Annotated in this window: 49 protein-coding genes, 1 tRNA gene and 1 pseudogene (1 of these 51 running past the window's edge); 21 read left to right on the top strand and 30 right to left on the bottom strand. The window is 67.2% G+C overall.

Going from position 1 to position 57,671, the window contains the following annotated elements; translation table 11 throughout:
- The 3 genes from gndA to ACTICP_RS06650 form a co-directional block, all read left to right on the top strand.
- Window positions 1-786, top strand: the 3' portion of a protein-coding gene (gndA, locus tag ACTICP_RS06660) for an NADP-dependent phosphogluconate dehydrogenase (RefSeq protein ID WP_441890736.1). It extends 663 nt beyond the left edge of the window; 786 of the gene's 1,449 nt are visible here — the last part of the coding sequence; its start codon lies beyond the left edge, outside the window; it ends in the stop codon at window positions 784-786.
- Between the two features lie 89 nt (window positions 787-875).
- A complete protein-coding gene (locus ACTICP_RS06655) occupies window positions 876-1,604 on the top strand; it encodes a response regulator transcription factor (protein ID WP_441838849.1) in 729 nt (242 codons plus the stop codon).
- A 44-nt stretch (window positions 1,605-1,648) separates the two neighbouring features.
- On the top strand, window positions 1,649-3,109 hold the full coding sequence (locus tag ACTICP_RS06650) for a sensor histidine kinase (RefSeq protein ID WP_441890734.1): 1,461 nt from the start codon (window positions 1,649-1,651) through the stop codon (window positions 3,107-3,109).
- 22 nt (window positions 3,110-3,131) lie between these two features.
- Here ACTICP_RS06650 and ACTICP_RS06645 read toward each other — a convergent pair whose 3' ends face one another.
- The 6 genes from ACTICP_RS06645 to ACTICP_RS06620 all read right to left on the bottom strand — a co-directional run bounded on the left by ACTICP_RS06645 (window position 3,132) and on the right by ACTICP_RS06620 (window position 8,609).
- Window positions 3,132-4,658 carry an FAD-dependent oxidoreductase gene (locus ACTICP_RS06645; protein ID WP_441890757.1) on the bottom strand — a complete coding sequence of 509 codons (1,527 nt, stop codon included), beginning with the start codon at window positions 4,656-4,658 and terminating at the stop codon, window positions 3,132-3,134.
- 61 nt (window positions 4,659-4,719) lie between these two features.
- Window positions 4,720-5,577: an FAD:protein FMN transferase gene (locus tag ACTICP_RS06640; RefSeq protein ID WP_441890732.1), complete on the bottom strand. Its 858-nt coding sequence runs from the start codon at window positions 5,575-5,577 to the stop codon at window positions 4,720-4,722.
- A 1-nt stretch (window position 5,578) separates the two neighbouring features.
- The gene (locus ACTICP_RS06635; protein WP_441890730.1) at window positions 5,579-6,004 is read right to left on the bottom strand and encodes an FMN-binding protein; all 426 of its coding nucleotides are present in this window, start codon (window positions 6,002-6,004) and stop codon (window positions 5,579-5,581) included.
- A 42-nt stretch (window positions 6,005-6,046) separates the two neighbouring features.
- Window positions 6,047-7,081 (bottom strand): ribose-phosphate diphosphokinase, encoded by a 1,035-nt coding sequence (locus ACTICP_RS06630; protein ID WP_441890728.1) that lies wholly within the window; start codon window positions 7,079-7,081, stop codon window positions 6,047-6,049.
- Window positions 7,082-7,090: 9 nt separating this feature from the next.
- Entirely contained in the window at window positions 7,091-8,536 is a 1,446-nt protein-coding gene (glmU, locus tag ACTICP_RS06625) for a bifunctional UDP-N-acetylglucosamine diphosphorylase/glucosamine-1-phosphate N-acetyltransferase GlmU (protein WP_441890726.1), read from the bottom strand.
- A 1-nt stretch (window position 8,537) separates the two neighbouring features.
- Window positions 8,538-8,609: transfer RNA gene (locus tag ACTICP_RS06620), tRNA-Gln, on the bottom strand.
- Window positions 8,610-8,745: 136 nt separating this feature from the next.
- Between ACTICP_RS06620 and ACTICP_RS06615 the strand changes: the two genes are divergently transcribed.
- The 4 genes from ACTICP_RS06615 to ACTICP_RS06600 all read left to right on the top strand — a co-directional run bounded on the left by ACTICP_RS06615 (window position 8,746) and on the right by ACTICP_RS06600 (window position 12,471).
- A complete protein-coding gene (locus ACTICP_RS06615; RefSeq protein ID WP_441890724.1) occupies window positions 8,746-9,981 on the top strand; it encodes a DUF222 domain-containing protein in 1,236 nt (411 codons plus the stop codon).
- 103 nt (window positions 9,982-10,084) lie between these two features.
- Complete coding sequence (locus tag ACTICP_RS06610) at window positions 10,085-10,579, top strand: MarR family winged helix-turn-helix transcriptional regulator (RefSeq protein ID WP_441890722.1); 495 nt, start codon at window positions 10,085-10,087, stop codon at window positions 10,577-10,579.
- A gap of 19 nt (window positions 10,580-10,598) precedes the next feature.
- Window positions 10,599-11,510, top strand: coding sequence for a pseudouridine synthase (locus tag ACTICP_RS06605; protein ID WP_441890720.1), 912 nt, complete (start codon window positions 10,599-10,601; stop codon window positions 11,508-11,510).
- 40 nt (window positions 11,511-11,550) lie between these two features.
- Entirely contained in the window at window positions 11,551-12,471 is a 921-nt protein-coding gene (locus tag ACTICP_RS06600; protein WP_441890718.1) for a L,D-transpeptidase, read from the top strand.
- Between the two features lie 18 nt (window positions 12,472-12,489).
- Here ACTICP_RS06600 and ACTICP_RS06595 read toward each other — a convergent pair whose 3' ends face one another.
- The 5 genes from ACTICP_RS06595 to ACTICP_RS06575 all read right to left on the bottom strand — a co-directional run bounded on the left by ACTICP_RS06595 (window position 12,490) and on the right by ACTICP_RS06575 (window position 15,908).
- Window positions 12,490-13,149: a methionine ABC transporter permease gene (locus ACTICP_RS06595; protein WP_441890716.1), complete on the bottom strand. Its 660-nt coding sequence runs from the start codon at window positions 13,147-13,149 to the stop codon at window positions 12,490-12,492.
- Window positions 13,149-14,192, bottom strand: a complete 1,044-nt coding sequence (locus ACTICP_RS06590) for a methionine ABC transporter ATP-binding protein (RefSeq protein WP_441890714.1) — start codon at window positions 14,190-14,192, stop codon at window positions 13,149-13,151. The genes ACTICP_RS06595 and ACTICP_RS06590 overlap by 1 nt, the downstream gene beginning before the upstream one ends.
- A gap of 75 nt (window positions 14,193-14,267) precedes the next feature.
- Window positions 14,268-15,170: a MetQ/NlpA family ABC transporter substrate-binding protein gene (locus ACTICP_RS06585; protein WP_441890712.1), complete on the bottom strand. Its 903-nt coding sequence runs from the start codon at window positions 15,168-15,170 to the stop codon at window positions 14,268-14,270.
- Between the two features lie 67 nt (window positions 15,171-15,237).
- A complete protein-coding gene (locus ACTICP_RS06580; protein ID WP_441890711.1) occupies window positions 15,238-15,372 on the bottom strand; it encodes a hypothetical protein in 135 nt (44 codons plus the stop codon).
- The gene (locus ACTICP_RS06575; RefSeq protein ID WP_441890709.1) at window positions 15,369-15,908 is read right to left on the bottom strand and encodes an HXXEE domain-containing protein; all 540 of its coding nucleotides are present in this window, start codon (window positions 15,906-15,908) and stop codon (window positions 15,369-15,371) included. The genes ACTICP_RS06580 and ACTICP_RS06575 overlap by 4 nt, the downstream gene beginning before the upstream one ends.
- A gap of 54 nt (window positions 15,909-15,962) precedes the next feature.
- On the opposite strand from ACTICP_RS06575, the gene ACTICP_RS06570 reads away from it, so the two are divergent.
- Window positions 15,963-16,565, top strand: coding sequence for a TetR/AcrR family transcriptional regulator (locus tag ACTICP_RS06570; RefSeq protein WP_441890707.1), 603 nt, complete (start codon window positions 15,963-15,965; stop codon window positions 16,563-16,565).
- On the opposite strand, the gene ACTICP_RS06565 is transcribed toward ACTICP_RS06570, so the two are convergent.
- Window positions 16,546-18,348 carry an ABC-F family ATP-binding cassette domain-containing protein gene (locus tag ACTICP_RS06565; RefSeq protein WP_441890705.1) on the bottom strand — a complete coding sequence of 601 codons (1,803 nt, stop codon included), beginning with the start codon at window positions 18,346-18,348 and terminating at the stop codon, window positions 16,546-16,548. The two genes, ACTICP_RS06570 and ACTICP_RS06565, sit on opposite strands and share 20 nt — an antisense overlap.
- A 58-nt stretch (window positions 18,349-18,406) precedes the next feature.
- Here ACTICP_RS06565 and ACTICP_RS06560 point away from each other — a divergent pair.
- Window positions 18,407-18,884, top strand: a pseudogene (locus tag ACTICP_RS06560) (nucleoside deaminase).
- Window positions 18,885-18,954: 70 nt separating this feature from the next.
- On the opposite strand, the gene ACTICP_RS06555 reads toward ACTICP_RS06560, so the two are convergent.
- The 13 genes from ACTICP_RS06555 to ACTICP_RS06495 all read right to left on the bottom strand — a co-directional run bounded on the left by ACTICP_RS06555 (window position 18,955) and on the right by ACTICP_RS06495 (window position 32,425).
- The gene (locus ACTICP_RS06555; RefSeq protein WP_441890703.1) at window positions 18,955-20,076 is read right to left on the bottom strand and encodes a substrate-binding domain-containing protein; all 1,122 of its coding nucleotides are present in this window, start codon (window positions 20,074-20,076) and stop codon (window positions 18,955-18,957) included.
- A 37-nt stretch (window positions 20,077-20,113) separates the two neighbouring features.
- Window positions 20,114-21,469 (bottom strand): multiple monosaccharide ABC transporter permease, encoded by a 1,356-nt coding sequence (gene mmsB / locus ACTICP_RS06550; protein ID WP_441890701.1) that lies wholly within the window; start codon window positions 21,467-21,469, stop codon window positions 20,114-20,116.
- Window positions 21,466-23,016, bottom strand: coding sequence for a multiple monosaccharide ABC transporter ATP-binding protein (gene mmsA / locus ACTICP_RS06545; protein ID WP_441890755.1), 1,551 nt, complete (start codon window positions 23,014-23,016; stop codon window positions 21,466-21,468). The genes mmsB and mmsA overlap by 4 nt, the downstream gene beginning before the upstream one ends.
- A 126-nt stretch (window positions 23,017-23,142) precedes the next feature.
- Window positions 23,143-24,156 carry a LacI family DNA-binding transcriptional regulator gene (locus ACTICP_RS06540; RefSeq protein ID WP_441890699.1) on the bottom strand — a complete coding sequence of 338 codons (1,014 nt, stop codon included), beginning with the start codon at window positions 24,154-24,156 and terminating at the stop codon, window positions 23,143-23,145.
- A gap of 106 nt (window positions 24,157-24,262) precedes the next feature.
- Window positions 24,263-24,682 (bottom strand): hypothetical protein, encoded by a 420-nt coding sequence (locus ACTICP_RS06535; protein WP_441890697.1) that lies wholly within the window; start codon window positions 24,680-24,682, stop codon window positions 24,263-24,265.
- A 93-nt stretch (window positions 24,683-24,775) separates the two neighbouring features.
- Entirely contained in the window at window positions 24,776-25,708 is a 933-nt protein-coding gene (locus ACTICP_RS06530) for a 4-(cytidine 5'-diphospho)-2-C-methyl-D-erythritol kinase (protein ID WP_441890695.1), read from the bottom strand.
- Window positions 25,709-25,715: 7 nt separating this feature from the next.
- Complete coding sequence (mgrA, locus tag ACTICP_RS06525) at window positions 25,716-26,783, bottom strand: L-glyceraldehyde 3-phosphate reductase (protein WP_441890693.1); 1,068 nt, start codon at window positions 26,781-26,783, stop codon at window positions 25,716-25,718.
- A 9-nt stretch (window positions 26,784-26,792) separates the two neighbouring features.
- The gene (gene rsmA / locus ACTICP_RS06520) at window positions 26,793-27,641 is read right to left on the bottom strand and encodes a 16S rRNA (adenine(1518)-N(6)/adenine(1519)-N(6))-dimethyltransferase RsmA (protein ID WP_441890691.1); all 849 of its coding nucleotides are present in this window, start codon (window positions 27,639-27,641) and stop codon (window positions 26,793-26,795) included.
- Between the two features lie 56 nt (window positions 27,642-27,697).
- Complete coding sequence (locus tag ACTICP_RS06515) at window positions 27,698-28,576, bottom strand: TatD family hydrolase (protein ID WP_441890689.1); 879 nt, start codon at window positions 28,574-28,576, stop codon at window positions 27,698-27,700.
- A complete protein-coding gene (locus ACTICP_RS06510) occupies window positions 28,576-28,896 on the bottom strand; it encodes a hypothetical protein (RefSeq protein ID WP_441890687.1) in 321 nt (106 codons plus the stop codon). Before ACTICP_RS06510 ends, ACTICP_RS06515 begins: the two co-directional genes overlap by 1 nt.
- A gap of 62 nt (window positions 28,897-28,958) precedes the next feature.
- Entirely contained in the window at window positions 28,959-30,536 is a 1,578-nt protein-coding gene (gene metG, locus ACTICP_RS06505) for a methionine--tRNA ligase (RefSeq protein WP_441890685.1), read from the bottom strand.
- A gap of 43 nt (window positions 30,537-30,579) precedes the next feature.
- A complete protein-coding gene (locus ACTICP_RS06500; RefSeq protein WP_441890683.1) occupies window positions 30,580-31,227 on the bottom strand; it encodes a response regulator in 648 nt (215 codons plus the stop codon).
- The gene (locus ACTICP_RS06495) at window positions 31,220-32,425 is read right to left on the bottom strand and encodes a sensor histidine kinase (RefSeq protein WP_441890681.1); all 1,206 of its coding nucleotides are present in this window, start codon (window positions 32,423-32,425) and stop codon (window positions 31,220-31,222) included. Before ACTICP_RS06495 ends, ACTICP_RS06500 begins: the two co-directional genes overlap by 8 nt.
- Before the next feature lie 107 nt (window positions 32,426-32,532).
- Between ACTICP_RS06495 and ACTICP_RS06490 the strand changes: the two genes are divergently transcribed.
- On the top strand, window positions 32,533-33,087 hold the full coding sequence (locus tag ACTICP_RS06490) for a hypothetical protein (protein ID WP_441890679.1): 555 nt from the start codon (window positions 32,533-32,535) through the stop codon (window positions 33,085-33,087).
- On the opposite strand, the gene ACTICP_RS06485 is transcribed toward ACTICP_RS06490, so the two are convergent.
- On the bottom strand, window positions 33,084-33,695 hold the full coding sequence (locus ACTICP_RS06485) for a class I SAM-dependent methyltransferase (protein WP_441890677.1): 612 nt from the start codon (window positions 33,693-33,695) through the stop codon (window positions 33,084-33,086). The genes ACTICP_RS06490 and ACTICP_RS06485 overlap by 4 nt on opposite strands.
- A complete protein-coding gene (gene rsmI / locus ACTICP_RS06480; RefSeq protein ID WP_441890675.1) occupies window positions 33,692-34,513 on the bottom strand; it encodes a 16S rRNA (cytidine(1402)-2'-O)-methyltransferase in 822 nt (273 codons plus the stop codon). Before rsmI ends, ACTICP_RS06485 begins: the two co-directional genes overlap by 4 nt.
- Window positions 34,514-34,548: 35 nt before the next feature.
- Between rsmI and ACTICP_RS06475 the strand changes: the two genes are divergently transcribed.
- Complete coding sequence (locus ACTICP_RS06475; protein WP_441890673.1) at window positions 34,549-36,099, top strand: dolichyl-phosphate-mannose--protein mannosyltransferase; 1,551 nt, start codon at window positions 34,549-34,551, stop codon at window positions 36,097-36,099.
- 107 nt (window positions 36,100-36,206) lie between these two features.
- Here the strand turns inward: ACTICP_RS06475 and arr are convergent, their stop codons facing one another.
- The 3 genes from arr to msuE form a co-directional block, all read right to left on the bottom strand.
- On the bottom strand, window positions 36,207-36,608 hold the full coding sequence (arr, locus tag ACTICP_RS06470; protein WP_441890671.1) for an NAD(+)--rifampin ADP-ribosyltransferase: 402 nt from the start codon (window positions 36,606-36,608) through the stop codon (window positions 36,207-36,209).
- 12 nt (window positions 36,609-36,620) lie between these two features.
- Window positions 36,621-38,420: a thioredoxin domain-containing protein gene (locus tag ACTICP_RS06465; protein ID WP_441890669.1), complete on the bottom strand. Its 1,800-nt coding sequence runs from the start codon at window positions 38,418-38,420 to the stop codon at window positions 36,621-36,623.
- Between the two features lie 132 nt (window positions 38,421-38,552).
- Complete coding sequence (gene msuE / locus ACTICP_RS06460; protein WP_441890667.1) at window positions 38,553-39,119, bottom strand: FMN reductase; 567 nt, start codon at window positions 39,117-39,119, stop codon at window positions 38,553-38,555.
- A 300-nt stretch (window positions 39,120-39,419) separates the two neighbouring features.
- Between msuE and ACTICP_RS06455 the strand changes: the two genes are divergently transcribed.
- The 10 genes from ACTICP_RS06455 (at window position 39,420) to ACTICP_RS06410 (ending at window position 57,519) form a co-directional block, all read left to right on the top strand.
- A complete protein-coding gene (locus ACTICP_RS06455) occupies window positions 39,420-39,620 on the top strand; it encodes a helix-turn-helix domain-containing protein (RefSeq protein WP_228163336.1) in 201 nt (66 codons plus the stop codon).
- Window positions 39,613-40,818, top strand: a complete 1,206-nt coding sequence (locus ACTICP_RS06450) for a tyrosine-type recombinase/integrase (protein WP_441890665.1) — start codon at window positions 39,613-39,615, stop codon at window positions 40,816-40,818. The genes ACTICP_RS06455 and ACTICP_RS06450 overlap by 8 nt, the downstream gene beginning before the upstream one ends.
- A gap of 815 nt (window positions 40,819-41,633) precedes the next feature.
- The gene (gene mobF / locus ACTICP_RS06445; protein ID WP_441890663.1) at window positions 41,634-45,074 is read left to right on the top strand and encodes a MobF family relaxase; all 3,441 of its coding nucleotides are present in this window, start codon (window positions 41,634-41,636) and stop codon (window positions 45,072-45,074) included.
- Window positions 45,075-45,191: 117 nt separating this feature from the next.
- Window positions 45,192-45,377, top strand: a complete 186-nt coding sequence (locus tag ACTICP_RS06440; protein ID WP_441890661.1) for a helix-turn-helix domain-containing protein — start codon at window positions 45,192-45,194, stop codon at window positions 45,375-45,377.
- A gap of 83 nt (window positions 45,378-45,460) precedes the next feature.
- Window positions 45,461-46,054 carry a hypothetical protein gene (locus ACTICP_RS06435; protein ID WP_441890659.1) on the top strand — a complete coding sequence of 198 codons (594 nt, stop codon included), beginning with the start codon at window positions 45,461-45,463 and terminating at the stop codon, window positions 46,052-46,054.
- Window positions 46,051-47,121: a hypothetical protein gene (locus ACTICP_RS06430; RefSeq protein WP_441890657.1), complete on the top strand. Its 1,071-nt coding sequence runs from the start codon at window positions 46,051-46,053 to the stop codon at window positions 47,119-47,121. Before ACTICP_RS06435 ends, ACTICP_RS06430 begins: the two co-directional genes overlap by 4 nt.
- A 20-nt stretch (window positions 47,122-47,141) precedes the next feature.
- Window positions 47,142-51,137 (top strand): Eco57I restriction-modification methylase domain-containing protein, encoded by a 3,996-nt coding sequence (locus ACTICP_RS06425; protein ID WP_441890655.1) that lies wholly within the window; start codon window positions 47,142-47,144, stop codon window positions 51,135-51,137.
- The gene (locus ACTICP_RS06420) at window positions 51,134-54,592 is read left to right on the top strand and encodes an SNF2-related protein (protein ID WP_441890653.1); all 3,459 of its coding nucleotides are present in this window, start codon (window positions 51,134-51,136) and stop codon (window positions 54,590-54,592) included. Before ACTICP_RS06425 ends, ACTICP_RS06420 begins: the two co-directional genes overlap by 4 nt.
- Before the next feature lie 3 nt (window positions 54,593-54,595).
- A complete protein-coding gene (locus tag ACTICP_RS06415) occupies window positions 54,596-56,425 on the top strand; it encodes an ATP-dependent nuclease (RefSeq protein WP_441890651.1) in 1,830 nt (609 codons plus the stop codon).
- A complete protein-coding gene (locus ACTICP_RS06410; RefSeq protein WP_441890649.1) occupies window positions 56,422-57,519 on the top strand; it encodes a UvrD-helicase domain-containing protein in 1,098 nt (365 codons plus the stop codon). Before ACTICP_RS06415 ends, ACTICP_RS06410 begins: the two co-directional genes overlap by 4 nt.
- Window positions 57,520-57,671 lie beyond the last annotated feature (152 nt).

Here is a 57,671-nt window from a genome sequence, read left to right as displayed (position 1 = left end):
GCCGAATGGAACAGGGGCGAGCTCGAGTCGTACCTGATCGAGATCACCGCCGAGGTGCTCCGCCAGGTGGATGCCGAAACAGGTAAGCCCCTGGTCGACGTGATCCTCGACCAGGCCGGCGCCAAGGGCACCGGAGCCTGGACCGTGCAGACCGCGCTATCGCTCGGCGTGCCCGTCTCCGGCATCGCCGAGGCCACCTTCGCCCGCTCGCTGTCCTCGCACCCCGAGCAGCGCGCGGTCGCCGTGAACCTTCCCGGTCCGGACGAGGCGTTCACCGTCGAGGACCCTGCAGCGTTCATCGAGGACGTGCGCCTGGCCCTCTATGCCTCGAAGATCGTCGCCTACTCGCAGGGCTTCGACGAGATCCGCGCCGGCGCCGCCGAGTACGGCTGGAACATCGACCTCGGCGCGATCTCGAAGATCTGGCGCGGCGGATGCATCATCCGCGCCCAATTCCTCAACCGCATCGCCGACGCGTACGCCGAGAACGCCGACCTGCCGGTACTGATGACCGCACCGTACTTCGCCGACGCCATCGCCGGCAGCCAGGCATCCTGGCGTCGCGTCGTCGTGGCCGCTGCGAACGCCGGTATCCCGGCTCCCGCGTTCTCGTCGTCACTGTCGTACTATGACGGCATCCGCGCAGATCGTCTGCCGGCGGCGCTCGTCCAGGGCCAGCGCGACTTTTTCGGTGCGCACACCTACAAGCGCGTCGACAAGGAAGGCACCTTCCACACGCTCTGGTCGGGCGACCGCACCGAGATCGAGGCGGTCGACACGCACTGAGCGCCGGACGCGGCATCCGGAGCGGAACTCACAGATCACGCATAGCGTTTTCCATAGAAATCACATAGGTGATTCCTCAGAATGGAGGCATGACTTCCGATCTGCCCGAACTGCACCGCCCCGATGGCTCCCCGCTTCGCATCCTCGCCGTAGACGATGAGCAGATGCTCACCGACCTGCTCGCGATGGCGCTGCGCATGGAGGGATGGGAGGTGCGAACGGCATCCTCCGGGCTCGAAGCCCTGCAGGTCGCGCGTGATTTCGAACCCGACGCCCTCGTGCTCGACATCATGATGCCCGACCTCGACGGCATGAGCGTGCTGCGGCGCCTGCGAGAGTCGGGCAACCTCGTGCCCGTGCTCTTCCTCACCGCGAAGGACGCCGTCGGCGACCGCATCGCCGGCCTCACGGCCGGCGGCGACGACTACGTCACCAAACCGTTCAGCCTGGAGGAGGTCATCGCCCGACTGCGGGCGATCATCCGCCGCACGGGGGCTGCGACGGCAGACGACGGCCAGTCGATCCTGCGCGTGGGTGATCTCACCCTCAACGAGGACAGCCACGAGGTCGAGCGCGACGGCACCGACATCGAGCTGACGGCGACCGAATTCGAGCTGCTGCGATACCTCATGCGCAACGAGCGCAGGGTGCTGTCGAAGGCGCAGATCCTCGACCGGGTGTGGAGCTATGACTTCGGCGGCAAGTCGTCGGTCGTCGAGCTGTACATCTCGTACCTGCGCAAGAAGATCGACGTGGGGCGCACGCCCCTGCTGCACACCGTCCGCGGCGTCGGATACATGATCAAGGCCCCGCAGTGATCCAAAAGGGGACGAAGCGGCCGCTGACCCTGCAGGCGCGGCTCATGACCGCCGTTATCGGGTTCGTGTCGCTCATCCTCATCATCGTCGCCGTGATCACCAGTGCGACGCTCGGAACGGCGCTCGAAGGTCAGCTCGCCGAGCAGGTGAGAACTCTCTCGATCCGCACGACGAATCTGGTCACGCAGGCCTCCATCCCCGCCGCGGTGCGGAACACCCCCCTGACCGCGCGCGACACGATGGAGAATGTCGCTCCGCCCGCCACCGGTATGATCTTGGCGATCGCCGCACCGGGCAGCGGCGCGAGCGGGGTCGTCGTGAACGGTTCCGGAGACCTGCGAGACCTGACCGATGAAGAGCTCGCCGAGATCGACGAGGCGCTGAGCGGTCGTCCGACCGGGACGATCACCCTCGATGGACGGGGCGGCACCTCGTATCAGCTCACCGTGAGCCAGACCTCGGTGACGGACTTCTCCGACAAGATCAACGTCGTCACGGGCCTTCCCCGCGACGCGATCCAGAGCACCCTGGCGCAGCTGCTCACCGTGATCACCCTCGCGACCCTCGGCGGACTGATCCTGCTCGCGCTGACGACGACGGTCATGATCCGCTACAGCCTGCGCCCGCTGCGGGCAGTAGCCGGCACGGCGACGCGCGTCGCGAACCAGCCGCTGGACCGCGGTGAGGTCGAGATCACCGAACGCGTACCGGCATCCGAAGCCGACCCTCGCACCGAGACCGGACTGGTGGGCGCATCGCTGAACACCCTGCTCGATCACGTCAACGACTCCCTCGCCGCGCGGCAGCGGAACGAGGAGCTCATGCGCAAGTTCGTGGCTGATGCCAGTCACGAACTGCGCACTCCCCTGGCCTCGATCCGGGGATACTCCGAGCTGTCGCTGCGTGCACTCAGCCAGGGGGCCGACGCGTCGGGCACGGAAACGGCGCTCGAGCGCATCCAGGCGCAATCGCTGCGGATGTCGCGGCTGGTCGAGGATCTGCTGCTGCTCGCCCGCCTGGACGAGGGCAGAGAACTGGTGCACGGCACCGTCGACCTCACCCAGCTCGCGCTGGAGGGTGTCTCGGATGCACGGCCCACCGCCCCGGATCACATCTGGCACATCGATGTTCCTGACGAGCCCGTCGCGATGCTCGGCGATGCCGGGCGACTGCACCAGGTCGTCGCGAATCTGCTCGCCAACGCCCGCACGCACACTCCCGCCGGTACCGAGATCACCCTCAGCGTGGCCCGCGAGGGCGACGAGGCCGTGATCCGCGTGCACGACGACGGGCCGGGCATCGACCCCGCCGTGCGCGAGGAGCTGTTCGCACGCTTCGCCCGCGGCGACACCTCCCGTGCCCGCCAGACCGGCGGGACGGGCCTGGGTCTCGCAATCGCCAAGGCCATCGTCGAGGGTCACCACGGCACGATCGCCGTGGAATCCGAGCCCGGCGACACGACGTTCACCGTGCGTTTTCCGGTGACCCCGGTGCCGACGGCGTAACCGCCCCGGCCAGCTGTGCCACTCAGTACCCGGCGAAGGCGTCGGTGGTGACCGAGCGGGCCTTCTGCAGCGCCGGGGCGAGGTCGGCGATCAGCCGCGGCGGCCCGGAGATGTACGTGTGCCGGGCGCCGATGTCGGGAACGACGTGCTCGAGGCCCGCGGCATCCAGCCTCACACCCTGCGCCCACGTCCAGTGCGCAGGCAGTCCGGCCGGAGCATCACGGCTGAACACGACCGTCGGCACTCCGGTGGCCTCGAGTTCATCGCGGAAGGCGAGCTCTGACGCCTCGGATGCCACGTACACGAGCACGACGTCACGCGGAACAGCACCGCGCTGCGCTCCAACGGCCTGCAGTTGGCGCAGCTGCGATACGAACGGCGTGACGCCGATACCCGCCGCGACCATGAGCACCGGCGCTTCGCCCTTCGGCAGCAGGAAATCGCCCCACGTCCCGGTGACGGCGAGCACCGCGCCCGGCTCCGCCGCCGCGAGCGCCCGCTTGTACGACGATGGATGCTTCTGATCACCGTTCTTGTACGCGATCCGCAGCGTCGGCAGATCAGCCGGCGCCGAGACGATGCTGAACTCGCGGCGCGTCCCCCGGGCGTCGGGGTGGTGATGGGGCACGTCCAGCTCGAGGTACTGGCCAGGACGGAACCGCAGCTTCCCGCGGGCTCTGAACGTCAGCTCCTGCGCGGTCGGGGTGATGAACTCGCGCTTCTCGAGTGTCAGCCGCACCGACCCCCGCAGTGCGAAGGTGAGGGCGAGCAGGTTTCCGATCAGCAGCGCCCGCTCCTGGCCGAGTGTGAACAGATCGCCGATGAAGATCGGCCAGCCCGCCAGCACACCGACGACTCCGGCGACCCAGAACTGCTGCCAGCGCCGCGGCGGGCTCGTCAGGGGCTCGGAGACCATGAAGACCCCGAGGAACAGGAACGGCGACTGCAGCACCGCGAATGACAACGCCGTGGGCAGGTCGAACTCGATGGCGAATTGCTGCGCCTGCACAGCCTGGCGCACCACGGCCGTCCCGACGGCAATGAGCAGGAACACGAGCACGACCCGCACCTTCTCGATGCGCCACAGCACGGCGAGCCCCAGGATCGCGACCGGAACCGCCATCGCCGGCGTTCCCACCCACCAGGATGCCGAGGTCCCCAGCCATTCGAATGCGCCGAACGACCCCGCGATCGACACAACGGCGGCACCGAAGGCGGCGGGGTTGAAGATATGCCGTCCGCGCCATGCGATGAGGTACTTCGAGAGGCTCGCGATGGCGCCGGTCGCTGCCAGGCCGATCAGCGCCGGGCCATCCGCGCCCGGATGCATGACGAACAGCAGGATCAGCGCGGTGACCAGCGACGATTCCATACGCCAGGGCAGGTGCAGCAGGCGCTGCGACGCGGCATCCACCGCCGAGATCACGACGGCGAGTACGACGAAAGACACGACGAGCTCGAGGGGCGAAGGACCGACCAGGCCGAACAGCGAGAGGATCAGGGCGATGCCGGCGAGGATCGCGAGCCCCGACAGCGCCAGGCGATACATCGACACGGCGCCGAGGACGGCGAGCACGCGCTGTCGCAGAGAGGTGAAAGAAGTCACGACATCAACTCTTCCTCATGAAAAGCTCCACGGGCGCGTTCGGCGACCGTTCCGCGACGCCCGCCGTACTCATCCGCACCCACTCCACGCCCCATTCCTCCGCCAGCGCCGGCCCACCGTCGAAGAACAGCGCAGTGGCGACGGCATCCGCCGGCATCGCATCGGAAGCGAACGCCCAGGTCGCAGCCCACGTCCGAACCGGCATCCCGGTGCGCGCATCGAGCACATGGTGGAGACCGTCACCCCACGCGCGCCGATTCGTCGCCGATGCGCACAGGGCCTGATCTCGCACGGTGGCGACGCCGATCGCCTTGGTCTGGTCGAACGGGTGCTCCAGGCCGATGCGCGCTTCTCCGCGCACGGTCATATCACCACCGGCATCCACGACGAGCGCGCCGGGCAGATCGGCGAGCGCCGCGCTGACGAGATCGACGAGCCGCCCCTTGCCGAGGGCGCCGACGTCGATCAGCGCGGGAGATGCCACTGCCAGCCGCTCCGCGTCCGCGGTGAGGATGCTCGTCCAGTCGGGCGGCGCGGGGGTGGCCTCACCGTCGGTGAGCGAATACGACGCGTCGTAGCCGAGGGCGACGAGGCTCTCCCCCACCAGCGGGTTCACGGCACCTCCGGTCGCGGCGAACAGCGCTCGATACGCGTCGAGCATGGCGACGGCATCCGCGGGGACCGGGACGGAGCCGCCCGATTGCGCGAGACGGGTCACCAGCGAATCGTGACCGAACCGCGACCAGGTGGCGTCAAAGTCCGCGATCACCGCATCGACTCGGGCGCGCCGATCAGGGTCGAGCGGTTCGTCGGTCTCGATCTCCCAGCGCGTGCCGATCGCGTCGAACCGCCAGGTCGGCATGTCAGCCCGCGGCCTGGGCCTTGATGTCCTCGACGGCGCCGTTGAAGCCGCCGCTGGTGAGGGACGAGCCGGCGACACGACTGACATTCAGCTCGTCGATCGAGACCCCCACGACCTCATCGGCGATGCCGTCGATGAACTGGCCCTGGAACTGCTCGGTCTCGCGCGCCTGCGGATCCCCGGTGACCTCGACGTCGCTGACGACGCCGCCTTCCAGCGTCAGGGTGACCGAGATCTGCTCGACGGTCTCTGGCGTCTGGTACGACCCTTCGGCCGTGTACGTGCCGTCGACGTAGTCGCCCGAACCAGCGGTGGATGGGTCTTCGGCATCGGCGGCTCCCGAGCAGCCGGCGAGCACGAGCGCCCCGGCGATACCAGCGACGGCGGCCCCCTGGCGGACGGATGGCGACACGGACCGACTCATCATGCGTTCGAGCCTAGGAGGCACCGCTATGTGCGGGCTGTGCCGTTACGCGTCGCCGCCGAACATGCTCGTGACGGAACCGTCTTCGAACACCTCGTGGATGGCGCGCGCCAGCAGCGGAGCAATCGGGAGGACGGTCAGGTTCTCCCACCGGCGCGACTCGGTGAGCGGGATAGTGTCGGTGACGACGACCTCGTCGATCGAGGCATCCTGCAGGCGCTCGCTGGCCGGGTCGCTGAAGATCGCGTGCGTGGCGGCGACGATCACGCGGCGCGCGCCGTTGGCCTTCAGCGCCTGCGCGGCCTTGACGATCGTCCCGCCGGTGTCGATCATGTCGTCCACGAGCAGGCACGTGCGCCCCTCGACCGCGCCGACGATCTCATGCACGGAGACCTGGTTGGCGACCTGGGGGTCGCGGCGCTTATGGATGATCGCGAGTGGGGCGCTCAGGCTGTCCGACCAGGTGTCGGCGACGCGCACGCGGCCCATGTCGGGCGAGACGATCGTGAGCGTCTCACGGTCTTCGTCCGTGAGATTCTCACGGAAGTGCTCGAGCAGTACGGGCTTGGCGAACAGGTGGTCGACGGGGCCATCGAAGAAGCCCTGGATCTGCGCGGCGTGCAGGTCGACGCTCATGACGCGGTCGGCGCCGGCGGTCTTCAGGAGGTCGGCGACCAGGCGGGCGCTGATCGGCTCGCGGCCGCGGCCCTTCTTGTCCTGACGCGAGTACGGGTAGTACGGGGCGACGACCGTGATGCGCTTGGCGGATGCACGCTTGGCCGCGTCGATCATGATGAGCGTCTCCATGAGCCACTCGTTGACCGGCTCGCCGAAAGTCTGGATCAGAAACAGATCGCAACCACGGATCGACACCTCGAAACGGGAGTAGATCTCACCGGAGGCGAAGGTGCGGTGCTCGACGGGAACGACCTGTGTGCCGAGGACCTCGCCGACCGCATCGACCAGCTCGGGGTGCGAGCGGCCGCCCGCGACGACGAGGCGCTTCTTCGTCTTGGCGATGAGGCCCGGGGCCACGCCGTTGTCCCGGTCGAGTGCAACGGTCTTCTTCTTCTGGCCCATAACCTGCCTTTACTCTGCAGTTTCGCGGTTCGCGGCTTCGCCGGCTCGAACCGCCGCCGCAGCGGCGCCCGTGCCGGCCCGATTCTTCTCGACCCACCCCTCGACATTGCGCTGAGGGGCGACACTCAGGGCCAGAGCACCCGGGGGCACGTCCTTGCGGACGACTGCTCCTGCTCCGGTCTTTGCACCGTCACCAATCCTAACCGGAGCGACGAAGACGTTGTGCGAGCCGGTGTGCACCTCGTCGCCGATCTCGGTGCGGTGCTTGGCGATGTCGTCATAGTTCGCGGTGATCGCTCCGGCGCCCAGGTTCACGCGGTCGCCGATCGTCGTATCGCCGATGTACGACAGGTGCGGCACCTTGCTGCCTGCGCCGATCTGCGAGTTCTTCGTCTCGACGAAGGTGCCGATCTTGCCCTTCGCTCCCAGCACGGTGCCCGGGCGCACGTAGGCGAACGGCCCGACGTTCGCGCCGGCGCCGATGACGGCCAGCGTGGCGTCGGAACGGCGGATGACGGCATCCTGCCCGACCTCGCAGTCGACCAGCGACGTGTCGGGGCCGATCATCGCACCCGATTCGACGACGGTCGCACCGGCGATGTACGTGTTCGGCATGAGCGTGACGTCGGGGGCGAGCTTCGCATCGTCGTCGATCCAGGTGGTCGCCGGATCGACGATCGTGACGCCCTCGAGCTGCCAGCGGCGCACGATCCGGGCGTTGAGCAGGCGGCCGACCTCGGCCAACTGCGCGCGGTCGTTGACGCCGAAGGTCACCGTCACGTCGGAGACGACGGATGCTGCGACCCGCTGCCCCGCACCCCGCAGCAGACCGGGGATGTCGGTGAGGTACTTCTCGCCCTGGGCGTTGTCGACGCCGACCGCGGGGAGGTGCTCGCGCAGCGCCGATGCGCGGAAGACGTACATCCCCGCGTTGATCTCGGCGATGGCTGCCTCTTCGGTCGTGGCATCCTTCTGCTCGACGATGCGATCGACGCCGCCGGCGCCGTCGCGGATGACGCGCCCGTAGCCGCTCGGATCATCCACCACCGCGGTCATCAGCGTCGCCGCGGCGCCGGCGGCACGGTGCTCGTCGACGAAGGCCGAGAGTGTCACAGCATCCGCCAGCGGGCAGTCGCCCGAGAGCACCAGCACGTCGCCGTCGAAATCCGGGATGGCGTCGAGGGCGACCTCCACGGCCCGCCCGGTGCCGGGAATCTCATCCTGATCCACGATCACAGCGTCGGGGAACTGCTCGACGATCGCACCGGCGACCTGGTCGCGTTCGTGGCGGACGACGACCTCGATGTGCTCGGCGCCGAGATGGGATGCCGTGGTCAGCACGTGACCGACGAGCGAACGCCCGGCGATCGGATGCAGCACCTTGGGCAGCTTGGACTTCATGCGGGTGCCCTGCCCTGCGGCCAGGACGATGATCGCGAGTCTGTTCTCCGTCATGCTCCGCCGCCAGGACTCGAACCTGGACCTAACAGCTCCAAAGGCTGTCGTGCTGCCATTACACTACGGCGGACCGCGGCCCTGACGCGGGCTGCCCGACAAGTCTGCCATGGCGGAGGCATCGCGTTTGCTGGGTGTCGGGACTTTCGAACAAATATCTCGTTTCCTATTGCGCGTGTCGTAGTTCTGTTCGATAATGAAGTATGCCGATGGTAGCGGAGTATCGAACGGAGCGAGAGCTCGAAGACGAGCGTCGCGCTGCTCTGCTTGACCAGTGGGCCGACCTCGGCGCGCAGATCGCAGCGCTGGAGGCTCGTCGTGTAGAAGTACTCGCTGAACGAGCGGCGCTTCTGGAGTACGAGACCGGGCCCCAGATCATCCACAGTTCGATGGCTGAGCGATCGATGGTCGCTGAGTTCGCGGCAGCCGGCCGCGTCTCCCCGGGGACGATGAGCATCCAATTCGCGAATGCCGCAGCACTCGTCAATGGATTTCCTGAAACGATGCGAGCCCTTCGAGCGGGGCGGATCAGCCGGCGTCACGCCGAGGTGATTCTTGAGGCCGCACCTCGCGACGGCGATGATGCTGATGACGGATCGACGTTGCGCGCCGCGTACGAGCACGACGTGCTGCCGTATGCGTGCCAGACGACCGCTCCTCGCACGCGGGCACACGCTCGAGCCGTGGCGGCGAAGCTGCAACCGGTCGCGCAGGAACAGGCACACCGCGATGCTCGAGAAGAACGCGAGGTGGGTGTTCGTCCGACCGCCGACGGCATGGCGCAGATCATCGGGGTCGTGCCCGAGATTCTCGCGCACGCCATTTGGGACCGCCTCACCGCGATGGCCGCGGCGATGGATGACGACCGCACGATGGACCAGCGCCGGGCCGATCTGTGCTGCGATCTGCTGCTGACAGCCAGTGCATCGACCGCCGTCGGCACCGACATGGATGCCTTCCGCCCCACGGTTCAGGTGACGATCGCCGCGAGCACTCTCGCGGGCCACGACGACATGATGGCCGAGCTCGACGGGATCGGCTCCGTCCACCCCGATTTCGCTCGCGACCTCGCCGGTCGGGCGCCGAGCTTCTCCCGGTTGTTCCTCGATCCGAGCGGGATGGTCACGAACGTCGACACCTATGTGCCGTCGAGCCGGATGAAACGATATCTCCGGGCCCGAGACCAGCATTGCCGCTTTCCCGGATGCCGCGCGAAGACGCAGCGGTGCGAGCTCGACCACAACCGTGACCGTGCATTCGGCGGAGTCACCTCGCTCTGCAACCTGGCGTGCTTCTGTACGAGTCATCATCCGCTGAAGCATCCCGATGTGGATGAACGGCATCGTTGGACGGTGCGGCAGTCCCCGGAGGGGACGCTTGTCTGGCGCAGTCCGCTCGGGCGCGAGTACATCGACAGCCCCGAGCCCCGGGTGATGTTCGTCTGACCTCGATCGATCCGTGAACCTGTCCGATCGATCCGTGAGCATGTCGGACGGTCGATCTGTGAGCATGTCGGACGGTCGACCGTGCACGCCGGATAATGGTGGGATGAGCGAGGCAGACGAAGTCGACCGGATCGTCGGCGCATGGAACACCCAGCGTCCCGACCTGGACTTCTCACCCCTTGAGGTGCTGTCGCGCATGGACCGGCTCTCCAAGCACCTCGATCGCGCACGGCGCGAGGTCTTCCGCCGCAGTGACATCGAGCCGTGGGAATGGGATGTACTCTCCGCGCTTCGCCGCGCAGGCGCTCCGTTCCAGCTCTCCCCCAAGAGCTTGCTCCAGCAGACTCTTGTGTCCAGCGGCACCATGACCAACCGCATCGACCGCCTCGTCGGGCGCCGGTTCGTGCGCCGTGTGGCCGATCCGGGCGACCGGCGCAGCGTGCTGGTCACGCTCACCGATGACGGCCGCATTCGCGTGGATGCTGCCATCACTCGCCTTGTCGACGTCGAGGCCGACCTGCTGAAGGCCCTCTCCCGCGCCGACCGCGACCGGATGGCAGCTCTGCTGCGCAAGCTCAGCCTGAGCTTCGATTCCTGATGGCGACGTCATGATGGCGATGCGCGCGCCCCTGCCCATGCGCGACGGCGTCGGGGCCACCCGTCTGCATGTGCCGCGCTCGGGGCCGTGGCCGACCGTGAGCGCATACATGGTCGAGCGGTTCTTCCACCTCGATCCCGAGCAGCTGCGTGAACGCTTCGACCGCGGCGAGATCGTCGCGTACGACGGCTCGGCACTGACCCGCGACACCCCGCTCGATGCGGAGGAGTTCGTCTGGTACTACCGTGAGCCGCCGGTCGAGCTGGAGATCCCGTTCGACGTCGAGATCCTGCACCAGGACGACGACCTCCTCGTCGTCGACAAACCGCACTTCCTGCCGACCACGCCCGCGGGCAAGTACGTGCAGAACTCGGCCCTCGTGCGGTTGCGCCGGGAGCTCGACAACCCCGACCTCGCCCCGGTGCATCGCCTGGATCGCGCAACGGCCGGACTGCTGATGTTCTCGACGCGTCCCGAGACTCGTGGTGCCTACCAGATGCTGTTCCAGGACCGCGCGATCGAGAAGGTGTACGAGGCGGTGTCGGCCCGGCCCGCCGACTGGGAGGACCCGTTCCCGGTCACGGTGCGCCTGCACATCGAGAAGCTCCGCAGCCAGGTGTGCGTCGAGGTCGACCCGGCGCGCGAGGCGAACTCGGAGACGCTCATCGAGCTGATCGATGCCGATGACGAAGTCATCCACACCCTGCTCCGCCCGCACACCGGCAAGATGCATCAGTTGCGCGTGCATCTCGCGTCGATCGGCGCTGGGATCCTGCATGACAACCTGTACCCGATCCTCACCGATGAGAAACCCGACGACCACGAGCGTCCGCTGCAGCTGCTCGCGCGCGAGCTGCGCTTCACCGACCCGCTGTCGGGCCGGGAGCGGGAGTTCCTCACCCACCGCACTCTGCAGTACGCTCCCCGGTGAGGCCAATACCCCCTCGGGAAGCGCGACGCAAGGGGACGACGTGACCATTCGAGAGCATTCCGCCGGCCGGCTCGGGAAGCGCGGCTGGCTACTCATCGCCCTCATCGTCGTGCTGATCGTGGCTCTTGTCGGCGTGGCCGTCGCCATGTGGCCGCGCCCGGATGACGCCGCGGCATCCACACGGTCCACCGCCCCCGCCCAGATCACGAAACCGACGCCCACTCCCTCGCCCACTCCGACCCCCACCGGTTTTCCGGCGAACGCCGGGGAGTACGACGCCTCGGCGCTCCCCCCGGCCGATGTGTTCGCCGTGCTGCCTGAACTGCCCGTCGACGACGACCTCGACGCTCCGTTCTCCGGCTACACCGCGCGTGCTGCCACCGACGTCATCCCGGTTTGGGCCGACCCGCTCGCCGAGCCGGTGGCCGCACTGCCGCGGGACTACCGCTACGGCGGCACGACCGTCGCGGTCGTCGAGAAGCAGGAGAACTGGGTGCGGGTGCTGCTCACGGGGCGCCAGAACCTCCCCTCGGCGGGAGATTCCGCACAGCTCACCGGGTGGCTGCGCGTGTCCGACATCGAGCTGGCGGCCACGGACACGACCGTCGAGGTGAGCCTCTCGGCCCACACCATCGACATCGTCCGCGACGGCGCCTCCGAACGGATCGCGACGGACTTCGGGTGGGGCACCGATCAGACGCCGACTCCGATCGGCCGGTCTTTCATCCACCTCTCCGAGGTCACCTCGTTCGACTACACCCGCGGCCTGCCCGTGGTCTATCTGTCGGTGCAGTCGCCGACGCTCGACGGCTTCGGCGGCCAGGGCGTCGCGATCACGGCATTCCACTACCACGACGAACGCAGCGGGAACATCTCGAACGGATGTCTGCGCCTCGACGAGTCCGCGATCACAAAGCTCGCCGAGCTGCCAGAAGGCACCGGGGTGATCATCCGGCCGTGATCAGACGAGTTCCGCCGGTCAGCGGCGCATGACCTTGCGCGCCAGCCACGTGCCCAGCACTTGCACGAGGTGCACGAACACCACGATCAAGACGATCGCCGCCCACATCACGACCGGTTCGAACTGACGGAAGCCGTAGATCTGCGCGAACGCGCCGAGGCCCCCGCCGCCGATGAGCCCCGCCATCGCGGTCATGTCGATGATGGCAACGACGATAAACGTGTAGCCGAGGATCAGCGGGCCCAGCGCTTCGGGAATGACGACGGTGAGGAGGATCCGCCAGGGCCCCGCGCCCATCGATCGTGCGGCCTCGATCACGCCAGGAGGGACCGAGACGAGATGCTGCTCGACGATGCGTCCGATCGCGAAAGATGCGGCGATGCCGATCGCGAAGGCGCCGGCGGTGATGCCGATGCCGGTGCCGATGACCAGACGAGTGAAAGGCTGCAGCACCGCCAGGAAGATGACGAATGGAATGGGGCGGAAGAAGTTGATGACGAGGTTGACGATCGCGTACACCGGACGGTTGGGAAGCACACCTCCACCGCGCGTGGCATAGCTGGCGACGCCGATCACGAGGCCGAGGACGCCGCCGAGCACCAGCGCGAACGACGTCATGTAGAGGGTCTCGACGGCGGCCGTCCAGAAGTCGCCTTGCAGTTCGAGGAGGCGATCCATCAGAGCACCCCGCCTTCGGCGATCTCGGTGACTGCGACGTGCGCGCGGATCCGTGTCAGCACGGTGTCGATCGCAGCATCCGTGCCACGGATGGCGAGAGTGAGATGACCGAATGCGCGGCCGCGGATGTCGTTGATGCCGCCGTAAATCAACTCGAAATCGAGCCCGGCCCCAGCAAGATCGACGAAGACCTGCGCCTGAGACGAATCCCCGTCTCGGAATGAGAAGGTGACGATACGGCCACGGTGCCGTTCCTGCAACAGGGCACGTTCAGACGGCGACGGGATGCCTTTGATCACGGTGCCGACGAAGCGCTGCGAGGCGGGATGCTGTGGGTTCGAGAACACCTCGAAGACGTCGCCCTGCTCGATGATCTTGCCGGAGTCCATCACGGCGACCTTCGTGGCGATCGTCTGGATGACGTCCATCTCATGCGTGATGATGACGATTGTGACGCCCTGCTCCTCGTTGACTCGTCTGAGAAGTGCGAGCACCTCGTGAGTCGTCTGCGGATCGAGCGCGCTGGTCGCCTCATCGGCGAGCAGGATCGCGGGACGGGTGGCCAGCGCCCGAGCGATGCCCACCCGTTGTTTCTGCCCGCCGGAGAGCTGCTCGGGGTACGAGCGTGCCTTGTCGCTCAGGCCGACGAAAGCCAGAAGTTCGGTCACGCGTGCGTCGATGTCGTGCTTCGCCCACCCCGCGAGTTTCAATGGATAGGCGATGTTCGCCCTGACGGACTTCGCTGCGAAAAGGTTGAACTGCTGGAAGATCATTCCGATGCCGCCGCGCACTCGGCGCAGGTTGCGCTCGGAGAGAGCTGTGATGTCGGTGCCGTTGACGGTGATCCTGCCACCGGTTGCCGGTTCGAGCGCGTTGATGAGACGCACGAGCGTGGACTTCCCAGCACCCGAGTAGCCGATAATCCCGAAGACATCACCCTTCTCGACATGCAGCGAGACATCGTCGACGGCGACGACGGGGGCATCGGCCGCCCGCGTGGGCGGATATGCCTTCGAGACATTCTCGAGGGTCACGATGGGCATGGGTCTCTCCAGTGCGGAAGGAACGGGACAATCGAGCGACGCAGAGCGCGCCGCCCGATTGTCACATGGGTAATCTCAGCCGTTGGCCGCAACGTCCTCCTGGACGGTCGAGAGCGACTCGACGAGGTCGGACACCGGCGTCTGCAGCGGCACCGCCGTGTCACCGGACGATGCGAGGAGCCCGGCCTGGACCTCCTCATTCGTCTGGAATATCTCCACGAGCTTGGCGTATGTCTCATTGTCAGCATCATCAGCCCGTGCCGCGAAGACGTTCACATACGGCAACGCGTTCGGATCACTCGGGTCATCCTGCGCGATCGCATCCTCGAAGGTGAGGCCCGCGGCCTCGACGAAGTCGTTGTTCAAGATAGATGCCGCGACGTCAGGGAGCGAGGTCGGCAGGATCGCCGCCTCGAGAGCGGTGACCTTGACCTTAGACGCCGACTCATCGACGTCTGCGACGTCAGAGAAGATGGTACCGCCGCTGGAGAGCTCGATGAGACCCGCCGACTGCAGCACGAGCAGCGCACGCGCCTGGTTGGACGCATCGTCTGGAACCGCGACGGTCTCCCCCTCGGGAATGTCGTCGACGTCGTCGTACTTGGTCGAGTACAGACCGAGCGGATAGATCGCTGTGGATCCGATCGGGGTGAGATTCTCGCCGGACGCCTCGTTGTACTGGGCGAGGTAGACGATGTGCTGGAACTGGTTCAGGTCGAGTTCACCCTCGGTCAGTGCGGGGTTCGGCTGCTCGTAGGACCCGAAGTCCACGAGCTCGACCGTGATGCCCTCTTCTGCCGCAGCATCGATGAAGGCGGGCCATTGCTCGTCGGACTCGCCGACAACCCCGATCCTGACCGTCTCGTTCGCTTCGCCCTCGCCTTCGTCGCCGCCTGACGCGGAGGCGCAGCCGGCCAGGCCGATGACGAGCGGAACGGCCGCGAACGCGGCCACGACAGAGTTGAGACGACGGGACATGGCAGAACCTTCCTGGTGGGATGATTCCACGCTATGCGCGCGCCAGAATCGACGCGTAATTGCTCCGTCACAGAGCGTCACGGTGGCGCGACGTCTTCATCTTCCCGGCCAGTCCCTCGTAGTCGGACTGGTCGTGCACCACGCCACCGGGCAGATGGCGCAGATGGCCGCCCATCACGGCGTACTGCTGATCTGCACTCACGAAATGGTCGAGATCATGGGCGCGAGGACGGCTGCGACGAGGAGCGAACCCGCCACGAGCACCACAGCCGAGAGCACTGTCGTCACCACCGTGGGCACCGTCCAACGGAGGGGTGGCATCGTTCGTACGATAACCAGACCGAGAGGAAGCAACAGGATACTGCCGCTGACTACTCCAGGCATCGGGCTCCAGGAGAGCACGCTGATGACGAGGTGACTGCCGGCGTTGATGATCAAGGCGTAGGCCACGCACACCAGCGCCTCCGCGCTCCACCGCGCCCGCGATGCCACGGCAATGACGGCGATCGTGAGCACCGCAGCGGTAACGATCACAAGGGCGAGACCGAACTGGGCATGGTCCCCGTGCAGTGCCCTGCCCGGCATCCATGGATGTTCGGCAATCCATCCCGTCAGGCCGGACATCCATTCTTCGCCATTGTGCACGGCCAAGGCGAGCACGGTCGCCACCCACGACGCGGCGATGCGCCCCGCGGTCGGCTCGGACTTCGTACGTGCAGACTCTGCGGTCGCTACCATCTCACACCACTCTCTTACATTCGTATGGGTCTCGTACGAGTGTAAGGTGAGTCCATGGAACCTGCAATAGGAGACGGCAAGAATCGGGTCGCTGAAGCGCTGTGGCGCGTCGTTGCGCGGGATGGCATGACGGGGGTCAGTGTCAGGACCGTGGCCGCTGAGGCTGGCGTTACCGGCGGAACTGTCCAACACCACTTCTCCACGCGTGCCCAGATGATTCACTACGCCATGGAGCTCCTCGCAGCGCAGTTCACGCAGCGCCTGTCTGCCAAGCCGCGAACCGGTCCGACGCAGGATTGGACGCGGGCGATCATGCTTGAACTTCTTCCGCTCACACACGAACGACAGCGCGAGTTCAAGGTGTGGCTTGCCTTCACAACACAAGCCGACACGAACTCGGCATTGGCAGGGCTGAAGAAGAACTTTGCGGACGAGCTCGCGGCGCTTTACCAGTGTCTACTGCGCGCGAGGGCGACGTCATCCGACAGCCCGAGCGTCCTCCCCCGCGAAATCGATCAGTCTGTCGAGTCTGATGCCGCGATCCTGCAAGCCGTCATCGACGGTCTGTCACTTCAGTTGGCGGACTTGAGCCCTGCTGAGGCAGCCCTGCGGGGCCCCCAGCTTCTCGACCACTACCTCAGTCGAGTTGCTCGCTGAGTTCGAGCCAGCGCGTCTCGTTCTCTTCGACCTCCGACTCGAGGGCGCTGATCTGCTTCATCTTCTCCGCCAGCCCCTCGTAGTCGGACTGGTCGTGCTCGACGAGGGCGTGCTTGGCCGTATCGATCTGCTGGGTGAGTTTCTGAATCTTGCGTTCGAGCGCCGAGACCTCTTTCTGAGCGGTCCGGAGCGCTGCGCCATCCAGCTTCGGAGCTGAGCCGGCGGGGCGAGTCGCGGCGGGGGCGTTCTGCTCGGCAGCCCGCAGACGCAGATACTCCTCCACGCCGCCAGGCAGATGGCGCAGATGGCCACCCATCACGGCGTACTGCTGGTCGGTGACCCGCTCGAGGAAGTAGCGGTCGTGCGAGACGACCAGAAGCGTCCCCGGCCACGAATCGAGGAGATCTTCGATCGCCGCGAGCATGTCGGTATCCATGTCGTTGGTCGGCTCGTCGAGGATCAGCACGTTCGGCTGATCGAGCAGCACGAGCAGCAGTTGCAGCCGGCGCTGCTGGCCACCGGAGAGATCCTTCACCGGCGTCGACAGCTGCGCCGATGAGAACCCGAGCCGCTCCAGCAGCTGACCAGGGGTCAGCGCCTGTGCTTTTGACCCGTTGCCGAAGGTGTACTCCGTGCGCAGTCCGTTGATCACCTTGCGCACCGGATCGTTCCAGTGCTCGGCGAGCTCGTCGATGCGTTGCGTGAGCGTGCGCACCTGCACCGTCGACCCGCGCTTGACGCGCCCGCTGGTCGGCTCGATGGTGCCGGCGACCAGACCGAGGAGGGTCGATTTTCCGGCACCGTTCACCCCGAGGATGCCGGTGCGCTCCCCCGGCGCAATGCGCCACTCCACGTCGCGGAGGACTTCACGCGCGGGGCCGATGTCGGTGGCGTCGTACGTGACCCCGGCATCCAGCAGATCGACGACGTCCTTGCCCAACCGCGACGTGGCGAGCGACTGCAGCGAGACCGTGTCGCGGATCTCGGGAACGTCCGCGATGAGCTCGTTCGCCGCATCGATGCGGAACTTCGGCTTGCTCGTGCGCGCCGGTGCTCCGCGGCGCAGCCAGGCCAGCTCCTTGCGGGCGAGGTTCTGCCGCTTCGCTTCGCTGGCCGCCGCCATCCGGTCGCGCTCCACACGCTGCAGGATGTATGCGGCGTATCCGCCGTCGAACGGCTCGACGATCCGGTCGTGCACCTCCCAGGTCTCAGTGCACACCTCATCGAGGAACCACCGGTCGTGCGTCACAACCAGGAAGGCTCCGGAGTTCACGGCCCAGCGCTTCTTGAGGTGCCCGGCGAGCCAGGTGATCGCCTCGACGTCGAGGTGGTTCGTCGGCTCGTCGAGCGCGATGATGTCCCAGTCCTGCACCAGCAGCGCGGCCAGCGCCACCCGGCGCCGCTGCCCGCCGCTGAGTCCCGCAACGGCGGCATCCCAGTCCAGATCACCGAGCAGGCCCTGGATGACGTCGCGGACACGCGCGTCGCCCGCCCACTCGTACTCGGGCATATCCCCCACGACCGACTGCGCGATCGTCAGAGTGTCATCGAGCGTGTCGGCCTGGTCGAGCACGCCGACGGTCGTCCCGGCGCGCATCGTCACGCGCCCGGCATCCGGCTCTTTCCGGCCGGCGAGCATCGCGAGGAGCGACGACTTGCCGTCGCCGTTGCGGCCGACGATGCCGATCCGGTCCCCCTCCTCGATTCCGAGCGTGATGGAGTCGAAGACGACCTTGGTCGGGTATTCCAGATGGAGGCCCTCGGCCCCGAGAAGATGTGCCATGTCCCTCCCAGGCTACGGCAGGTTCTCCCGTCCGAATTCGGCCGCTACCCTCGGTCATATGACCGACTTCTACGAACCGACTCCGCAGGAGCGCGACCACCTGCGCCGCTGCGTCGATCTGGCCCGCGAAGCACTGGATGACGGCGACGAACCGTTCGGATCGATCCTCGTCGATGCCGAAGGTGTGGTGCGATTCGAGGACCGCAACCGCGTCCAGGACGGCGATCAGACCCGGCATCCAGAATTCGAGATTGCGCGCTGGTCAGCCACCGGTCTCACGGCCGAGGAGCGCGCGGGGAGCACCGTTTACACCTCCGATGTGCTCAGCGGCGCACGCCTGGATGGGCCTCGGCCGCATCGTCTACGCGGCCAGCTCGGAACAGCTGGGCTCCTGGCTTGCCGGCCGCGGCGCCGCGCCGTCACCGGTAGCCGCGCTGCCGATCACGGCGGTCGCGCCGGGGCAGGAGGCATCCGGCCCCGTCGCCGAGTTCGCCGACGAGCTGCGCACCCTACACCTTCGCCGCTTCACGAACTGAGCGGTCCGCCGCGAACGAGCGAGCCGCCCGGACCCGAAGGTCCGGACGGCTCGCGTTCGTCGGAGACGACTTACTCGTACGACTCAACGATCTCGAGCAGGCTCGGCACGTTGGCGTACGCCTCTGCGGCGTTGTCCTTCGTGACGATGACCGGGTCGAGCAGGTACGCCGGAACGATCTTCGCGCCGTTGTCGTACTGCTCGGTGTCATTGACCTCGGCCTCTTCACCCTGCTGAAGCTGGCCGACCATCTTGATGGACTGCTCCACGAGCAGCGCGGTGTCCTTGTTGATCGTGGAGTACTGCACGCCGTCCATGATCGACTTGACCGATTCGACCTCGGAGTCCTGGCCGGTGACGACCGGGACATCCTTTCCCGCCTGCGTCGCCGAGGTGAGGATGGCGCGGGCGAGAGTGTCGTTCGGGGACAGAACGCCGTCGAGCACCGTGTCGCCGCCGTATGTGGAGGTGATCAGCGTGTCCATACGGTTCTGCGCGTTCTCGGCGAGCCAGCCCTCGGTCGCGGTCTGACCGATCTCGGTCTGACCCGACGTGACGACGAGCGTGCCGTCGTCGATCTTCGGCTGCAGCACGTCCATCGCGCCGCCGAAGAAGACAGCGGAGTTCGCGTCGTCCGGCGAGCCGGAGAACAACTCGATGTTGTACGGAGCGTCGTGCCCGGCATTCGCCTCGAGGCCCTCCAGCAGGGCGTTGCCCTGAAGCTGGCCGACCTTGAAGTTGTCGAAGGCGACGTAGTAGTCGACGGCCTCGGTGTTCTCAATCAGCCGGTCGTAGGCGATGACGTATGCTCCGGCATCCTTCGCGGCCTGCACCTGGGTGGCGAGCTGCTTGCCGTCCTTCGCGCCGATGATGATGACCTTGGCACCACCGGTGACCATGGCCTGGATCTGGTTCTGCTGCTCGGCGACAGTGTTGCTGGCCGGTGCGTACTGGACGTCGGCCTTGAAACCGGCCTCTTCCAGTCCGTCCTTGAACAGCTGGCCTGCCAACACCCAGTTCTCGCTGGTCTTGTCCGGGAGCGCGACACCGATCGTCGAGCCCTCTTCGAATCCGACGACCTCTTCGCCGCCGTCTGCATCGGTGCCGCCACCGCGCTCTCCGCCGGCGCAGCCGGTGAGGGCCAGGGCACCCGTGACGACCAACGCTGTCGCCGCTACTGCGATTTTCTTCATGCGATCACTTTCTCTCAAGGTGTCAGGGAACGCCCGCTCAACGCGAGGACGTGCCCCTCTTCCCGTTCGCGCCGTCGGCGACGGGGGTCTGCAGGGTCGACGAGCCGAAATCATCCGTTCGGGCTCGGCGACGGGTGAAGAATCCGATGATGGAGGGACGCCCCTGCTGCTTGTTCCAGACATCGATGCCGACGGCGAAGAGCAGCACGAGGCCCTTCACCATCGAGACGACGTCGGCGGACAGCCCGAGCAGCGCCATACCGTTGTTGAGGAATGCCATCACCAGGCCACCGATGATCGAGCCGATCACCGTGCCGATGCCGCCGGAGACCGCCGCACCGCCGATGAAGACGGCGGCGATCGCGTCGAGCTCCCACATGTTGCCGTCGCCGGGGCCGGAGGCCTGCGAGCGGGCGACGAAGATCATTCCGGCAAGGGCTGCGAGCACCGACATGTTCATCATGACGAAGAAGTCGACCCAGCGATCCTTCACACCAGACAGCCGGGCTGCCTGGCGGTTGCCGCCGACCGCGTAGATGTGGCGTCCGAAGACCGTGTTTCGGGTGATGAACGTGTACAGGATCACCAGTGCGAGCAGGATCAGCCCGGAGATCGGGAAGCTCGTACCGGGGCGCCCGGTTGCGAACAGCCAGCCGGCGCCGATGATGACGACGGAGAGAACGACGACCTTCGTGACCATGACCCAGGTCGGGGCGGTCTCCGATCCCATCCGGCGCTGGATGCGACGGGTGCGCAGCTCGTAGAAGATGACCCACGCGACAGCGACGATGGCAAGGATCATCGTCGGAACGTTGAAGTTCAGGCCGGGGATCGGGATCTCGGGCATGTACCCGGCGCCGATGACGACGAACTCCTTCGGCACCGGCACCGTCGTGGACTGACCGATGAACTGGTTCGCACCGCGGAAGAGCAGCATGCCCGCCAGCGTCACGATGAACGCCGGCACCCCGACATAGGCGACCCAGAATCCTTGCCAGGCGCCGACCAGAGCTCCCACGACCAGGCCCAGGATGATCGCCACCGGCCAGGGCAGACTCCAGTCCGTCATCGCCTTGGCGACGATGATGCCGGTGAACGCCGCCACAGAGCCGACCGAGAGGTCGATGTGGCCCATGATGATCACCATCACCATCCCGATCGCGAGGATCAGGATGAAGGAGTACTGGTTGATGACGTTGATGAGGTTGTTCGGAGACAGCGTCGCACCGCTCGGGTTGCGCATCATCGTGACGACCTGGAAGAACAGGACGATCACCAACAGGCTTCCCAGAATGCCGAACTGACGCAGCGACGAGGTGCCGCCGCCGCCCAGCATCTTCTTGATGTCGCCGAAATGGAAGCCGCGCTTCTCGGTCTCAGTCGTCGTGCTCATGCCGTTGCCTTCTGGTTCGTGGAGGTCATGCTGCGCATGAGCGCCTCCGGAGTTGCCTGATCAGCGGGGATGCAGTCGGTGACGCGTCCCTCGAAGATCGTGTAGATGCGGTCGGAGATGCCCATCAATTCCGGCAGCTCGCTGGAGATGACGATGACGCCCTTTCCGGATGCTGCGAGCTCGTTGATGATCGAGTAGATCTCGTACTTGGCGCCGACGTCGATGCCGCGCGTCGGCTCGTCGAGGATCAGCAGGTCGGGGTCGGTGAACATCCACTTCGCCAGGACGACCTTCTGCTGGTTTCCGCCGGAGAGCTTGTTGACGCCCTCGTCGACGGTCGGGGTCTTGATGCGCAGCGCCTTGCGGTAGCGCTCGGAGACCGCGAACTCCTCGCGGTCGTCCACGACGCCGCGGCGTGCGATCTTCGTCAGCTTCGCAGAGACGATCGCGCGCTTGATGGTGTCGAGCAGGTTCAGCCCGAGGGTCTTGCGATCCTCGCTCACGTAGGCGAGGCCGTGGCGGATGGCGGATGCGACGTCGGGAAGGACGATCTCCTTGCCGTCCTTGATGATCGTCCCACCGAGATAGATTCCGTACGAGCGGCCGAAGATGCTCATGGCGAGCTCGGTGCGCCCGGCACCCATGAGACCGGCGATGCCGACGACCTCACCGCGGCGCACGTTGATGCTGGAGCCCTTCACCACCATGCGCTCCGAGGCGGTCGGATGCTGGACGAGCCAGTCCTTGACCTCGAAGAACACCTCGCCGAGCTCAGGGGTGCGGTCCGGATAGCGGCTCTCGAGCGAGCGGCCGACCATACCGCGGATGATGCGGTCTTCGTTGACCCCGCCACCCGCGATGTCGAGCGTCTCCACGGTGCGTCCGTCGCGGATGATCGTGATCTCGTCGGCGATCTGCTCGATCTCGTTGAGCTTGTGGCTGATCATGATCGACGCGATCCCCTTGGCCTTCAGGCCCCGGATCAGATCGAGCAGCTGCTGGGAGTCGGTCTCGTTGAGCGCGGCGGTGGGCTCGTCGAGGATGAGGAGACGGACGTCCTTGTTCAACGCCTTGGCGATCTCGATGAGCTGCTGCTTGCCGACGCCGAGGTTCTTGATCGCGAGGTCAGGATCCTCGTCGAGGCCCACGCGGGCCATCAGCTCGATGGCACGCGTCTTGGCCGCCTGCCAGTCGATCGCGCCGAGGTGTGAGATCTCGTTGCCGAGGAAGATGTTCTCGGTGATCGAGAGCTCGGGGATCAGAGCGAGTTCCTGGTGGATGATGGCGATGCCGGCCTGCTCGCTCGCCGCGATGTCCTTGAAGCGCTGCTCTTCGCCGTAGAGCAGAATGTCGCCGTCGTAGCTGCCATAGGGGTAGACCCCCGACAGAACCTTCATCAGGGTCGACTTGCCCGCACCGTTCTCGCCGCAGATGGCGTGGATCTCGCCGGTGCGCACGGTGATCGAGACATCGGAGAGGGCCTTCACGCCCGGGAACTCCTTGGTGATGCTCCGCATCTCCAGGATCGGCCCCGCCACGGCTGGCATCGTTGCTGTGCTGCTCACGGATCTTCCTCGATTGCTTGACGGTCACTCTCAATGTGACCGTTCACATGAGACACCATATTGCGCCTCTTGAACTCCGGTGTCAAGTGGAGCGTACTCGTCGTTGTCTTATCGAGATGCGCTCGAGGATCGCGCCCTCAGCTGCGGCTCGATCGGACCGAACTCCGGCGTCTGCTCGCCGCGGATCTCGGCGAGCAGCATCTGCACGGCACGCGCCCCCAGCACCGGGAAGTCCTGGTGCACCGTGGTCAACGGCGGCCACACGTGCGCGGCGACCGGTATGTCATCGAAACCGACGACGCTGACCTCGCGCGGCACGTCGATCCCGGCATCTCGAAAGCCGTGCATGAGCCCGATCGCCATCAGATCGTTCGCCGCGAATACGGCCGTGAAGTCGCGGCGACGAGCCAGCTCGCCGCCGGCGAAGTGACCGAAGTCGGCAGTCCAGTCTCCACGGATCGGCGGAATGGTGGGCAGATCGGCCTCGCGCAGCGCCTCGAGGTAGCCGCGCATGCGCGACTCGGCCTCGATCCAGTCCTGGGGGCCGGCCAGATGCAGGATGTCACGGTGTCCGAGCCCGATCAGGTGCTCGGTGACCGCGCGGGCACCCGAGACCTGATCTGCCGAGAGCGTGAATCCGTCGGACCCCGATGCCGTCTGCAGACTCACCAGCGGCACCCCGACCGCCATGCCCCGGAGCACGTTGAAGACCCGCACCTGCGGCGCGAGGGCGACGATCCCACTGACCTGCTCCCCCGCGAGCTGACGAATCGCGTCGCCGATCGCCTCGGGAGTGGTCTCGGGCAGATTCAGCGTCGTGACCGAATAGCCCTCGGCCCGCGCGGCATCTTCGATGCTGGCGATCGACGATGTGGGGCCGAACTCCCCGATCGTCGCCGACAGCACGCCGATCGTGCTGGTGCGGCTGGTGACGAGGGCGCGAGCTGCGAGATTGGGCTTGTAGTCCAGTACGACGATGGCGTCCTGAACCCGCTTCTTCGTCTCAGGACGAATGCTCGGATGGTCGTTGAGCACCCGGGAGACAGTCTGATGCGAGACGCCGGCGAGCCGTGCGACGTCGCGGATGCTGGGGACGCGAGCACGTTCGCCGGAGGCAGCCATCGAGACGCCTCCTTTGCGTGTGCACGGTCACATGGATCATCCCATTATGTCCCCCGAGCACAGCTCGCGCATCCGCGGGAGGCGTCGCGTCGTCCGATCCGAACGATCAGGTGCGCGGCGCCAACCCCGCGTACAGGAGCGTCCCGGTCTGCGGTTCGCGCACGACGAGCACCTGCTCACCTACCCGCGGGATCTCCAGGCGCGACACCAGCGTCGCCAGTGCAGTCGGCGTTCCGGCGACCTCGACCGTGAGCACGATGTGCGGGTTGTCGTTGACGGACTGCCCGGTGTCCTGGATGCCGAGCACCGTGACGGTCTCGGTCGGTGCGCCCTGTGCCCGCAGAGCGGATGCATGGTCGGCCTGGTGCATCGACGAGGTCGCCTGCGCGACCTGTTCGGTGAACTCGCTGCCCAGGAACGCCTTCGTCATCTTGCCGTAGAAGCCCTTCCCCTGTCCGATGTCGTCAGCCATCTTCATCGCGTCCTGCTGACGCTGTTCCATCGACTTGCGGTTGAACAGACCCATGATCGCTCCTGAGGTAGTGGGGTGTCATCTGGGTTCAACGGTAGGCCGCACCGACGGCCTCCCGATCACAGCTCAGGTGAAGATTCCGTGAACTCAGGAGATGATGCGAGCGCCCGGCACCGGGCCGTGCACGTGCAGGGCCGTGCGTCCGGTGGCCTGCAGCTCGGCCTGCACGTAGCGCGCGCTCTCGGCCGTCTCGCACAGGAACGCGATCGTCGGCCCGGAACCCGACACGATACCGCTGAGCGCCCCGGCATGCAGCCCCTCGTTGATGACGTCGTCGAGAGAGGGGCGTGCCAGCAGCGCCGATACTTCGAGGTCGTTGAATATGCTGGCGGCGAGCGAGTGCGGATCGCCCGCGCGCAGCGCTTGCAGGACGGGGATCGGAACGTCCAGCGACATCGGCGGATCGTCGGCGAGCGCAGCGTTCTCGGCTCGGTGCTCGTCGAGCCGCGCATAGATCTCTGGCGTCGAGAGCCCGTCGCCGCTGGTGACCAGCACCCAGTCGAACCGGCCTCGCGCGAGGGCGGGGTTCAGTTGGTCGCCGCGCCCCGTGCCCACGGCCGTGCCGCCGTGCAGGGCGAACGGCACATCGGCGCCCAGTCGCGCCGCTAGTTCGTGCAGGCGCTGCGGCGGAAGCGCAGTGCCCCACAGCGCATCGCACGCGACGAGGGCGGCCGCAGCATCCGCCGATCCTCCGCCCATGCCCCCGGCGACGGGAACGCTCTTGCGCAGGTCGAGGTGCACGCCGCCCTCGTATCCGGTGGCGGCGGCGAGCATCTTCGCGGCGCGCATCGCGAGGTTGCGGTCGTCGACGGGCACGCTCTCTGCGTCGTCGACGCCCGATACGCTCAGCGTGAAGTCGGCGGCCTCGGTGGCGTGCACATCCTCATAGAGCGACACCGCCTGGAACACCGTCGCCAGGGCGTGATAACCGTCGTCATGACGGCCGCCGACGCCCAGGTAGACGTTGATCTTCCCCGGGGCGCGCACATGCACGGATTCGGGGAAGGCGGCGAGGCTCATGGTCAGCTCACAGCGCGGACGAGGTGGCCCACATGTTGACGTCGATCCCGTTCGAGAGCGCGTCGATGCGGGCGAACTCCTCATCCGAGAACGCCGGCCCGCCGATGGCGGCGATGTTCTCGTCGAGTTGCTCTGGTCGAGAGGCGCCGATCAGGGCCGAGACGACCACGGGGTCGCGCAGCGTCCACTGCAGGGCCATCTGGGCGAGCGACTGACCGCGCTCGGTCGCGATCTCGTTCAGCCCTCGCAGGATCGCGAGCCCTTCCGCGGAGAGCGGCTTCTCAGAGATCGACGCACGCTTCTGGGCGCGATGCGCCGTGCCATCGGCGAGGTACTTGTCGGTGAGCAGCCCCTGGGCGAGCGGCGTGAACGCGATGGCACCGAGCCCCTCGGTGCGCAGAGTGTCGGTGAGCTCGGCCTCGATCCAACGGTTGAGGATCGAATACGAGGGCTGGTGGATCACGAGCGGGGTGCCGAGGTCGCGGGCGACTTCGACGGCCTTCGCGGTGCGCTCGGCGCTGTACGAGGAGATGCCGACGTAGAGCGCCTTGCCCTGCCGTACCAGGGTGTCCAGCGCACCGATGGTCTCTTCGACCGGGGTCACCGGGTCGACGCGGTGCGAGTAGAAGATGTCGACGTAGTCGAGGTTCATGCTCTCCAGCGACCGCTCGGCGCTGGCGAGGATGTATTTGCGGCTGCCCAGGTCGCCGTAGGGCCCCGGCCACATGTCCCAGCCGGCCTTGGACGAGATGATCAGCTCATCGCGGTACGGGCGGAAGTCCTCGCGGTAGATGCGCCCGAAGTTCTTCTCGGCCGACCCGTGCGGGGGGCCGTAGTTGTTGGCCAGGTCGAAATGCGTGATGCCGCGGTCGAACGCGTGACGCAGGAGCGCGCGCTGGTTGTCGAGCGGGATGTTGTCGCCGAAGTTCCACCACAGGCCCAGAGAGATGGGTGGGAGGAACAGCCCCGAGGTGCCGACCTGGCGGTACTCGAACTGCTGGTAGCGGTCATCCTTCGCCGCATAAGGGCGGTGGATGTCGGGGACGTCGGAGCGGAAGCGCGGCGATTCGGTCACGACACCAGGTTAGCCCTGAAGCGTCTGCGCGATTCTCATGAAATCGTCGACGGTGAGCTCCTCACCGCGGGCGGTCGGCGCAACGCCCGCGCGCTCGAGAAGAGCGGATGCCTCGGCCGCCGTGCCACCGAGTACAGCAGCGAGCGCCTGCCGCAGCATCTTGCGCCGCTGCTGGAACGCGGCATCCACGACCCGAAAGGTCGCCCGACGCAGGTCTTCGTCGCCCCGGGGCTGCGCGTCGCGTTCGAAGGCGACGAGAACGCTGTCGATGTTCGGCACCGGCCAGAACACCTGCCTGGACACGGTGCCGGCCAGGCGCCAGGGCCCGTACCAGGCGGCCTTGACGCTCGGTGCACCGTAGGTCTTGCCACCGGGAGGCGCCGCGAGGCGCTCACCGACCTCGGCCTGCACCATGACGACGCCGCGCTGCAGGTTCGGGAACGTCTCCATGAAGTGCAGCAGCACCGGCACGGACACGTTGTAGGGCAGGTTCGCGACAAGCACGGTCGGATCGCCGGGGAGCTCGGTGACCCGCAGCGCGTCGGCGTCGACGACAGTAAGGGAGCCGTCTGGAACGCCGTGGTCAGCGGCCGTCTGCGGCAACCGGGCGGCGAGACGGTGGTCGATCTCTACCGCGGTCACCGAAGCCCCGGTCTCGAGGATCGCAAGGGTCAGCGAGCCCAGCCCCGGCCCGACCTCGACGACGCTCTCCCCCGCCTGCACACCGCCCACGTGCACGATCTTGCGAACGGTGTTCGCGTCGACGACGAAGTTCTGGCCGAGCTTCTTGGTCGGGGTGACGTCGAGCTCGGCGGCGAGGCGGCGGATCTCGGTGGCGCCGAGCAGGGTGACGGTCATCCTGCCATTGTCCCCCATGCGCACTGGCACCCTATTCGCCCAGCCCTGCCGCGAGATCAGCCCGTGAACGGGCCGTACACACGGAGGGTGTTCTCGGCGATCTGCGCTGCCAGGTCGTCAACGGGCATCTCGAGCTCGGCAGCCAGGAAACGCAGGGTGATGGGCACGAGGTACGGCGCATTCGGACGGCCGCGCAGGGGCACGGGGGTGAGGAACGGAGCATCCGTCTCGACGAGGATGCGATCGAGCGGGGTGACCTGCAAAGCATCCCGCAGGTTCTGCGCATTCTTGAACGTGACATTGCCCGCGAACGACAGGTAGTACCCGGCATCCGCGCAGACCCGCGCCATCGCATCGTCACCCGAGAAGCAGTGGAACACCGTCTTCTCGGGCGCTCCGACCCGCGCCAGGGTTTCAAGCACCGCGTCGTGGGCGTCGCGGTCGTGGATCTGCATCGCGATGCCGTGCTTCTCGGCCAGCGCGATGTGCGCCTCGAACGCCTCGAACTGCGCTGCATGCCCCTCGGGCCCGGTGCGGAAGAAGTCGAGCCCGGTCTCGCCGATCGCGCGCACCCGCGGGTGCGCGGCGAGCTCGTCGATCACGCCGATGGCGTGGTCGAGGCGCCCGGCCTCGGCATAGACCGGCGCGTCATTCGGATGGATCGCGACGGCGGCGAGGACACGAGGATCGGATGCCGCAGCATCCACCGCCCACCGTGACGACTCGATGTCGCCGGACGCCTGTACAACACCGGCGATGCCGACCGCCTCTGCCCGATCGAGCTGCTCGGCGAGCGAGAGCGGCTCGACGCCGTCGGTGATCTCCAGGTGCGCGTGGTTGTCGTACACCCGCACCGTGAGCGGCTCGGGTGCGGCGGGATAGCGGAGGTCCTTGCGCCCGTCCGCCTCCCGCGCCTTCACGTACGTCTCTGCCATCAGAATGCTGCGGTGATCTTCTCCATGAGCTTCTTTGCGCTCCGTGCGTTCTTCATCCCATCAGCCAGTGCCGTGGGCCGGTTGTTGTGGGTGTCCAGTACCAGGTGGATGCTCGTGCCCCCAGCCGTCGGAGCGAGGGTGATCCGCCCCTGCAGCTCCCACGAGAGCATCGTCTTGCGCGTCGTGAAGTCGGTGACGGACCCGTCAGGGGCCGTCCCGGCGATCGTCGCCTTCTCGGCGCTGAGCACCTGATCGATCTTCTGCTTCGCCGTTGCCGGGTCTGCGGTGACATCTGTCGTCAATTCGGCTGCCGATGACATGTTCTCCCCCTTGATTGGTGACTTTTCGTCGCCCTCAACCTATCCGATGCGCTCAGCAGTGCTCAGGACTGCGACTCCACACGGGGAAACAGCGGCGCGAGTGTCTGCACGGCCGTTCCCGGTGCGAGCACGCCCCAGGCGCCGGCCTCTCTGACCGGCTGCGCCTGCAGGTCACCGAGCGCTTCTGCGACGCCGAGCGCCGACCACAGCTTGCCGGTCGATTGCGGCATCACCGGCGACAGCAGCACGGCAAGCGCACGCAGACCCTCCGCGCAGGTGTAGAGCACCGTGCCCAGGCGCCCGCGCTGCTCCTCATCGCGCGCGAGTGCCCACGGCTCGTTCTCGGTGATGTAGTGGTTCAGGGCGTCGACAATGGTCCAGATCGACGAGATCGCCTCGTCGATGCGGAACTGCTCGATCGCGGCATCCGCTGCGGTGGCGGCATCCGCCACGATCTTCTGGATGGCCAGATCCGGCCCGGTGTACTCAGCCGGCGCGGGAACCACACCATCGAAGTACTTCTCGATCATCGCGATCGTGCGCGACGCAAGGTTGCCGAAGCCGTTGGCGAGCTCGGCCTGGTAGCGCGCCGAGAGGTCTTCCCAACTGAACGATCCGTCCTGACCGAACGCGATCGCGGACAGGAAGTAGAACCGGTACGCGTCGGAGCCGAAGACGTCGGTGATCTCGGACGGCGCGATGCCGGTGAGCTTCGACTTCGACATCTTCTCGCCACCGACGAGCAGCCAGCCGTGCGCGAAGACGCCGCGGGGCACGTCGACGCCGGCGGCCATCAGCAGCGCCGGCCAGATCACGGCGTGGAAGCGCAGGATGTCCTTGCCGACGACGTGGTACGCGGGCCAGCGGCGGGCGAAGTTCTCCTCATCGGAGCCGTACCCGACGGCCGTGGCGTAGTTCAGCAGCGCGTCGACCCACACGTAGATGACGTGCGACTCGTCCCAGGGCAGCGGAATGCCCCAGTCGAAAGTGGAGCGCGAGATCGAGAGGTCCTTCAGGCCCTGGCTGACGAACGAGACGACCTCGTTGCGCGCGGAGTGCGGGCGGACGAAGTCGGGCTCGTTCTTGTAGAGCTCGAGCAGGCGGTCCTGGAACTCGCTGAGCTTGAAGAAGTAGTTCTTCTCCTGCAGCAGCTCGAGCGGCTTGGAGTGGATCGCGCAGACCTTCAGCCCCTCGAAGGGCCCTGTGCCGTCGACGATCTCGGACTCAGGCTTGAACTCCTCACAACCCACGCAGTAGAGCGCCTCGTACTCGCCGGCGTAGATGTAGCCCGCGTCGTACAGGCGCTGGAAGAACACCTGCACGTTCTTCTCGTGCCGCTCCTGTGTGGTGCGGATGAAGTCGTCGTTGGCGACGTCGAGCGTCTCCAGCAGCGGGAACCAGCTCTCGGAGACGAGCCGGTCCACCCATGCCTGCGGGGTGACGTCGTTCGCCGCGGCGGCGCGGAGCATCTTCTGTCCGTGCTCGTCGGTTCCGGTCAGCATCCAGGTGTCGTCGCCCGCCTGGCGGTGCCAGCGGGCGAGCGTGTCGACGGCCACCGACGTGTACCCGTGCCCGATGTGCGGAACATCGGAGGGGTAGTAGATGGGCGTGGTGATGTAGAAGGAATCGCCTGCGGGCATGCGGTCAATTCTAGGCGGGATGCCGCGAGTGGATGCCCGTGTGTCAGCGACCGCCGTGTCCGTGCCCGCCGAGGCGCCCCATTTGGACCCGCGAGGTCGTACCGGTCTTGTCGTAGAGCACCCCGACATGCGTCTTCACCGTCGTCAAGCCGATGCCGAGCCGGTCGGCGATCTGCTGATTGGTCAACCCTTCGGCCAGCAGCGCGAGCACCTCTGACTCGCGTGATGTCAGCGTCTCGGGCGGAGCAGCGGCCGTCGGTTCTGACCGATCGTTGAGCTGGGCGATGACGCTGCCCGCCACCGCGGGGTCGATGACGTGTCGATCCTCGGCGACGTGGTGCACCGCCTGGACCAGCTCCGGACCGCGGGTGGTCTTGAGCAGGTAGCCGCGCGCTCCGGCCGCGAGCGCGCGGGCGATGAGATCGTCGGAGTCGAACGTGGTGAGCACGAGCACGCGCGTGCCGGTCTCTGAGGTGATCCGCTCGGTGGCCCAGATGCCGTCGGTCCCGGGCATCCGCAGGTCGACCAGGGCGATGTCGGGTCGTTCTCGCAGGCACAGGGCGACGCCGTCGAGCCCGTTCTCGGCCTCCCCGACGACCTCGATCGCGGCGTCGGATCGAAGGATCGCGGCCACGCCGCTGCGCACGGCCTCGTGATCATCGACGATGACGACGCGGATGCTGTCAGTCATGATGCTCCTCGGGGATCGTGATCGTTGCCTGCCAGTGTCCGTCATCGGTGGCGTCGGAGCGCACGCTTCCGCCGACACCGGAGACGAGCATGGCGGCGCCATTGATGCCGATGCCGTTGCCCGCCGCCGCGTTGGCAGCAATCGAGGCCCTGTTGGAGACCTGCACGGTCACGGGGTCGTCGTCAGCGACGGCGAGCTCGATGTCTCCGGTGCCGTGCTTGACGGCGTTCGTGACGAGTTCTTGGAGCGCGCGCTGTGCGATGTCCGCCGATCGCGGCGTCAAGCCGGCCAGGGCGTCGTCGAGCCCGACCCCCTGGCGCACGAGGGTGCGGCCGACCGGGAGCAGGTCGTCGAGATCGCCCAGCGGCCGGTCGGGCGGATGCTCTATGTCATCGACCGTGGACAGCACGGCGATGAGGCGTCTGAGCTCGTGATGGGCCTCATCGGTGCCGCGGGTCGCGCGGCTCAGGCTCTCGTCGATCTCGTCCGAAGCCGTACCGGTGCCCTTCATCGCCAGTCGTGCGGCCTCGATGTTGAGCCCGGCGACGGCGATCTGGTTGGCGACGAGGTCGTGCAGATCGTGGGCGATGCGCTGTCGGAGCCGCTGCGTCGAACGCAGGTGCTGCTCGGACATCACGGCGCGGGTGCGCATCCGCTCGCTGCGCACGTTCCAGCCCCAGAGCGCGGCGATGAGGATGAAGAGGACCCACTGCAGGGCGATGGTCGCGAACTGCACGGCGGTCGCCGGCCAGATGAGGAAGATGACGACGATGACGACGCAGAGCGCGACGATGCTGATCAGCACGACACGGATGCCGCGATCTGTCCCGTACCGGAACGCGCAGTACACGAAGTCGGCGAACAGCAGCAGCACGCCCAGGCTGCCGCCGAACAGCAGATCGATCGCAACCAGCGGCACGCTCACTGCCAGCACGGTGAACGGCCGCGTGGAGCGCGCCGTGGCCAGAGCCGCCATCGCGACCAGCAGCACGAGGAAGATCGTGCCGAAGCGCGGCGCCCCGGGCGCCACGATCTGCTGGAACGCGGGCCATGCCCCGTAACCGCCGAACTGCAGCAGCGCCAGACCGCACAGCAGGTACAGCACGGCGACCACGGCATCGCGCGTGCGCGGACGGGCGCTCAGCCGCGGCACGATCTGTCCGATGCGTGAGACCACCCCGATGCGTGAGACCACCATGGATTCATCCTGCCCGACACCGGCGGGGGCGGCCTCCTTCGATCGGAGGAGGAAAGGGCGACCACTCGCAGGATCCGATCCTCGGCGCTTCGCCGGATCGTGGAGACATGAACATCTTCATCGCCATCCTCGCCTGCGAGATCGGCTTCTGGGTCGTACTGTTCGGCGGACTCGCGACCCGGTATCTTCTGCGGCTGCGGCGTCTGTCCACCGTGCTGCTGCTGTGCGTGCCGCTTCTGGACATCGCACTGCTGAGCCTGATCGCCTGGGATCTCGGCGTCGCCGGGGCGACCGCCGACTTCACGCACGGTCTCGGTGCCGTCTACCTCGGTTTCACGATCGCCTTCGGGCACCAGATCATCACCCGTGTCGACGCCTGGTTCTCGCACCGCTTCGCCCGCGGACCCGTGCCCGAGCGGGTGCCCAAGCACGGGCCGGAGCGCGTCGCCCATGAGTGGAAGGAATGGGGGCGCATGTTGTTGTGCGCTGTCATCGCCACGGCGGTGCTGGGTGGCATCACGTGGCTCGTCGGCGATCCCGAGCGGACGGCAGAGCTCGTCGGCTGGATCGTGCGAGTCTGGGCGATCACCGCGATCTGGCTGGTGGGCTGGCCGGTGTGGGTCACGGTCGCCGAAGCGGGGCGGCCGGTGGCGAAGCGTTAGCGCTTGACCGCCGCCACGGCGCCGTGCGGGCGGATGCTGACCTCATCGCCAGACCGCTCACGACGCTCGTGCCGGGTGACCGTGAAGCCGGCTTCCGCGAGCAGGGATCGCAGGTCGTTCGGCGACCAGAAATACGCCGTCGTCACGGCATGGTCGAAAACGCGGCGCGACGTTCCATCGAAGAACCCGACGAGGAGAGCGCCGCCGGGGGCGAGCACGCGGGCGAACTCGGCGAAGACGGCGGGGAGATCGGCGGGCGGGGTATGGATCAGGGAGTACCAGGCGAGGATGCCGCCGAGCGTGGCGTCTTCGTACGGGAGTGCACGGAACGAACCGACGTCGAAGCGCAGATGCGGGTGGCGCTCGCGGGCTGCCTCGATGAACTGCTCAGAGATGTCGACCCCGACCACATCCCGGTGACCGTCATGGAGGAACGATGTCCACGGACCCGGGCCGCACCCGGCATCCAACAACGGTCCAGTCGTAGCATCTCGCCAGCGCGCGATGAGGGTGCGGTCTGCAGCATCCAGCTGCGCGATGTCGCCGGCGACGTCGACGTACTCCGCGGCGCGGGCATCATAGGCCGCGGCGATCGACGCGTCCGTCACGACTTCCGCGACGCGAGGGCCTGCTGGTAGAGGTCGCGGGAGCTGAGACCGGTGGCGGCGGCGACCTCGGCGCAGGCGTCCTTCAGGCGCATACCGCCGTCGACCAGTGCCCGCACCTGGGCGCCGGCATCCTCGGCGGATGCCGCGACGGGTGCTGCCCCCTCGACGACGACGACGATCTCGCCTTTGACGCCGGCCTCTGCCCACTCGACGAGTTCGGATGCCGTGCCGCGCCGCACCTCTTCGTAGAACTTGGTCAGCTCGCGGCACACGGCGATGCGGCGATCCGGCCCGAACGCGGCGCCCATGTCGCCGAGCGCCGAGGCGAGGCGCGACGGAGATTCGAAGAAGACCATCGTGCGCGGCTCGGACGCCACAGCACGGAGGGCGGAACGCCGCTCCCCCGGTTTGCGGGGCAGGAATCCCTCGAATGTGAACCGGTCGGTCGGCAGTCCCGAGATCGCCAGCGCCATGATCACAGCGCTGGGGCCGGGGATCGCGGTGACGGTCGCGCCCCGTTCCGCTGCCGCGGCGACCAGCCCGTACCCGGGGTCGCTGATCGCCGGCATCCCCGCGTCGCTGACGACGACGATGTCCTCGTCGATCGCGAGCTCGGCGAGCTCAGCGGCCTTGTGCTTCTCGTTGTGGTCGTGCAGGGCGATCAGCCGCGGCCGGTTCTCGATCTTCAGCGCCTGCAGCAGACGCTGCGTCGTGCGGGTGTCCTCTGCGGCGACGAGCTCAGCATTCTCGAGCACCTCGACCAGGCGGCGGGATGCGTCGCCGAGGTTTCCGATCGGAGTCGCCGCGAGGATGATCACCCGTTCAGCTTAGGCGCGCGCCGTAGGCTTATGCCGTGTCTGCGCCTGCGCCTCTGCTCCCGCCTCCTGAGGAGCGCCTGACGCTCTGGGGGCGCCTGCGCGACCGGCTGCTGCTGGATCCGGAGTGGCACCGCGTCATCCGCTGGCTGGCACCGCTGGTGATCACGGCTCTCGCAGCCGTGCTGCGCCTGGCGAACCTCGCCACCCCGCAGACGCTCGCGTTCGATGAGACGTACTACGTCAAAGACGCCTGGTCGCTGTGGACGCTCGGCTACGAAGGCACCTGGGGCGACGGCGCGAACGAAGCGTTCGTGACCGGCGATACGAGCTCGCTCACCGGGACCGGGAGCTTCGTGGTGCATCCGCCGCTGGGCAAGTGGATCATCGCGCTGGGAATGGGGCTGTTCGGCCCCGGCAACAGCGCGGCGTGGCGTCTCATGGTCGCGCTGGTGGGCACCGCGACGGTGCTGCTGGTGTACTTCGTCGCGAAAGAGCTGACGCGTTCGATCGTCGCAGCGTTCGTCGCCGGTCTTCTGCTCGCCATCGACGGGCTCAGCATCGTGATGAGCAGGATCGGGCTGCTCGACGGCATCCTGACGTTCTTCGTCCTGCTCGGGTTCTTCTTCATCCTCCTCGACCGTCGCCGTTCTATTCCACTTGTGGAATATGCGCAGGGCGACGAGCGTGAGTACCTGTGGGGGCCGATCATCTGGCGGCGTCCGTGGGTCATCGCGGCAGGTGTCGCTCTTGGTGCGGCCACAGCCGTGAAATGGTCGGGCCTGTATGCGCTGGCGGGGCTCGGCATCTATCTCGTCGTCACCGATGCGCTCGCCCGGCGCCGTGCGGGCGTCGCGTACTGGCCGATGGATGCTGCCGCCCGCCAGGGTGCGGTGTCGTTCCTGCTGCTCGTGCCCGCCGCTGTCGTGACCTACGTCGTCTCGTGGACCGGATGGTTGGTCACCGCGGGCGGCTACGATCGCGGGTCGGACGGCAACCCGCTGCTCGCACTGTGGAAGTACCACGAGTCGATCTACGGGTTCCACATCGGGCTCACCTCCGGGCACCCGTATGCGAGCCCGGCGTGGGAGTGGCCGCTCCTCATCCGCCCGACCGCCGTGTGGGTCGGCGACGATCAGAGCTGCGGAACCGACCACTGCATGTCGGTGATCTCCACCGTGCCGAACCCGCTGATCTGGTACGCCGGGGTCGCCGCGGCGATCTACCTGCTGTACCGATTCGTTCGGGGCCTCATCGAACGACGGCCGATGCCATGGGTTTACGGCATACCGCTCGTCGGCCTCGCCGTCACCTACGTGCCGTGGCTGCTGTACCCCGAGCGGACGATCTTCCAGTTCTACACCGTGGTCATGATGCCGTTCCTCGTGCTCGCGCTCGTGTTCACGCTGCGGGAGCTCGCCGGACGCCGCGAGGATCCGCTGTACCGGCGTCAGGCAGGAGAGCGCACCGTGATGGTGTTCCTCGTCACGGTCGTGGTCGTCTCCGCATTCTTCTATCCGGTCTGGACCGGCATGAACGTGCCGTACGAGTTCTGGCTCATCCACAACTGGATGCCGACCTGGGTATAGTCTCGCGGCGCGTCAGCCGCCGATGCCAGATGGTTTGGGTCGGTTCTGAGCGTCGATAACCGACCCAAACCATCTGACATGGCGCGGCAACGGCCGGCACGCCGAGGTCAGTTGATGATCGTGCCGCGCTCGTCCTCTCGCAGCACGGCGAGGCGGTCGCGCCATGTCGCCAGGCCCTCGGGAGTCTGCCTCGTCCATTCATCGGTCTCCCCGACGACACGGAGCGGATCGCTGCTGCGGTACGAGCGCGTCGGATTGCCGGGGAACTTCTTGTCGGTCACGTTCGGATCGTCCTCGAACGCACCGGTGGGCTCCACGATGTACACCCGCGGCGCTTCATCACCCGGGGCGAGTTCTGCGGCGAGACCTGCGCCGTCGGCCACCGCGGTGAAGTAGATGTGGTTCATAACGACCTCCGGCCGGTAGTTCGAGCGGAAGCCCGCCGTCAGAAGGTCCCCGACACTCAGGTCGGCCTTCGTACCGTGGAAAAACGGCCCGTCTTCGGTCATGCCCTGTTCCTCTCAGCGCGCACGCGTCAGCGCCGCGGCATCCGCGACAGGAAGCCGGCACACGAACGCCCGGCAGTCGTACGCCCACTCGGCCGATTGCGCCTTCCCGGCGAACAGGTCGAACCCGGCATCCGCGAACGCGTGCGCCTGCGCCGGCGTCACGACGGCGATGACGTCGGCATCCAGACGGCGGGATGCCGCGGCGAGCGCACCGGCGGGATCATCGGTCACCACGACGACCTGACGCGGCGGCTCTGCGAGCCCCGCCGCGACAGCGAGCAGTGCGCCGTGCCCGAACGGATGCTGCAGAGCGGATGCCGCGTGCGCCTGCACCTGCGCCTCGGCAGCTTCCCGATACCGCTCCCCCGCACCCAGCCGCCATGCCGTGAGCGCGGCGCCGGCGAGTGCAGCGACGCCGGAGGGGAGATCGCCGTCGGTCTGATCGGGGGCGGATGTCACACCGTGGGCCGCCAGCACCGGATCAGGCGCCGCTCCCTCGGTGAGCGCCTCATCGAGGATGTCGCGGGCCTGCACGGCCCAGTCGGCCTCGCCCGTGGCCGTCGCGACTGCGAACAGTCCGTCTGCGAAAAGCGTCAGATCGGCGAGCGTCGCCACGGCCGCGGACGCGACGCCGTCGAGAGATGAGCGCACGAGCCGCCCCTCTGCCGACCGGTTCACCGTCGACACGTATGTCGCGGCTTCGGTCGCGGCATCCACCCACGATCTCTCCCCGAGGGCTGCGCCGGCACGTGTGAGCGCGGCGATCGCGAGCCCATTCCAGCCGGTGATGATCTTGCCGTCGACCGCGGGCGGCTCGAGGTCTGCCCGCTCCGACGCGGAACGCTGGTAGTAACCGCCCTCGCTGCGCGCACCGTCAATCAGCGACTCCGAGTCCTGAGCGGCACCGAAGCCACCGCCCTCGCGTCGAAGAACACCGAGCAGGAACGCCGCGATCCCTCGGGCTGTCGCCTCGTCGCCGGCGGCCAGCGCCACATCGAGCAACTGCGCGTTGTCGGTCAGCATCCGTTCGTAGTGCGGCACAGTCCAGTCGCGCTGCGTCGCGTAGCGGAAGAAGCCGCCGTCCGCATCGCGAAGATCGGATGCTGCCATGGCGGCGAGCGCACGATCAGCGGCAACCGCGGCATCCGGCGCCTCGCGGCGCACGAGCGGCTGCTGCAGGAAGCTCAGCGTCGTCGCGACCGGGAACTTCGGGGCTCCCCCGAATCCGCCGAACATCCTGTCCTCGCGCTCGGAGATCAACGCGGCCGCGACCGCGAGCTGCTCGGCCGACGGCAGGTCGGAGGGCGCCACCTCAGCCGCCTGCGCGAGAGCAGCGGCGACAGCATCCGCCGATTCGACCGCCTGCTCGCGTCGCAGCATCCATGCCTCCTGCACGGCGGCGAGCACATCGCGAAAGGCAGGCAGCTGCCCGCGCGACTCGGGCGGCCAGTATGTGCCGGCGTAGAACGTGCGGCCCTGCGGCGTCGCGAACACCGTCAGCGGCCAGCCGAGGTTCTGGGTGAACGCCGACGCCGCGGCCATGTAGGTGCCATCGACGTCCGGATGCTCCTCGCGATCGACCTTGATCGCGAGGAAGTCCCGGTTGATGGGGACCGCGGTCTCGGGTGAGGAGAACGACTCGCGCGCCATCACATGACACCAGTGACAGGTGGAATAGCCGATCGAGATCAGCAGCGGCACGCCGCGGCGCTGCGCCTCGGCGAAGGCATCCGCTCCCCACGGCCACCAGTCGACGGGGTTGTCGGCGTGGGCGCGCAGATACGGACTGAGCGTGCTGGCGAGGCGATTCATGCCTCACACGCTACGCGCTGCGGGCGGGCGTGTGGACGGCGATGCGAGAGGGGTTTCGTCGGTTAGCGGCGTCGATAACCGACGAAAAGCTTCCCGCCTGACCGACCGACACGGGGGCGCGGGGGGCGGGGGTCAGACCAGCGCCTGTACGGTTCGGGTGGCCGCGTAGCCGACCAGGGGCAGCGCGCGGTCCGCGGCCAGGGTGATCCGCGCCTCGAGCACGTCCGAATTGACCCGGTACCCGTCGAAGTCGGTGTTGCTGGCGTAGACCCCCACCGGCAGCGTGAGCGCCTGGAAGAACGCGAACAGCGGGCGCAGCTGGTGCTCGATCATGAGCGCGTGGCGCTCTCCCCCGCCCGTCGCCGCCAGGAGCACGGGCTTGCCGACCAGCTCGTACTGCCCCACGAAATCGAACAGGTGCTTGAACAGCCCGGTGAACGACGCCCGATACACGGGGCTGCCGACGATCAGCAGATCGGCCTGTTCGATCGCGACGAGCTGCTCCTCGACGTGCGCGGGGAGGTCCTCGCGCCGCAGCGCCCCGGCGAGCGAGGGACCGATCACGGTGAGCTCGATGACTTGCACCTCGGCATCCGTGCGCTGCGCGACGGCATCTGCGATCGCACGGAGCAGAGCGGTCGTCTTGCTGGGCTCGTGAAGCGAGCCCGAGACGGCGACGACGCGATAGGGAGCTGTCATGCCGTCGACGCTAGCGACGATGACGCCCCGCGGCACACTGAGCGACACGGGGCGTCATCGAACGCAACAGGAGGTCTCAGTTGTTCTTGGTTCGAGTCCAGGTACCCCAGCAACGAATCGCTAGAGTTCTCTAGGAAGTCCGGCTCCCTCCTCACTCCGTCGAGTGGCACGATCTGGCGTCTGGTGACCAGATTGGTGACCAGAAACCCCCACGGGGCGTGTTTCGCGGTCGTCTCTGCTGATGAGGTACGCACTCGCCCCCGCTCGTTCGTGTGGGTACGTGCTCCGCACCTGTCTGGCATGGAAGCTCATGCACGCATCGAGGTCGAGCCCGCGTTCCTGACCCAGGCCGAGGTCGCCGTGCTGCTGGGTGTGCCCGAGCGCACGCTCGAAGGCTGGCGACTCACGAAGTCGGGGCCGCCATGGCTGAAGCTCGGCCGGCACGTGAAGTACGACCGTGATGACGTACTCGCCTGGGCGCGGGAGCAGCGTCATGGCTAGACCGAAGATCGCCGCGGGCGAGCTCGGTCAGGTGCAGGTGACCCAGCTCGCGAACGGGAAGTGGCGGGCACGCGCCCGGATGCGCGACGACTCCGGTGAGCTGGTGCAGCTCCGCGCCGAAGGAGCTACCGAGGATGCAGCCCGCGAGGAGCTGCTGTCGCGCTCGAAGACCCTGACGACGCACACGAAGGCCATCGTCACCGCCGCATCGACCATCCAGGAGGCGGCGGAGGTGTGGCTGCCGACGGTGAAGGTGCGTGCCGAGAACGGCACCCTGTCATGGTCGACGTATGAGAACTACGAGACCACTGTCCGTCTCACCCTCGTCCCCGTCTGCGGTGGCGTCGCCCTGGATGCGCTCACGGTCGGCCGCTGCGACCGGATCATCCAGAACCTCCTCGCTGACCGGGGCGTGTCCGCAGCGCGGAAGGCGCGTTCGGTGCTGTCGCTCATCTGCGGGTTCGCCGTGCGCGACGACGCGATCCCGACGAACCCAGTGCGCGACGTCACCCGATTGCCGAAACCGGAGAAGAAGACCGCGATGCTCACCCCGCAGCAGATCGAGGCGATCCGCGACCTCATGACCCGGTGGCGGGAGACGGAGGGCATGGGACCGCGCCCGAACTGGCGGGCGCTCGTGGACGGCATGGACATCATGCTCGGCACCTCCGCCCGCGTGGGGGAGTGCATCGGTCTGCGCCGCTGCGACGTGGACATGACCACGGCCCCGCCGACGATCCTGATCGACGGCACCGTGATCCAGAACAAGGTGCAGGGCATTCAGCGGAAGAACGCCCCGAAGCGTACCCGCCAACGCCGTCGCGTCGCGCTCCCCGCTCTTGCGGCCGACGCAGTGCGACGCCGACTGGCGCTCGCAGAGCGAGCGCCAGAGGCGTTGCTGTTCCCGACGAAGACCGGCAAGCCGATGAGCGTCTCCAACTACGAACGGCTGCTGCGCTCGTTCATCGACGACAACCACGATGAGCTCGTGCGCCTCGGCGTCGAGGTCGACGAGTACTCGACGCACATCTACCGGCGCACCACCGCGACGCTCGTGGAGCGCGCGGCGGGGCTCACGATCGCGTCACGACTGCTTGGGCACGCGAACGAGATGGTCACCCGCAACAGCTACGTCATCACGGCCGAGCAGGTCGACGTCGTCACCGCCGACATCCTCGACACGATGCTTGGGACGTGAGTCATGCGGTTCGCCGGTCGCGCGGGACGGGCCGCGTACCTTCTCAATGAAGCCTTGCGCGTCTGCGAGTGGAGAGGTAACGTACTGCACCACAAGTCCACGAGCGTGCGGCGGCGGTGTGGAATCTCAACCACCGTAGGTCGGCCGGGGACGGCTGCACCGAGGTGCCGGGTCGTGGCTCGGCGATGGGGGTGTCGATTCGGCACCCCCGTGAAAGACCTCCGGTTGTGCCGAATCGACACCACCGTGGTGGCGCAAATCTTCCACCATCACGAAGCCCGAGCCCCGGGATTGCAGGCGGTGTCAACTTGCCACCACCGTACGAGGACTCGGCCATCCAAACTTTGGGAGGCCGGACGGTTCCGTCAATTTGGCGGCACCGTGGACGACTCGGATAAGCGCGTTGGACGGCGCGCTCCCGCCCTTCGCTGACGGTCCCGGAAAATTGCCGGGACCGTCGCATCGGACCCTGAAGCGGTCGCCTCCGCACCTCGTGGCGCTGTGCACGATCGCCTCGCGCTGTCCGGTCGTGCTGCCAGTTCGCGTCCGCAAACGGATGAGTCTCTGAGGTCGTCGTAGAGCGCTCGGCTGCACTGATCGGCTTAACGACGCCCATGCGTCACCATCGCTCCGCGGCCATGCACGGCGCTCCCGAACCACCGTGGCCACTGTGCCCGACCGTCTCGGCCGCTCCTCTGCGCCCCCGGCCCAGACGCTCGCGCCACGCGCATCTCCTCGATTCATTCATGGACGTATGCCACCGCGGGTGGGGCGTGCGCACCGCCCTCATGAGACGACTCGTGAGGAGGCCCGGGGTGAAGGGCGGTGTGATCCTGTTCCGTGGTATCGGCGCGGCCGCGCGCCGATACCTGGAGTCGGACAGGTCGACCGCGGACGAGTACTACCTGGAGGGCGGCACCGCGCTCGCGGAGTTCACTGCCACCGACTCCGCGGGAGAGGTCATCGAGGCGCGGACGCTCGACCCGGTGCAGTACGCCGCGTGGGTGGACTGGACGGACCCGATCAGCGGCACATCGATGGGAACCCCGCGCGGCGCGGGCGAGGGGATGCGGGGTTCGCCCCGGTTTGCGGAGATGGTGGTCAACGCCCCGAAATCCCTCTCCATCGCCGCCGCCCTGCACCCGGAGGTCTCCGACGCGCTCGACGCCGCGCAACAGGATGCGGCGGCGGAGATTCGACGCTGGCTCGCCCAGCACTCGGTCACCCGAATCGGGCCTCGGCACGCACGGGAGGTCGTGCCGGTGCAGCAGCTGCAGAGCGTCTCGGTCGCGCACAAGACGAGCCGTGCGGGTGACCCGCATCGGCACATCCACTTTCAAATCGGCACCCGCGTCTACGCCGCGGGGACGTGGCGCGGCCTGGACACCGCAGCCTTGTTAAAGCAGCAGGGAGCCATCCGCGCCCTCGGCACCGCGATCATCGCCGCGCACCCGCAGCTTGCGGCCGTACTCGACAAGCACGGGCTCACGCTCGACCCGGTGACGGGAGAGGTCGCGGAGCTGGAGCCGCTCAACGCGGCCCTTTCGAAGCGCAGTGCGCAGGTCGAACGCAATCTCGCCACCTTCGAGGCCGAGTGGGTAGCTGCGCATCCCGGCGAGGAACCGGGGCCGGTCGTGCGGGCGCGGCTGAAAGCGAAGGCGTGGGAGCACGAACGCCCGCGGAAGAAGCCCACGGTGCTCGGCAGCGAGGCCGGTTGGCGCGCGGAGCTCGAAGACGCCGGCTACAGCCCGGATGCACCACGGGCGCACAGGCCTGCACTGGTCGCGCTCGACGAACTGCGCATCGAGGAAGTCGCATCTCGTGCACTTGACCGTGCGGCGGCGGGTGCATCGGCGTGGACGGCGCACACGCTGCGCGAGCACGTCACCCGCATCACCACCGAGCACGGCGTGCAAGCCACACCCGAGGAGCTGCGAGAGTTCGTACAACTGGCGACGCAGCTCGCAGCATCGGATTGCCTCTCCGTCCTCCCACCCGGTGCGCCGAAGCTGGAGCACGTCGCGCATCTGACGTCGCTGCGCGTCGTCGCTGCCGAGACGGAGCTGCGCGACCTGCTCACCGCACGTGCGGAGAAGTCCAACCAGCGCATCCCGGACATCCACGAGCTTGCGGTGCAGACGGGCCTGGATGCTGACCAGGAGCGAGCGGCCGCAGTCGTCGCATCCGCCAACCCGCTCGTCGTGATCGAAGGCGCCGCGGGGTCGGGTAAGACGACGATGCTCAAGACGGCCATCGAAGCCGCAGCAGCTGAGGGCCATGGGCTGCGGGTCGTCACGCCGACGAAGAAGGCCGCCGACGTCGCTGCCCAGGACCTCGGCATCCCGACCGACTCCGTGGCAGCGCTCGTCTATGCACACGGGTTCCGGTGGAACAGCGACGGTGTGTGGACACGCCTGCGGCCCGGTGATGCCGATCCCGAAACCGGAAGCACCTACCGGGGGCCGGTGCAGGAGGCGCGTCTCGCGCGAGGTGAGCGGATCGTCGTCGACGAGGCAGGGATGCTCGACCAGGACTCCGCCCTCGCCCTGTTGCAAGTCGCGGACGAGACCGGGGCGACTGTCGCGCTCGTCGGAGACCGGGCGCAACTCGCCGCGGTCGGGCGCGGAGGCGTTCTCGACATCGCCACCCAACTCACCCCAGCAGTCGTCGATATGACGAGACTGCACCGCTTCACCGACCCCGCGTATGCGGCACTCACGCTCGAGCTGCGGCATGCCCGCAACCCCACCGCGATCTTCGATCGGCTGAACGAGCACGGACTGATCATCCTGCACGACACCGATGAGGACGTGCAGGCGGCCATCGCCACGACGACGAGTACAGCGGATGCGATCACCGCGGCGACGAACGACGAGGCCCGGTCCCTGAACGAACGCATCCGCGCCGAGAGGGTCGACCGCGGCAAGATCGACGACGGGCGGACGGTGTTCGGCAGCGACGGGCTGCCCATCGGCGCCGGGGACGTGATCCAGACCCGCCGCAACGAGTCCACGCTCGGCGTTGCCAACCGGCAGACCTGGACCGTGCAGCACGTCGGCGACGACGGTGCGCTGAGCGTCGTCGAAACCGGCAACGGCCGTAAGCAGCAGCGCACCGTGACCTTGCCCGCGGAGTACGTGACCGAGGACGCGCACCTGGCCTACGCGGTCACCGCCTACGGCGTCCAGGGCGCGACCGTGAACGCGGCACACACGTTCCTCTCCGACGCTATCGATGCGGCAGGTGTCTACGTCGGCATGACTCGCGGGCGCGAGACGAACAGGCTGCACATCGTCGCCAGCGATCTCGCAGACGCGAAACAGCAGTTCGTCGATGCGCTCGCCCGAGACCGCGCCGACCGCGGCCTGGAAGACGCCACCGAACGCGCCCGTGAGGCCGTCGCGAACCTCGTCGCAGACGGGCCCATGTCCATCGTGAGCGCGGAGCGTGACCGGATCATCGAGCGGATCTCGAAGGCTGACGCGGAGCGAGAGCACTGGGCGTCGGCAGCCGCCAGATTGCACGACCAGTCCGAACGACACGAGGCCGAGTACGAGCCGCAGCGCGCGCTCGCAGAAGCCGCAGATGCGAAGGCCGCTGCGGTACTCGCGGACGTTGTGGAGTCGCTGACACAGCAAGCAATTGCGGACGGCGCCACGTTCCTGGCTGCGCGGCAGAACGCCATCGCGGCACGCCGGGTCAAGGAAAGCGCGTCTCGGTTCCGCAAGCGCTCTGCCACCCGCACCGCGAACAACGCCGACGCCCGCCGTGCGGAGACAGAGCGGGTCGTGCGCGACCGGTGGCACAGCGTCCCCCGCAGCGAGAGCAATCTGCCTGCGTGGTCCGAGTCAGTCGCCCAGCACGAAGCCGGCCACGTGCCCGCGGTCGTCGAAGCACGCGCGGAAGCCACGCAGGACCGGCAGATCGTCAGTGAGGCCCGCGCAAGGCAGTTGCGGGAGCACATGGCGCTGTACGAGCGCGTCCTCGGGAACCGGCGTCCGAGCGCGATTGCCGCGCGGGTGAAGGCCCTGCGCGAGCAGGCGGCGCAGGACCGCCGCTACCTCACCCAGCTTGATGCGCTTCCACCAGATGAAGCGTTGCAGCTCGTCCACAGGCGTGCAGCGCAAGCCGAGGCGGAGCGCCTCGTCGCCGAGGAAGCACGCAGAGGGGTGGAAGCGCGCGCGAAGCAGCTCGACGCTCCGAGATATGAACGGAATCGAGATCGTCCCCCACACCGTGACGGGCTTTCACTGTAATCATCGGTGCCGGAACTGCGCTGTACAAAACTAAACCGGGATAAACCGGCCAAAAGCTGGTTCCGCCGATAGGCTCTGAGGTATGACTTCGATCGAACTCGTCAAGCCGGTGCCCTTGTGAGCGAGCCCTGGTTGTCTGCCGATGACATCGCCGCTCACCTGGGCGTCACCAAGGAGACGGTCTACGCCTGGATCGCCGACACGGGGATGCCCGCTCACAAGGTGGGCCGCCTCTGGAAGTTCCAGGTCAGCGAGGTCGATGAGTGGGTGCGCTCGGGGGGAGCCTCGTCGGCGGCCGACTGAGCGATGTCGGAGGTCGGGCGTAGCCTGGAGGACTTTCGCGCGTGAGACCGAGCGGCGGAGCAGATGAGGGGAGGACAGCGCGCATGAGCAGCTTCAGAATCGGGTCAGTGAGTGTCGACGTGCTCGAGGGCGAGCACGCGATTGCGGTCGTCCCGCCGAGCCAGTGGCACGGCGATAGGCAGGAACGCCCGGCGCACGCCGTGCTCGCCAACCTCAGGGCCGATGACGGTCTCCGTGCACAGGTCTCGCTGGTCCGGTGGGATGACAGTGACGAGGTCTCGCTCGGCTTCGCCGAGCTGCTCGCAGGACCGTCGGACTATGAGCGGCTGGAGGACGCCGGAGCGATCTCGCCGAAACTCGTCGACGACAAGCTGGTCGCGCGCATTCGTGCGCTGCGCTACGGGAAGACCGGGCGGGCGACCGGCGCGGCGGTCGAGTGGGCGCAGATCAGCGAGTGGGCTGGCGGTGACGCGCAGGCATTGCTTGCTGACCTCGGTGCGACGCGCACGGGCGCATACGGCGTGCTGCTACCGAGCGCGACGCGCTTCAAGACCGAGCCGGCCATCGAGGTGCCCGTCGCTGATCCGTCAGCGTTGTTCGCTGTCTACGCGCTCACGCGCGTCGTGCCGATCATGACCGGCTACGGCAAGGAATCGGTCGAAAGCCCGAACGCATGAGCGGCGTCGACGTCTCCATCGCGCTGCCCGAGGACGAGACGCCTGGCGAACTCATCAAGGGCTACTTCACCCTCATGCGCGCATTCGGGTGGGATCTCTACGTCACGAGCCACTTCGCGCTGCGCGAGTCATTGGGGCCGCAGTGGTTCGCGGCCCGGATCAGCGAGCTGAAGGACTCGGACCCGAAGAACTGGCGACCCAACCACCGCTTCGAGCCGCAAGACCCCGGTGTGATCCTCCGCGACTACATTCACGAGCAGGACTCGCCGTATCTGAGCGTGTTCGGCGGACAGTTCCAGAAGCAGACCGCTGCGAAGAAGATCCTCGCCACCAGGAACACGTGGTTCCACTTCGGTGACGATCCGACGACCGCCCAGCTCGAAGAGGCTGCGAAGGTCGTGCGCGGATTCGTACAGTCCAGCGACATGCACATCGCCGGACGCATCGACGCGCTGATCGAGCGCCTGAGCGACCTGCGCATCGGACGCTATCCCGCGGATGCCGTGCCGAGTGCGTCAGCGACGGTTCCTGCCGTCGCCGAGCCCGCACCGCTCGATGCGCCGGAGGACTTGCCGCGACCGAGCATCGGCGGCACCTGGGTCGGTCCCATCCCGGAGTTGCGCTATCGCATGACTCGCGCGGGCGACGTCGTACACCCTGACACGATGGAATCCGTGCGTTCCAGGGTCACCGGCGACTTCGCCGACAAGGTGCGTGCCTGGACCGCCGTCGAGCCGCGGGGGCGTGAGCTGTGGATCGACCGCGACGGGGCCGTGGGCGGGTTCATCGGGGCAACCCCACGACTGCTCGGCTACCTCGGCCCCGACCCGGAGGGCGATATCGCCCGCGGGTTCTTCACGCCGCACTTCTATGCCGTCGACGGCGACGAGATCGCCGACGTCGACACGGGAGAGCGCCGTAAGACACCGTTGGCACAGGGGCTCGCGGACGGCGCGATGCTTCGGGTGACGACCTACGGCGATGTGCTGCTGGTCGGGGACGACGGCACTATCGAACGGGTGGCGACGGTGACGCCAGCCGAGTGGTTTCCAGGGCACCTGGGTTGAGCATGGAGAAGGCAGGGAACGTGTCGGCATTGCAGCTTGACGGGTCGAGCACGGTCGCGTGGGCGGATGCGCCAGCGGGCGCGGCCGACGCCATCGTCGTCCTCGGCCGGGATGACGCCGGGGCAGGAGCGATCCAGGTGGGTGTCGCCCGCCTGGTCGCGCGGCCGACGAAGGGCGTGCTCGATGACCTGTGGAAGTCGCGCGGCACGCGGGCTCCGATGGGCTTCATCGTCGCAGCCGTCACGCCGGACGGCGTATGGATTCACTACCCGTCCGCGGACGCTCCGCCCATCGGCCCCATCACGGTCGGCCAGGCGGAGCGACAGCTCCAGTCCGTGCTGGAGGAGGGGAACGGGCTTGCCGCCCACGGGCGCATTCGCGCCATCCAGGAGGCGATGTCCTCGGCGGGCACGGACGGCTTCTCCAACCACTTCCTGTTTGCCACCTATCACCTGAACCGCGATGTGCCTCGCCGCCCGGATTGGGAGTCGGCAGGCCAGAAGGCGACGCCGATCCTGCCCAAGCGCGGCATCGAGCTGGTCACCGCGCTCGGGTTCGACGCCGAGCCCGCGGGATCGGAGCGGTTGCTCGTCCTGCGCACCTCCAGTGGCCCTCGCCGCGCCGTCGCGGTGCTGCTGCGTGACGACGAGCACTTCGATCAGAAGTCCACGACGTACCAGCTCACGCCCGTCGCCAAGGCACTGGAGATCGCTGGCCGCGAGGACGTGCCGTGGGTGATCGCGCTGCGCAAGTCCACCCTGCGGCTCTACCCCGGACGCGACGGCGTGGGCGTCGGCCAGCGCGGGCAGTCCGAGACCTACTTCGAGCTGGACCTCGATCTGCTCGCGCCCGAGCAGGCCGCGCTGCTCACGCTGATCTTCTCCGCCGACGCGCTTGACGCGGGCGGCTCTGCGCAGCAGATCCTCGACGGCTCGGGCAGGTACGCCGCCGATCTCGGCACGCGGCTGCGCGACCGTGTGTACGAAGGCGTGGTGCCTCGAGTCGCGCTCGCCATCGCCGATCAGCTCCCGGCACTCGGGCTCGCGCTCGACGCTCAGGGTCTTCAGATGGCGTACCGCCTGACGATGCGTGTCCTGTTCCGGCTGCTCTTCCAGGCGTACGGGGAGGCGACCGAGCTGCTGCCCGCGGGGCGAAACGATCACTACGACGCCAACTCGCTCCAGGCGTTCATCACGCGCGAGATCGGCACCGGCCCCGACCAGTTCTCCACTGAGTCAGCGGCGATCTGGTCGGATCTCACGCAGGTATGGGAGGTGATCTTCCACGGCAACTCCCGCTGGGAGGTGCCCGCCTACGGCGGCAGCCTGTTCGACCCGGCTACCGAAGAGGGCGCGCTGCTGTCGCGCGTCAAGCTCACTGACAGTGTGATCGGCCCTGCCCTCCAGGAACTCCTCAGCGAGGAGACCGTCGACCAGACCTGGGGGCCGGTCGACTTCCGCAGCCTCCAGGTGCGCGAGTTCGGCACCATCTACGAGGGCCTCCTGGAATCCAGCCTCTCGCTCGCCGAGCAGGACCTCACCGTCGACCGGAACGGCGCCTACGTTCCCGCGCAGGATGGCGATGAGGTCGTCGTGCCCGCGGGTCGCCCGTACTTCCACTCCGCCTCGGGGGAGCGCAAGGCGACCGGCTCGTACTACACCCCGAAGATCGTGGTGGACCACCTCATTGAGCGGTCGGTCGAACCCGCGCTGAAGGCCCACCTCGACCGGATCAAGACGCTCATGGACGAGGGTAAGGAACGCCAGGCCGCCCACGCTTTCTTCGACTTCCGTGTCGCCGACCTGGCGATGGGCTCCGCGCACTTCCTGGTCGCCGCCGTGGACAAGATCGAGCGCGGTATGCGCGACTTCCTCACCGCGACCGAGGTGCCCGGCGTCCGCGCCGAACTCGCTCGCCTCGCGGAGAAGGCGCGTGAGGCGCTCGGGCAAGACACGGAGGGCGCGAAGGCCATCACCGACGGCCAGCTTCTTCGCCGTCAGGTGGCACGTCGCTGCATCTACGGCCTCGACATCAACCCGCTCGCCGTCGAACTGTCGCAGCTCGCGCTCTGGATTCACACCTTCGTGCCCGGCCTGCCGATGTCGAGCCTCGACCACGGCCTCGTCCTTGCCAACTCCCTCACCGGCATCGGCACCATCGATGAGGCGATGGATGCTCTGAAGGCTGACGGTCTGTTCGAGCAGATCATCCGCGAGCCGCTGACGGCCGCACGTGACCTTCTCGTCGACTACGCAAACGCATCCGAAGCCGACAAGTCCGAAGTCGCTGCCGGTGCGGAGATGCTGGCGAAGGCACTCGACGCGGCTGCCCCGGCCAAGGCGATCTTCGATGTCGCCGTGGCCAAGCGCCTCGGCGTGACGATTGACGAAGCGTGGGACGCCGAGCAGTTCGCCGCACTCGCAGCGATGCGGGAGGTGCGTGAGGCTGTCGAACCGCTCCGGCCCGCTCACATGCCGTTCCTGTTCCCCGAGGTATTCCTCAGAGAGCGGCCCGGCTTCGATGTGCTGGTGGGGAATCCGCCGTGGGAAGAGGTGATGGTCGAGGAGCCGAAGTTCTGGTTGCGCGTGCGCCCCGGTCTGCTCGGGCTGAAGCCTGCCGCGCTCAAGGCAGAGATCGCGCGCCTCCGCTCTGAACGATCCGACCTGTTGCCAGAGTTGCAGCGCGAAATCGACGCGGTCGACGCGCTTCGAAAGGTCCTATTGGCTGGTCCGTATCCGGGGCTCGGCACTGGCGATGTGGATCTCTATCAGGCGTTCGCATGGCGCTTCTGGCACCTGCTTCGAGATGGCGGTGCTCTCTCCTTCATCACGCCACGATCGCTGATGAACGCAGCCGGGAACGGATCGTGGCGTGCTGACGTGATGCCGAAGGCAATCACCGAGGTCGTGACACTGACGAACAGCGCGAACTGGGTATTTGAGAATGTCGATGGCCGATACTCGTTCGCTCTGAGCGCGATTCGCCGCGACGACGAGACCGGTGGGGTCGTGCGCCTCGCGGGGCCGTTCTACAACGAGCGAGAGTTTTTGGCGGGGCGGGATACCCTCGGCGTGCTCGACTTCGCCGCTCTCACAACTGCCAGCGCGACCGCGGCGCTTCCCAACTTGCCCGACTCGACGAGCGTGGAAGTCTTCGCCCGCCTCCGCAAAGCACCTCGACTCGATGCGAAGCGGCCCGGATGGGACTTCCGGCCGGTGGCCGAGTTCCACGCGACGAATGACCGTTCCACTTTTGATGACGGCCCGCAAGCTCCTGGCAAGCTGCCAGTGCGCGGTGGTGCTGGCTTCGATCTCTGGACGCCGGAGACGGCGGAGGTGTACGCCTGGGCGGACCCGAGCAAGGTCGAGGCCGCGCTCCAGGCGAAGCGTCAGCGACAGATCGGGCTGAAGTCGTCGGCGTTCTACGGGAAATCAACGACCTGGGCGGGCGACCCGGCAACGCTTCCCCTACACCGCCCGCGTATTGCCTTCCGTGATGTCACGAACGCGACCAACACTCGAACGTCGATCGCGGCGCTCGTGCCGCCTGAGACCGTGTTGGTGAACAGCGCTCCGTATGCTTTCCGTGCAGACGGCGACGCGCGAGCGGAAGCCTATCTGCTGGGTCTGCTGTCGTCGATTCCGCTCGACTGGTACGCCCGGAAGTATGTGGAACTCCACATGAACCTTCACATCTTTAACGGTCTCCCTATCCACGAGTACGTCCCGGGGAGGCTGCTGGGCGACCGCGTAGTGAAGGTTGCCGGTCGCCTCGCGGCAGTAGACGAACGGTACAAGACCTGGGCCGACGAGGTTGGAGTCGAGGTCGCGACGGCCAACGACGAACCGACGAAGACGGAGCTGATTGCGGAACTCGACGCACTTGTCTCGCTCCTCTACGGCTTGACGCAGGAGCAGGTCGAGCATGTCTTTGCCACGTTCCATCGCGGCTGGGACTACACCGCGCGGCTGGAGCGTGTCCTCGCGTACTACGAGCAGTGGAAGGACGCGGCATGACCGAGCAGCTTCCCGTCTTTGCGACGAACCGGATCGCGCCGCCGATGACGGTGCGCGAGGAGGTGCGTCGGCTATTCCGGGTCAACCGTGAGGCGCTTGCGGTGCCGCCGAGCGCGGCGATTGCGACGGCCTACATCAATCCGGCGGGCTTCTTGCTGCTTGCCGATGAGCTGGAGAAGCTGCCTCGCATCCGCATCCTGCTCGGGGCCGACCCGGTGCCCGATCCGCTGCTGCCGGTGGATGCCGACGCGACGCTCCAGAAGCGACTCGATGCGGCACTGACCGACCATGTGCGCTGGCTGAAGGCGGAGCGCGACGCGCTCGGGTTCGAGCTTAGGGCTACGCAGTCGGCGCAGCGGCTCGTGGCGTGGCTGCGTGCCGCCGACGAGCGCGGTGAGCCGATTGTGGAGATCCGCCGATACACGGGCGGGTTCCTGCACGGCAAAGCGTTCATCAGCCACCACCCGACGCATCCCGCGTATCTCGCGGGGTCGTCGAACCTGACCTTCGCCGGGCTCACCCGCAACGCCGAGCTGAACGTCGGCGCGTCTGGGCAGCACGGGTCGACGCCGCAGGTGATCGACTGGTTCGAGGAGTGCTGGGCCGACTCCGAAGCCTTCGACCTGGCGGGTCTGTACGAGCCGCTGTGGGCCGAGCACACCCCGTGGAGCGTCTTCCTCCGCATGCTGCTGGCTCGCTACGGTGAGCACCTCGACGACGAGCAGGCCGGTCCCACGCGCTTCGAGCTGACCCGGTTCCAGGCCGACGGCGTGAAGCGGATGAGGCGGCTGCTGGAGGAGATCGGCGGCGTGCTGGTGGCCGACGAAGTGGGTCTTGGTAAGACCTTCCTCGCGCTCGAAGTGATCGCCGCAGCCACCGAGCAGCAGCGGCAGCGTGTGCTCGTCGCAGCTCCCGCTGCGCTGAAGGCCTCGGTGTGGGATCCGGTGCTGGAGCGGTATGACGTCTCCCGCCGCGTCTCGGTGCACTCCTATGAGGAGATTCGCAGCCGCATGGACCCGGAGCATCCGGAACATCTCGGGTTCTACGAACGCGCCGAGGATGCCGCGCTGGTGATCGTGGATGAAGCCCACAACTTGCGGAACGCGGGAGCGGCGCGCTCGGAGGCGCTGGATCGGATCATCCTCGCGGGGCGGCACCCGAAGAAGGTCGTGCTGCTGACCGCGACGCCGGTGAACAACTCGCTCATCGACCTGGAGACCCTGGTCAAGTACTTCATCCGCGACGATGCGCGCTTCGCTTCCATCGGCATCCCGTCGATCCGCAAGTACATCCGCGACGCGCAGGCGCTCGACCCGGAGGCGCTGACGCCCGCGCACCTGTTCGACCTGATGGATCAGGTCGCGGTGCGACGCACCAGGAAATTCGTCAAGGACAACTACCGCGGCGAGACGATCGTCGGGCCGGGAGGCAAGAAGATCCCGGTCGAGTTCCCCGATGCCGACGTGCGTCGCGTGGACTATCAGCTCGATGAGCCGGGTGAAGCATTGGTCGATGCGGTCACCTACGCGCTCGACATCCCCGAGGATGAGGCGCATGTCGCGTCGTTCAGCGTGCGCCGCAGCGACCCAGGGCGGCTCCTGCTTGCCCGGTACGTTCCCAGTAGGTATCTGAAGACCGAGGACCTAAACAAGACCGAGGTCTCGAACATGGGGCTGCTGCGCTCCGCCTTGCTCAAGCGCCTCGAATCCTCCCCGACTGCGTTGGCCGGCACGCTCGGCGTGCTCATCCAGACGCACGAGGCATTCCTCTCGGCGCTCGGGAAAGGCACGGTGCTCGTCGGCGGCGCGCTGCGGGACTATGTGAACTCCGAGTCGGAAGACCTTGACGAGATCATCGCCGGTCTCGACGAAGACGATGAGCATCAGGCCACGGCTGCCGGCCTGTACGACGCGGAGCTGCTGGAATCGGATGTCGAGCGTGATCTCGTGCTGATTCGTCACCTCCAGTCGCTCGCCGAGGCGGCCGCGCACGACGGCGAGCCGAAGGTGACGGCGCTGCTCGCCGAGTTGGAGCGAATCGCGGCCGAGGCTGAGAAGCCTGCGGTGACGAACGCCCCCAGCGGAGACCGGCGGAAAGTCATCGTGTTCTCCACGTACGCCGACACGATTCGCGATCTGCACGAGCGACTCGTTGACGCGCTGGCCGCGGTTCCTGATGGCTCGCCGCTCGCGGCGTACCGTGGCCGGGTCGCGCCCGCGGTGATCGGCGAGTTCGCCTCAGGTAAGCGCGGCGGCATCGACCAGCCCACTCGCGCGAAGGCGGTCGCCAATTTCGCGCCCCGCACTGCGGGCCAGCTCCGCGACGATGGCACTCCCATCGAGGCAGACCTCTACGACATCCTGCTGACGACCGACGTGCTCGCCGAAGGCGTGAACCTCCAGCAGGCCGCCCACATCGTCAACTACGACCTGCCGTGGAACCCGATGCGCATCGTGCAGCGCCACGGTCGCGTTGACCGCATCGGCAGCCAGCACAAGTCCATCGAACTCGACGTGTTCTTCCCAGCCGAGCACCTCGACGAGTTCCTCGGGCTGGAGCAGACCCTGATCCGCAAGCTCCGGCAGGCGGACGCTGCCATCGGTGCGGGCAAGGTGCTTCCGGGCGTCTCGCACTACCCGCCGCAGGAGCACTACGACCCCGACGCCATCGTCGGCGAGATCGAGGAACTCATCGACCAGGGCGGTGGCTCGGCGGCGGGATCGGGCGAGGAGTACCGGCGACGGCTCGCCAACGCGCTCGACGCTGACCAGGCGCTCCGTGGACGGCTCCAAGATCTGCCCTACGGCATCGGCAGCGGGTTCGTGAACCCAGCTGTTTCCGGCCGCTCCTTCGTGTTCTGCATGAAGATGGGCGAGACCGGCCACATCTGGTTCCGCAACGTGAACGCCGACGACGCCTGGCAGCCCGTTGCAGACGAAGACGGCCGAGTCGTGGTCGACGACACCCTGATCTCGCTCGTCACCGCCGACCCCGGCAAGCCCGACCGCCCGCGCTCGCTGCCCGACGAAGCGTTCCGCGCCGCCTACGAGGCATGGGCCATCGCGCAGGAGGACGCGCACGACGAGTGGATGCGTTCCACCGACCCGAACGCCCTCGCCGCCGAGATCCCCGCATCCTTCCGCGACGCGCGAGAGGTCATCCTCAACAAGGGCGGCCACCTCGGCGCCGCACAGCTCCAGACCATCAAGCGCCTCAACACCGTGCCTACCGCCAAGGCGAGGAAGGCCATGCGGGCCGCACTGCGGACCCCAGGCAAGCCCGAGGCTGTTGTCGACGCGATCATCCACGTGCTCGACGGGTTCGGCATCCAGCCCGCCGAGAAGGTCGAACCGCTCCCGCCCATCGCACTGGATGACGTGCGCCTCATCGCCTGGATGGCGGTCGAGGGAACGAAGACGGAGCACACCCCTGTTCCGGGCGCTGTGGAGCAGTAGCCAATGCATCTCAAGCGGATTCGGATCGAGGGGTACCGTGCGTCGGCCGCTGCGTCGATTACTTGCGAGCTGAGCGGGCGGTTCTCGCTCATCCTCGGGGCAAACGGTGCGGGGAAGACCACGATCAACGAGGGCATCGCGCTCGCGCATCCGCGCCGGTTCCCGAGCTTGCCGCCCATCGACGCAAATGCACTCGGAAACCCACCGCGATCGGTGCAGGTTGAGTACGCCTACGAGGCGGAAGAGTCCGATGAGGGTGCCTTTGGCCGGTTCAGGAAGCGGCAGGGGCTTGGTGCGCCCAAGTGGAGCAGGCCTCTCGAACGATCCCTTGGACGAGTACGGGCCGGGACTTCATTGGAGTCCGCGAGCGAGTACGAGGGCATTCGTCTGGTTCATCTCCCGGCGCTTCGCAATCCGGTTGATGACTTGTCTCGCAGGGATGCGCGAATTCTCCTGGAACTGTTGCGCGCCGATGAGCGACGCCATCCCGAGACTGGTGGGCTGCGAGCCCTCCGCGGACAGGCTGCGGCCATGCTCAGCGCGATCACCTCACACCAGCTCGTCAGGAACGTTGAGGACCGTATCGCGCAGAACCTTCGGACGATCAGTGGCGGCGTCCAGGCACATCATGCCTTCGTCGGGACGCAGCAGGTAGACGACGCATACTTGGCCCGAGTTTTCGAGCTGCTCTTGGCGATACTTCCAGAACGGGGTGCTGCGAAGCGGTTGGAGGCTTCAAGTCTCGGCTACGTCAATTTGCTGCACATCGCCGTCACCCTGGCGGGTATCCCGGACGCGGGCACGATACCCCTCCCAGGCAGTGAGATCGCCGGGACCGAGAGCGATCTCCCGCAAGATCCGGTTGCCGATGCACGAGAACGGCTGGCCGCAGCAGACGCGTCGGCCGACGCGGACGCCGATTCGTTCTACCCGCAGCTCTTCCACGCGACCGTGCTCATCGAGGAGCCGGAAGCGCACCTCCATCCGCAGTTGCAGTTCGGGCTGATCCGCTACCTGCGCAAGCTCGTGCAAGAGCGCCCCGACATTCAGGTGATCGTTACCACGCACTCGCCGGAGCTTGCGGCTGCCTGCGAGCCCGAAGAACTCGTCATCGTCCGCCGCGACGCAGACGGCACAAGCGTCGCCCGACGTATGGCGGACGTTCCCTTGCCCAGCGCGCTGAAGAAGCGGCTGTTCCAGCAGACGCGGCTCCACCTCGACGCGACACGTTCATCAGCGCTGTTCGGAGACCGAGTGCTCGTGGTCGAAGGAGTCACGGAAGCAACCTTGCTCCGCATACTCGGCCACGCATGGGCCGGAGACGACGAGCTCCGAACCGGATCTGTCGATTCGCTTGCGATCCTCCCCCTCGGCCACAAGATCGGTGAATGGCCCATCCGGTTGCTTGCGACCCCCGGCCACGAGTTGGTAACCAGGATCGCCGCTCTCGCGGACACCGACCGCCGAGGTGATCCACTTCCCGACCCCAGCCCGCCCGCCTGGCACGGCCAGCTCGACAGCGCCTCCGCCCGGTTCTTCTGGTCAAGACCGACTCTGGAACCGTCGCTTGTAGCAGGCAACGAGGTGATCGTGGCTCAAGCGTTCGATGAAGCGGGGGCGACGAAGCCGAATCCCATCACTGCACAGACTGTCGATGCCGCGTTCAGGGCACAGCCGGGAGCGAAGGGCGAATTCGCGCTCGCGCTCGCCCGAATTATGGACGCTAGCCCTGCAACCGTCGCGGTGCCCCTGCACATCGTTGAGATGTTCGACTGGCTCTATGGGGCTCCGGCGTCCCAGAGTGACGAAGCCGCCGACCCAGACGGATGGTGAGGCTTACCCCTGAGCAGGCGCTCGCAGCAGCAGCTCAGGACCGCCTAGTCAATATTGTGTCCGCGCCAGGCAGCGGGAAGACGACCGTTGCCGCCGAGCGGTTCGGCTATCAGCGGCATCTCGCGGGTGACGAACGAGGAGTGCTCGGCCTGAGCTTCAACCGGGCGGCTGTTGCTGAGCTGCGTGCCCGGATCAGTGCGCGATGGGGCGGCGGCGCAATCTCGCCTCCCCACAGAGTGATGACCTTCGATCACTTGCATGTCGAGCTGCTGCACCGATTGCTCGACGCTGGACTCGTCAACTGGCCGACTGGCCTGCGCGAACTCGACGTTCGAGACGACTACCGGGGCACCGCCGGGTTTCGCTTCCTCGCACCTCCCAGCAACTTCCTACGAGTCGCTGTCCTTGATGGACAGCGAAACGTAGTCTCCCGCGGTCGCCGAGTAGAGCAGCCAACGACCGGGATCGGAAATGTCGCAGCGCATGACGCGCTGCTCAGTGCCGGCATCGTCAGTCACGACGACGTGCGCAACATTCTGCTGTCTGCGATGCAAGTCGATGAACTGAGCGAGTTCGCGGCGACGTGGCTGGCGGAGAACTACCGCGCGCTCGTCATTGACGAGGTGTACGACGCTGCCTTCTTGGACCTCAAGGTCGCCCACCTTGCGGCTGAAGCTGGCCTGGACGTGACATTGATCGGCGACCCTTGGCAGGCGCTCTACAAGTGGCGCGGCGCAACACCGGATGAGGTGCAGCGTCTCCTAGGGGCGACGACGGAGAGGTTCGTCGAGTACCAGCAGCCGCAGTCCTTCAGATTCGTTGGCGATCAAATGCCTGAGCTGGCAAGGGCGCTCAGAAACGGCGAGCCCGTGAGTCTGCCCAGTAGTGGGACGAGTGAGCAGGTCGACGTGGCGCTTGCGCGCACCTGGCGACCGCTGTGGTCCGCCGGAGACAACATCCTTCCCTTGTCGTTCCGCACGATCGAGAATGCGACTGATGCCGCACTCAATCTGTTGTTGGATGTCGTGACGCGTGGGCGTCTCGGAGTGTCGTCGTTCGGGCGAGAGGCAGCGATCGCCAGTAGTGCCCCATAAAGTGGTGTAGCCCGCGGTGGCCGGCTCGTCGCTTCCGACGTAGGCGCGGTCACCGTGTGATCCTTCGAGGAAACTCTCACATCCCACTCGAAAGGCATCATCACGATGACCGCACTTCATATTGTCGACCCTGCGAGCGTGCTCGCTGAAGC

The organism is Microbacterium sp. (assembly GCF_052102115.1).
Lineage (GTDB): Bacteria > Actinomycetota > Actinomycetes > Actinomycetales > Microbacteriaceae > Microbacterium.
The sequence above is the reverse complement of the archived record's forward strand: the minus strand, read 5'-3'. Positions and strand labels throughout refer to the sequence as shown.

Coding starts and splice junctions, on each gene's coding strand:
- ACTICP_RS06655 (WP_441838849.1), top strand. CDS start 876: ATGACTTCCGATCTGCCCGAACTGCACCGCCCCGATGGCTCCCCGCTT.
- ACTICP_RS06650 (WP_441890734.1), top strand. CDS start 1,649: ATGACCGCCGTTATCGGGTTCGTGTCGCTCATCCTCATCATCGTCGCC.
- ACTICP_RS06645 (WP_441890757.1), bottom strand. CDS start 4,658: ATGTATCGCCTGGCGCTGTCGGGGCTCGCGATCCTCGCCGGCATCGCC.
- ACTICP_RS06640 (WP_441890732.1), bottom strand. CDS start 5,577: ATGCCGACCTGGCGGTTCGACGCGATCGGCACGCGCTGGGAGATCGAG.
- ACTICP_RS06635 (WP_441890730.1), bottom strand. CDS start 6,004: ATGATGAGTCGGTCCGTGTCGCCATCCGTCCGCCAGGGGGCCGCCGTC.
- ACTICP_RS06630 (WP_441890728.1), bottom strand. CDS start 7,081: ATGGGCCAGAAGAAGAAGACCGTTGCACTCGACCGGGACAACGGCGTG.
- glmU (WP_441890726.1), bottom strand. CDS start 8,536: ATGACGGAGAACAGACTCGCGATCATCGTCCTGGCCGCAGGGCAGGGC.
- ACTICP_RS06615 (WP_441890724.1), top strand. CDS start 8,746: ATGGTAGCGGAGTATCGAACGGAGCGAGAGCTCGAAGACGAGCGTCGC.
- ACTICP_RS06610 (WP_441890722.1), top strand. CDS start 10,085: ATGAGCGAGGCAGACGAAGTCGACCGGATCGTCGGCGCATGGAACACC.
- ACTICP_RS06605 (WP_441890720.1), top strand. CDS start 10,599: ATGCGCGCGCCCCTGCCCATGCGCGACGGCGTCGGGGCCACCCGTCTG.
- ACTICP_RS06595 (WP_441890716.1), bottom strand. CDS start 13,149: ATGGATCGCCTCCTCGAACTGCAAGGCGACTTCTGGACGGCCGCCGTC.
- ACTICP_RS06590 (WP_441890714.1), bottom strand. CDS start 14,192: ATGCCCATCGTGACCCTCGAGAATGTCTCGAAGGCATATCCGCCCACG.
- ACTICP_RS06585 (WP_441890712.1), bottom strand. CDS start 15,170: ATGTCCCGTCGTCTCAACTCTGTCGTGGCCGCGTTCGCGGCCGTTCCG.
- ACTICP_RS06575 (WP_441890709.1), bottom strand. CDS start 15,908: ATGGTAGCGACCGCAGAGTCTGCACGTACGAAGTCCGAGCCGACCGCG.
- ACTICP_RS06570 (WP_441890707.1), top strand. CDS start 15,963: ATGGAACCTGCAATAGGAGACGGCAAGAATCGGGTCGCTGAAGCGCTG.
- ACTICP_RS06565 (WP_441890705.1), bottom strand. CDS start 18,348: ATGGCACATCTTCTCGGGGCCGAGGGCCTCCATCTGGAATACCCGACC.
- ACTICP_RS06555 (WP_441890703.1), bottom strand. CDS start 20,076: ATGAAGAAAATCGCAGTAGCGGCGACAGCGTTGGTCGTCACGGGTGCC.
- mmsB (WP_441890701.1), bottom strand. CDS start 21,469: ATGAGCACGACGACTGAGACCGAGAAGCGCGGCTTCCATTTCGGCGAC.
- mmsA (WP_441890755.1), bottom strand. CDS start 23,016: ATGCCAGCCGTGGCGGGGCCGATCCTGGAGATGCGGAGCATCACCAAG.
- ACTICP_RS06540 (WP_441890699.1), bottom strand. CDS start 24,156: ATGGCTGCCTCCGGCGAACGTGCTCGCGTCCCCAGCATCCGCGACGTC.
- ACTICP_RS06535 (WP_441890697.1), bottom strand. CDS start 24,682: ATGGGTCTGTTCAACCGCAAGTCGATGGAACAGCGTCAGCAGGACGCG.
- ACTICP_RS06530 (WP_441890695.1), bottom strand. CDS start 25,708: ATGAGCCTCGCCGCCTTCCCCGAATCCGTGCATGTGCGCGCCCCGGGG.
- rsmA (WP_441890691.1), bottom strand. CDS start 27,641: ATGACCGTCACCCTGCTCGGCGCCACCGAGATCCGCCGCCTCGCCGCC.
- ACTICP_RS06515 (WP_441890689.1), bottom strand. CDS start 28,576: ATGGCAGAGACGTACGTGAAGGCGCGGGAGGCGGACGGGCGCAAGGAC.
- ACTICP_RS06510 (WP_441890687.1), bottom strand. CDS start 28,896: ATGTCATCGGCAGCCGAATTGACGACAGATGTCACCGCAGACCCGGCA.
- metG (WP_441890685.1), bottom strand. CDS start 30,536: ATGCCCGCAGGCGATTCCTTCTACATCACCACGCCCATCTACTACCCC.
- ACTICP_RS06500 (WP_441890683.1), bottom strand. CDS start 31,227: ATGACTGACAGCATCCGCGTCGTCATCGTCGATGATCACGAGGCCGTG.
- ACTICP_RS06495 (WP_441890681.1), bottom strand. CDS start 32,425: ATGGTGGTCTCACGCATCGGGGTGGTCTCACGCATCGGACAGATCGTG.
- ACTICP_RS06490 (WP_441890679.1), top strand. CDS start 32,533: ATGAACATCTTCATCGCCATCCTCGCCTGCGAGATCGGCTTCTGGGTC.
- arr (WP_441890671.1), bottom strand. CDS start 36,608: ATGACCGAAGACGGGCCGTTTTTCCACGGTACGAAGGCCGACCTGAGT.
- ACTICP_RS06465 (WP_441890669.1), bottom strand. CDS start 38,420: ATGAATCGCCTCGCCAGCACGCTCAGTCCGTATCTGCGCGCCCACGCC.
- msuE (WP_441890667.1), bottom strand. CDS start 39,119: ATGACAGCTCCCTATCGCGTCGTCGCCGTCTCGGGCTCGCTTCACGAG.
- ACTICP_RS06455 (WP_228163336.1), top strand. CDS start 39,420: ATGGAAGCTCATGCACGCATCGAGGTCGAGCCCGCGTTCCTGACCCAG.
- ACTICP_RS06450 (WP_441890665.1), top strand. CDS start 39,613: ATGGCTAGACCGAAGATCGCCGCGGGCGAGCTCGGTCAGGTGCAGGTG.
- ACTICP_RS06435 (WP_441890659.1), top strand. CDS start 45,461: ATGAGCAGCTTCAGAATCGGGTCAGTGAGTGTCGACGTGCTCGAGGGC.
- ACTICP_RS06430 (WP_441890657.1), top strand. CDS start 46,051: ATGAGCGGCGTCGACGTCTCCATCGCGCTGCCCGAGGACGAGACGCCT.
- ACTICP_RS06420 (WP_441890653.1), top strand. CDS start 51,134: ATGACCGAGCAGCTTCCCGTCTTTGCGACGAACCGGATCGCGCCGCCG.
- ACTICP_RS06415 (WP_441890651.1), top strand. CDS start 54,596: ATGCATCTCAAGCGGATTCGGATCGAGGGGTACCGTGCGTCGGCCGCT.